This window comes from Sedimentibacter sp., assembly GCF_032080165.1.
GTDB lineage: Bacteria > Bacillota > Clostridia > Tissierellales > Sedimentibacteraceae > Sedimentibacter.
In genome coordinates this window covers 1-57671 of the sequence record NZ_DAMASY010000005.1, presented here as the reverse complement: position 1 = coordinate 57671, position 57671 = coordinate 1, and the positions used below count along the sequence as shown (strand labels likewise).

General features: G+C 34.8%; 50 protein-coding genes and 1 pseudogene (1 of these 51 running past the window's edge). 8 read left to right on the top strand and 43 right to left on the bottom strand.

The features are described 5' to 3' along the window. A protein-coding gene (locus RT412_RS08525; protein WP_313340043.1) for an MATE family efflux transporter crosses the window boundary here: on the top strand, window positions 1–956 show its 3' portion. Its footprint begins 430 nt before the window's first position; only the last 956 of its 1386 coding nucleotides appear in the window; the start codon falls outside the window, past its left edge; it ends in the stop codon at window positions 954–956. Window positions 957–1233: 277 nt separating this feature from the next. On the opposite strand, the gene RT412_RS08520 is transcribed toward RT412_RS08525, so the two are convergent. Together RT412_RS08520 and ilvD are read right to left on the bottom strand one after the other, a co-directional pair. Next, a complete protein-coding gene (locus RT412_RS08520) occupies window positions 1234–2193 on the bottom strand; it encodes a bile acid:sodium symporter family protein (protein ID WP_313340041.1) in 960 nt (319 codons plus the stop codon). 53 nt (window positions 2194–2246) lie between these two features. Then, window positions 2247–3914 (bottom strand): dihydroxy-acid dehydratase, encoded by a 1668-nt coding sequence (gene ilvD / locus RT412_RS08515; protein WP_313340039.1) that lies wholly within the window; start codon window positions 3912–3914, stop codon window positions 2247–2249. A 282-nt stretch (window positions 3915–4196) separates the two neighbouring features. On the opposite strand from ilvD, the gene RT412_RS08510 reads away from it, so the two are divergent. Continuing rightward, the gene (locus RT412_RS08510) at window positions 4197–4886 is read left to right on the top strand and encodes a FadR/GntR family transcriptional regulator (RefSeq protein WP_313340037.1); all 690 of its coding nucleotides are present in this window, start codon (window positions 4197–4199) and stop codon (window positions 4884–4886) included. A 138-nt stretch (window positions 4887–5024) separates the two neighbouring features. Here the strand turns inward: RT412_RS08510 and RT412_RS08505 are convergent, their stop codons facing one another. The 3 genes from RT412_RS08505 to RT412_RS08495 are packed head-to-tail and all read right to left on the bottom strand — an operon-like array spanning window position 5025 to window position 7836. Continuing rightward, window positions 5025–6524 carry an ABC transporter ATP-binding protein gene (locus RT412_RS08505; RefSeq protein ID WP_313340414.1) on the bottom strand — a complete coding sequence of 500 codons (1500 nt, stop codon included), beginning with the start codon at window positions 6522–6524 and terminating at the stop codon, window positions 5025–5027. 11 nt (window positions 6525–6535) lie between these two features. Then, window positions 6536–7255, bottom strand: a complete 720-nt coding sequence (locus RT412_RS08500) for an energy-coupling factor transporter transmembrane component T (protein ID WP_313340035.1) — start codon at window positions 7253–7255, stop codon at window positions 6536–6538. Continuing rightward, complete coding sequence (locus RT412_RS08495; RefSeq protein WP_313340033.1) at window positions 7255–7836, bottom strand: MptD family putative ECF transporter S component; 582 nt, start codon at window positions 7834–7836, stop codon at window positions 7255–7257. The genes RT412_RS08500 and RT412_RS08495 overlap by 1 nt, the downstream gene beginning before the upstream one ends. A gap of 439 nt (window positions 7837–8275) precedes the next feature. Between RT412_RS08495 and RT412_RS08490 the strand changes: the two genes are divergently transcribed. Next, entirely contained in the window at window positions 8276–8824 is a 549-nt protein-coding gene (locus RT412_RS08490; protein ID WP_313340031.1) for a DUF4489 domain-containing protein, read from the top strand. 178 nt (window positions 8825–9002) lie between these two features. On the opposite strand, the pseudogene RT412_RS08485 reads toward RT412_RS08490, so the two are convergent. From RT412_RS08485 to RT412_RS08400, 18 genes and pseudogenes are all read right to left on the bottom strand, one after another. Continuing rightward, window positions 9003–9472 (bottom strand): annotated as a pseudogene (locus tag RT412_RS08485) (M55 family metallopeptidase). 408 nt (window positions 9473–9880) lie between these two features. Next, complete coding sequence (locus RT412_RS08480; RefSeq protein WP_313370199.1) at window positions 9881–10966, bottom strand: hypothetical protein; 1086 nt, start codon at window positions 10964–10966, stop codon at window positions 9881–9883. A 17-nt stretch (window positions 10967–10983) separates the two neighbouring features. Then, complete coding sequence (locus RT412_RS08475; protein WP_313340027.1) at window positions 10984–11172, bottom strand: MerR family transcriptional regulator; 189 nt, start codon at window positions 11170–11172, stop codon at window positions 10984–10986. Window positions 11173–11263: 91 nt separating this feature from the next. After that, window positions 11264–12763: an NAD(P)-binding protein gene (locus tag RT412_RS08470; RefSeq protein WP_313340025.1), complete on the bottom strand. Its 1500-nt coding sequence runs from the start codon at window positions 12761–12763 to the stop codon at window positions 11264–11266. Next, on the bottom strand, window positions 12760–13338 hold the full coding sequence (locus RT412_RS08465; RefSeq protein WP_313340023.1) for a helix-turn-helix domain-containing protein: 579 nt from the start codon (window positions 13336–13338) through the stop codon (window positions 12760–12762). Before RT412_RS08465 ends, RT412_RS08470 begins: the two co-directional genes overlap by 4 nt. Before the next feature lie 955 nt (window positions 13339–14293). After that, window positions 14294–15202: an AraC family transcriptional regulator gene (locus RT412_RS08460; RefSeq protein ID WP_313340021.1), complete on the bottom strand. Its 909-nt coding sequence runs from the start codon at window positions 15200–15202 to the stop codon at window positions 14294–14296. Between the two features lie 78 nt (window positions 15203–15280). Then, the gene (locus tag RT412_RS08455; RefSeq protein WP_313340019.1) at window positions 15281–15481 is read right to left on the bottom strand and encodes a hypothetical protein; all 201 of its coding nucleotides are present in this window, start codon (window positions 15479–15481) and stop codon (window positions 15281–15283) included. A gap of 66 nt (window positions 15482–15547) precedes the next feature. Continuing rightward, a complete protein-coding gene (locus tag RT412_RS08450; protein WP_313340017.1) occupies window positions 15548–15880 on the bottom strand; it encodes a DUF1801 domain-containing protein in 333 nt (110 codons plus the stop codon). A 100-nt stretch (window positions 15881–15980) separates the two neighbouring features. Further along, window positions 15981–16121, bottom strand: a complete 141-nt coding sequence (locus RT412_RS08445; protein WP_313413255.1) for a hypothetical protein — start codon at window positions 16119–16121, stop codon at window positions 15981–15983. 116 nt (window positions 16122–16237) lie between these two features. Then, window positions 16238–17125: a Fic family protein gene (locus tag RT412_RS08440; RefSeq protein ID WP_313340015.1), complete on the bottom strand. Its 888-nt coding sequence runs from the start codon at window positions 17123–17125 to the stop codon at window positions 16238–16240. A gap of 366 nt (window positions 17126–17491) precedes the next feature. Further along, complete coding sequence (locus tag RT412_RS08435; RefSeq protein ID WP_313340014.1) at window positions 17492–17977, bottom strand: GtrA family protein; 486 nt, start codon at window positions 17975–17977, stop codon at window positions 17492–17494. Between the two features lie 42 nt (window positions 17978–18019). Next, window positions 18020–19384 carry an aldehyde dehydrogenase gene (locus tag RT412_RS08430; RefSeq protein WP_313340012.1) on the bottom strand — a complete coding sequence of 455 codons (1365 nt, stop codon included), beginning with the start codon at window positions 19382–19384 and terminating at the stop codon, window positions 18020–18022. After that, a complete protein-coding gene (locus RT412_RS08425) occupies window positions 19362–20999 on the bottom strand; it encodes an FGGY-family carbohydrate kinase (RefSeq protein WP_313340010.1) in 1638 nt (545 codons plus the stop codon). Before RT412_RS08425 ends, RT412_RS08430 begins: the two co-directional genes overlap by 23 nt. A gap of 16 nt (window positions 21000–21015) precedes the next feature. Continuing rightward, window positions 21016–21675, bottom strand: coding sequence for a TetR/AcrR family transcriptional regulator (locus tag RT412_RS08420; RefSeq protein WP_313340008.1), 660 nt, complete (start codon window positions 21673–21675; stop codon window positions 21016–21018). 2 nt (window positions 21676–21677) lie between these two features. Next, on the bottom strand, window positions 21678–22814 hold the full coding sequence (locus tag RT412_RS08415) for a class II aldolase/adducin family protein (RefSeq protein WP_313340006.1): 1137 nt from the start codon (window positions 22812–22814) through the stop codon (window positions 21678–21680). 24 nt (window positions 22815–22838) lie between these two features. Then, entirely contained in the window at window positions 22839–24326 is a 1488-nt protein-coding gene (locus RT412_RS08410) for an aminotransferase class III-fold pyridoxal phosphate-dependent enzyme (protein WP_313340005.1), read from the bottom strand. 85 nt (window positions 24327–24411) lie between these two features. Next, window positions 24412–25650, bottom strand: coding sequence for an AraC family transcriptional regulator (locus RT412_RS08405; protein WP_313340004.1), 1239 nt, complete (start codon window positions 25648–25650; stop codon window positions 24412–24414). Window positions 25651–25717: 67 nt separating this feature from the next. Beyond that, window positions 25718–27646 carry a flavocytochrome c gene (locus RT412_RS08400; RefSeq protein ID WP_313340002.1) on the bottom strand — a complete coding sequence of 643 codons (1929 nt, stop codon included), beginning with the start codon at window positions 27644–27646 and terminating at the stop codon, window positions 25718–25720. A gap of 397 nt (window positions 27647–28043) precedes the next feature. Between RT412_RS08400 and RT412_RS08395 the strand changes: the two genes are divergently transcribed. Continuing rightward, window positions 28044–28253, top strand: a complete 210-nt coding sequence (locus tag RT412_RS08395; protein WP_313340000.1) for a DUF2922 domain-containing protein — start codon at window positions 28044–28046, stop codon at window positions 28251–28253. A 48-nt stretch (window positions 28254–28301) separates the two neighbouring features. Here the strand turns inward: RT412_RS08395 and RT412_RS08390 are convergent, their stop codons facing one another. The 13 genes from RT412_RS08390 to RT412_RS08330 all read right to left on the bottom strand — a co-directional run bounded on the left by RT412_RS08390 (window position 28302) and on the right by RT412_RS08330 (window position 45509). Beyond that, entirely contained in the window at window positions 28302–29159 is an 858-nt protein-coding gene (locus tag RT412_RS08390) for an AraC family transcriptional regulator (protein WP_313339998.1), read from the bottom strand. Between the two features lie 432 nt (window positions 29160–29591). Then, the gene (locus RT412_RS08385; RefSeq protein ID WP_313413252.1) at window positions 29592–30677 is read right to left on the bottom strand and encodes a virulence RhuM family protein; all 1086 of its coding nucleotides are present in this window, start codon (window positions 30675–30677) and stop codon (window positions 29592–29594) included. An 858-nt stretch (window positions 30678–31535) separates the two neighbouring features. After that, complete coding sequence (locus tag RT412_RS08380; RefSeq protein ID WP_313370952.1) at window positions 31536–32930, bottom strand: PIN-like domain-containing protein; 1395 nt, start codon at window positions 32928–32930, stop codon at window positions 31536–31538. Between the two features lie 385 nt (window positions 32931–33315). Further along, window positions 33316–33951 (bottom strand): HNH endonuclease, encoded by a 636-nt coding sequence (locus RT412_RS08375; RefSeq protein ID WP_313370954.1) that lies wholly within the window; start codon window positions 33949–33951, stop codon window positions 33316–33318. Beyond that, window positions 33941–34540 carry a hypothetical protein gene (locus RT412_RS08370; protein WP_313370956.1) on the bottom strand — a complete coding sequence of 200 codons (600 nt, stop codon included), beginning with the start codon at window positions 34538–34540 and terminating at the stop codon, window positions 33941–33943. The genes RT412_RS08375 and RT412_RS08370 overlap by 11 nt, the downstream gene beginning before the upstream one ends. Further along, window positions 34533–36689, bottom strand: a complete 2157-nt coding sequence (locus RT412_RS08365) for an ATP-binding protein (RefSeq protein ID WP_313370958.1) — start codon at window positions 36687–36689, stop codon at window positions 34533–34535. Before RT412_RS08365 ends, RT412_RS08370 begins: the two co-directional genes overlap by 8 nt. A 125-nt stretch (window positions 36690–36814) precedes the next feature. After that, complete coding sequence (locus tag RT412_RS08360) at window positions 36815–38218, bottom strand: Eco57I restriction-modification methylase domain-containing protein (protein WP_313413250.1); 1404 nt, start codon at window positions 38216–38218, stop codon at window positions 36815–36817. Between the two features lie 809 nt (window positions 38219–39027). Next, window positions 39028–40683 carry a recombinase family protein gene (locus tag RT412_RS08355; RefSeq protein ID WP_313413247.1) on the bottom strand — a complete coding sequence of 552 codons (1656 nt, stop codon included), beginning with the start codon at window positions 40681–40683 and terminating at the stop codon, window positions 39028–39030. Further along, window positions 40637–41602, bottom strand: a complete 966-nt coding sequence (locus RT412_RS08350; RefSeq protein WP_313370915.1) for a recombinase family protein — start codon at window positions 41600–41602, stop codon at window positions 40637–40639. The genes RT412_RS08355 and RT412_RS08350 overlap by 47 nt, the downstream gene beginning before the upstream one ends. Continuing rightward, window positions 41574–43205 carry a recombinase family protein gene (locus tag RT412_RS08345; protein WP_313370913.1) on the bottom strand — a complete coding sequence of 544 codons (1632 nt, stop codon included), beginning with the start codon at window positions 43203–43205 and terminating at the stop codon, window positions 41574–41576. The genes RT412_RS08350 and RT412_RS08345 overlap by 29 nt, the downstream gene beginning before the upstream one ends. 80 nt (window positions 43206–43285) lie before the next feature. Then, window positions 43286–43498 (bottom strand): SHOCT domain-containing protein, encoded by a 213-nt coding sequence (locus tag RT412_RS08340; RefSeq protein WP_313413245.1) that lies wholly within the window; start codon window positions 43496–43498, stop codon window positions 43286–43288. Between the two features lie 644 nt (window positions 43499–44142). Further along, window positions 44143–44592, bottom strand: coding sequence for a sigma-70 family RNA polymerase sigma factor (locus RT412_RS08335; RefSeq protein ID WP_313370909.1), 450 nt, complete (start codon window positions 44590–44592; stop codon window positions 44143–44145). 347 nt (window positions 44593–44939) lie between these two features. Next, complete coding sequence (locus tag RT412_RS08330) at window positions 44940–45509, bottom strand: hypothetical protein (RefSeq protein ID WP_313370907.1); 570 nt, start codon at window positions 45507–45509, stop codon at window positions 44940–44942. Between the two features lie 206 nt (window positions 45510–45715). Between RT412_RS08330 and RT412_RS08325 the strand changes: the two genes are divergently transcribed. The 4 genes from RT412_RS08325 (at window position 45716) to RT412_RS08310 (ending at window position 49038) form a co-directional block, all read left to right on the top strand. Continuing rightward, complete coding sequence (locus tag RT412_RS08325) at window positions 45716–46117, top strand: helix-turn-helix domain-containing protein (RefSeq protein WP_313370905.1); 402 nt, start codon at window positions 45716–45718, stop codon at window positions 46115–46117. A 78-nt stretch (window positions 46118–46195) separates the two neighbouring features. Beyond that, a complete protein-coding gene (locus RT412_RS08320; RefSeq protein ID WP_313370903.1) occupies window positions 46196–46717 on the top strand; it encodes an ImmA/IrrE family metallo-endopeptidase in 522 nt (173 codons plus the stop codon). A 411-nt stretch (window positions 46718–47128) separates the two neighbouring features. Continuing rightward, a complete protein-coding gene (locus RT412_RS08315) occupies window positions 47129–47674 on the top strand; it encodes a DUF2318 domain-containing protein (RefSeq protein ID WP_313370901.1) in 546 nt (181 codons plus the stop codon). Then, entirely contained in the window at window positions 47665–49038 is a 1374-nt protein-coding gene (locus RT412_RS08310) for a sulfite exporter TauE/SafE family protein (RefSeq protein ID WP_313413243.1), read from the top strand. Before RT412_RS08315 ends, RT412_RS08310 begins: the two co-directional genes overlap by 10 nt. Before the next feature lie 57 nt (window positions 49039–49095). Here RT412_RS08310 and RT412_RS08305 read toward each other — a convergent pair whose 3' ends face one another. From RT412_RS08305 to RT412_RS08275, 7 genes are all read right to left on the bottom strand, one after another. Further along, window positions 49096–52347, bottom strand: a complete 3252-nt coding sequence (locus tag RT412_RS08305; RefSeq protein WP_313413241.1) for a penicillin-binding transpeptidase domain-containing protein — start codon at window positions 52345–52347, stop codon at window positions 49096–49098. An 89-nt stretch (window positions 52348–52436) separates the two neighbouring features. Next, window positions 52437–52670 carry an SHOCT domain-containing protein gene (locus tag RT412_RS08300; RefSeq protein ID WP_313413239.1) on the bottom strand — a complete coding sequence of 78 codons (234 nt, stop codon included), beginning with the start codon at window positions 52668–52670 and terminating at the stop codon, window positions 52437–52439. 33 nt (window positions 52671–52703) lie between these two features. Further along, window positions 52704–53330 carry a methyltransferase domain-containing protein gene (locus tag RT412_RS08295; protein WP_313371087.1) on the bottom strand — a complete coding sequence of 209 codons (627 nt, stop codon included), beginning with the start codon at window positions 53328–53330 and terminating at the stop codon, window positions 52704–52706. 85 nt (window positions 53331–53415) lie between these two features. Then, window positions 53416–53739, bottom strand: coding sequence for a hypothetical protein (locus RT412_RS08290; protein WP_313371093.1), 324 nt, complete (start codon window positions 53737–53739; stop codon window positions 53416–53418). Between the two features lie 309 nt (window positions 53740–54048). Next, entirely contained in the window at window positions 54049–54954 is a 906-nt protein-coding gene (locus RT412_RS08285) for an HD-GYP domain-containing protein (protein ID WP_313371085.1), read from the bottom strand. 10 nt (window positions 54955–54964) lie between these two features. Next, window positions 54965–56659 (bottom strand): HAMP domain-containing methyl-accepting chemotaxis protein, encoded by a 1695-nt coding sequence (locus RT412_RS08280; RefSeq protein WP_313371083.1) that lies wholly within the window; start codon window positions 56657–56659, stop codon window positions 54965–54967. A 76-nt stretch (window positions 56660–56735) separates the two neighbouring features. Next, the gene (locus tag RT412_RS08275; RefSeq protein WP_313371081.1) at window positions 56736–57443 is read right to left on the bottom strand and encodes a GGDEF domain-containing protein; all 708 of its coding nucleotides are present in this window, start codon (window positions 57441–57443) and stop codon (window positions 56736–56738) included. Between the last annotated feature and the right edge of the window lie 228 nt (window positions 57444–57671).

Below are 57671 nucleotides of genomic sequence, written 5' to 3'. Positions count from 1 at the left end.
ATTTCCGTATGTGCACAGCGGGCGCTTTTTTCTGGATTTACGGGCTTGCGGGCAATATGATTATCCGTGCGGAGGGAAGGATGAAAACAGCAGCATGGATGATGGGTTCGGGCTTAATCGTCAATGCCGTATTCAACTATATTTTTATGGGAATTCTTGATATGGGCGTGGAGGGCGCAGCCTGGGGCACCAACGTGGGTATGTTTGTTTACACATTGACAGGATGGCTTTATTTCGGGCGTGGAAAGGCTACCTTCCAGGCAAAATTACTTTCATTTAAAGGCGACAAAAAGATAACAACTTCTATTTTGCGGCTGGGCATGTCCTCACTGATTATGTCTTTCATGAGTCTGATTCAGGGACTGGTGGTGTTCAATGCACTTGCACGGTATGGCACAACGGCGGATATCGCCTTTTACGGAGTGGTTTACAGGATATTTCAATTCCTGCTGACTCCTATTTTCGGTCTGATGCGTGCACTGCAGCCGGTTATTGGAATCAATTACGGTGCAAAGCAGTACGACAGAGTTATCAGCTCATACAAAGTATTTGCCGCAGCGGCTCTCTTGCTCACTCTTCCATTTTGGGTAATTTCCCTTTCAGCTCCGGGCTCCATACTTGGCATGATGCTTAAGGAACAGGTGTTCACAGGCACACAATTTGCATACTTCAGAGTATATATGGCAATTCTGCCGGCACTTTCCTTCATTTTCATGGCCATGACACTGTTTCCGTCCGTTGACAAGGCCAAGCCCGCAATGATTATCGGAATGGCACGGCAATTTGTATTTTATATTCCTGTGATGCTGCTTCTGCCCAAATTCATTGGTGTGGGCGGTGTATATTACGGCTCATTTGCAATTGACGCAATCATCGTCCTGTGGACAATGCTGATGGTAAAGAAGGAGTTTAACGGCTTAAGGGAAAGAAAGGATGTTGCAGCTTCTCAATACTAATGGTAGGTTTGTCAAATAAGCCTTCATAAATAATCATAGAATTATTTTTATTTGCATTTCAATAGCTCAATTGAAAATTAAATTGATTTATTTGCATTTTTATGCCCTAAATGAAAATATAGAATTTTTATTTGCATTTATAAAACAAAAATCGGTTGAGCTATAATTTTTCCAGCTCAACCGATATAAATTTACATAACAATTAAAAAGTATCACATTTCATTTCTGAACCACTTGCTTGGTCACAGCATAATTGCTCGAAATACAGATAAATCAATCATGCGTTCTTAGTTTCTTCCTTCTCGTCTTTCATTGCAGCAAAGAAATTAGCAATTATTGCTCCTGAAATATTATGCCATACACTGAAAATTGCACCCGGAATTGTTGCCAGAGGGTATTGAGCAAATGCTGTTGCAGCCAAGGATGTTGCTAAGCCTGAATTTTGCATACCGACTTCGATAGCTATTGTCTTTTGCTTTGATAAATTTAATCCTAATACTCTTGCTGCAAAGAAGCCTACTAAATATCCCAAGCTGTTGTGTAATACTACAATTGCAATAATTAAAAGTCCGCTGGTCATTAATTTTGCTGAATTTAATGAAACTACAGTAGCAACTATGGCCACAATTGCCGTTACGGAAACAAGCGGTAAAATCTTGACTAATTTTTCTGTTATTTTTCCAAAGAACCTGTTGATTACAAAGCCTAAGCCAATTGGTACAATTACAACCTTAACTATTGAAAAGAACATGTTCATAACATCTACTTCTACAGTTGCTCCTATAAGAAGCTTAGTTATAAACGGAGTTAAAAGTGGTGCAAATAAGGTTGAAAAGCTTGTTATTGTTACTGATAATGCCACATCACCTTTTGCTAAAAAAGTCATAACATTTGAAGATGTTCCACCGGGACATGTACCTACCAACACAACACCTACAGCTAATTCCGGCGGCAGATTAAATACTTTAACTAATGATAAAGCAATTAACGGCATAATAGCAAACTGTGCCGCAAATCCTATTAATACTTCCAAAGGTCTGCTTAATACTAATTTAAAATCATCTAATTTTAAAGTCAGCCCCATGCCAAACATTACAATCATTAATAACGGATTAATATAGGATGCCTTTAAAAAAGAAAATGTTGTCGGCACAAATAATGCTATTGCTGCTATTACTATAACTATATATGCCATGTACTTCCCTACAAAATTACTTAATCTTTCTAATGCCTTCATTTTAATATCCTCTCCTATTAATATAATTTTAATTTCAATTTCTCAGACATTAACTATTTTTGAACCTCTAATACTGCTCCTCTGTTTCCTGAAGTAACCAAAGCTGCATATCTTGACAAATAACCTGTTGTAATTCTTGGCTTTCTTGGTCTCCACTCTGCTCTTCTTCTTTCTAATTCTTCATCTGTAACTACAAATTCTATTTTATTATTTTTTATATCAATTTTTATAATATCTCCTTCTTCAACCAAAGCTATATTTCCTCCTACTGCGGCTTCCGGAGAAACATGACCTATGGCTGCACCTCTTGTTGCTCCCGAGAAACGTCCGTCAGTTATAAGTGCAACACTGCTTCCTAAGCCTCTTCCCACAATTGCTGATGTAGGATTCAACATTTCTCTCATACCCGGTCCGCCCTTAGGGCCTTCATAACGAATGACAACAACATCTCCTGCCGCAATCATTCCTGAGTTGATTGCTTCAATTGCATCCTCTTCACAATCAAACACTTTTGCAGGTCCTTCATGAACCATCATTTCAGGTGCAACAGCTGATCTTTTTACAACACAGGAATCAGGAGCCAAGTTACCTTTCAATACGGCAATTCCGCCTGTTTCGCTATAAGGATTTTCAATTGGTCTGATAACATCATGGTTTTTATTAACACAGCCTTCAATATTTTCTCCTGCTGTTTTTCCTGTGCAAGTTAATAAATCAGTCTTTAATAAGCCTTTTTTATTTAATTCATTCATAACTGCATAAACACCGCCTGCCTCATTTAAATCTTCAATATAAGTATGTCCGGCAGGTGCCAAATGACAAAGATTTGGTATTTTTACACTGATTTCATTAGCTATATCAAGATTTAATTCTACTTTAGCTTCATGAGCTATAGCCGGTAAATGAAGCATGCTGTTTGTGCTGCAGCCTAATGCCATGTCCACTGCAAGTGCGTTAAGAAATGCATCCTTAGTCATTATATCTCTGGGCTTTATATTATTTTTTACTAATTCCATGATCTGCATACCTGCGTGTTTTGCAAGTCTTATTCTTTCTGAATAAACAGCGGGGATTGTACCATTTCCTTTTAACCCCATTCCTAAAGCTTCAGTCAGACAATTCATACTGTTTGCCGTATACATACCTGAACATGAACCACATGTAGGACATGCTTTATTTTCATATTCTTCTACCTCTTCCAATGTCATTTTTCCTGCATTATAAGCTCCGACTGCTTCAAACATACTTGAAAGACTTGTTTTCTGACCTTTTACTCTTCCGGCAAGCATTGGTCCTCCGCTTACGAATATAGCCGGAATATTAATCCTTGCAGCTGCCATTAATAAACCCGGTACATTTTTATCACAGTTCGGAACCATCACAAGACCGTCAAAAGCATGTGCCATTGCCATTGCTTCTGTAGAATCTGTTATTAACTCTCTCGTAGCAAGCGAATATTTCATTCCTACATGTCCCATTGCGATACCATCGCATACTGCTATGGCAGGAAATACTACCGGGGTTCCTCCCGCCATGGCAACTCCCATTTTTACCGCCTCAACAATTTTATCAAGATTCATATGACCAGGAACTATTTCATTGTATGAGCTTACAATACCTATTAAGGGTCTGTCCAACTCCTCTTTAGTAAGTCCTAATGCATTAAATAATGAGCGATGTGGTGCTTGTTGAACACCTTTTGTTACTGAATTACTTCTCATTTTTTGTTTTCCTCCTATTTTAAGGTAGTTTCAATAAGATACCCCTTCTTTTAATTACTATATTCGCCACAACCTGTATGATGTCTTTTTTCAAAAAAACTCTTAATTTCTATGTTTTGATTATAATCTATATATAATTCGCTGTCAATACGCTAAAAAATAAACTTTTTAACAAGAAGAGGTAATACCTCTTTGTCAAAAAGACGTATTACCTCTTCTTTACTTTATAACGGAAATATAATACAATAAAAATATAAAATTTTTTAAATATCGGAGATGATTATGATAAATAATTTCGTTCCTGTCTCAAGAATAATTGCAAATAGAATAGGTGATATGATTTTTATTGAGAAAAAATACATGCCGGGTGATAAATTGCCCAGCGAAAAAATACTGTCCGACGAACTTGGTGTCAGCCGGACAACATTAAGAGAAGCAATTAAAATGCTTGTTGCAAATGGAGTATTAACAATTGAGAGAGGGCGCGGTACTTTTGTTACAACTAATCCAAATTCTCAAAATGATCCCTTTGGAATATCTTACTTAGAGGATAAAAAAAAGTTAGTACTGAACTGGTTTGAAATGCGTCTGATGTTTGAACCCAATGTAGTAAAATTAGCAGTTGAAAGAGCAACTGAAAGCGATATTGAAGAAATCATAAAATTTGAGCAGGAAGCACTTGCAGAAGCAACCAATAACAGGCCTTTTCAAACAGCTGACCAAAGATTTCATGCAGCTATAGCAAAAGCAACACACAATAATGTTATTGAATCAATGTTACCAACACTTGGAGCAGCTATAAAAGATGCTATAGATACGGCCTATTATACCGGCAATAATAAGTTAGCTGCTGAAAATGTAATAATATATCACCATATGATAGCTGATTTTATTAAAAACAGAGATGCTGATGGTGCTGCTTTAGCAATGTACTATCATATTAAAAGAGGGATAACCGATTTAAATTTATGAGCTGTTAGCTTAATAATTGCACAACAATTGGTGAACAATTGCGATGTGGGATGCTTATAAGCAATTGTAATTCCACCCATGGCAGGACGGCTTAGGATACAATATTTCAAGCCGTCCTGAGGTGTTTTTAAACATTTTTTAAACTACTTGTTTGGACATAGTATGGTTGCTTGAAATACCGGTGAAGTAATCAAGCATTTTTTTAGTGCCCGAAGCGTCAAGGGGTTCGTTAGCAATTACCTTTCCATTTTCCAGCTGAAGCAGGTGAGTGCAGCAATAAAGAATAAATTCAGGATCATGAGTGATGACAAAGAGCGTTTTTCCCATAGCCGCCAGCTTGCGCAGATTACCCGCAACCTCCTTCATATGCCGCAGATCGAGCCCGCTGGTAGGCTCATCAAATATAATAATTTCCCGTTCACTTGCAACAGCCCCGGCAATCGCAACACGCTGCTTTTGCCCACCTGAAAGAGACATGGGATGGAGATCTTTCAAATGCAGAAGGTCAAGGCTATCCAATATTGCACTTGCTTTGTCTTCATCCTCTTCTGCCATGCTCAAAAGCACCTCATCCAGAACGCTCTCCGCAAAAAGCTGATGATTAACATCCTGCATAACCATATAGCATTTTTTGAGGCGTTGTTTGGTTGTCAGCTTTGCTTCCTGAAATCCAATTTCACCCTTGGATTTCTTTTCTAATCCGCACAGGCATCTTGCGAAGGTGGATTTACCGGCCCCATTATGCCCTATCACTGCAATGATTTCTCCCTGCGAGACACTCAGGCGCTCCATGTCTATAGCCGGAGAGTATGAACCCTTGTAGCAAAAACTAAACCCGGATAAATTTAGGCTGGCAGCCCTCTTTACAGCTTCGTCTTTTTCCTTAGTCAATCTGTCCAGCGATAATGGACGCAACCCCATTTGTTCAAGGCTTAGAGTACTTAGCTTCCTAAACTCCTGGGCACCGTAGATTTCTCTGACACAGCCGTTTTGCATATAAATGACACGATCTATAAGTTCACGTAAAAAGTACAATCTGTGCTCCGCCACTACGATTGTTTTCCCCTTGTTCTTCCATATTTGTATCAGACGGCGCAATTCTTCGATTGCCTTATCATCCAGATTTGAGGTGGGCTCATCCAACACCAGAACCTGAGGATCGCTTACCGATACGGAAGCGCAGGCTATTTTTTGCTTTTCTCCTCCCGAAAGCTGAAAAATATTTCTCCCCATCAATCTTTCTATTTGAAACTCTCCGGATACTCTATGTAAACGCTGCCGGATTTCCGTTTCCGGTAATCCCATATTCTCAGCACCAAAAGCTAATTCACTGGTTGTATCTACATTGAAAAATTGTGAGCGTGGGTTCTGAAATACAGAACCCACCATCCTTGCAGTTTCATATAATGGCAGCTCTGAAACATTTTTGCCGTCTATAAGTATTTCGCCGCGAAGCTCTCCCTCGTAGTAATGAGGAATAAGTCCGTTTATCAATCTTGTCACTGTGGTTTTTCCGCAGCCGGATTCACCGCAAAGCAACACCAGCTCTCCTTCACCGATCGTAAGGTTAATATCACGCAAGCTGTTTTTTTGCTCGCCTGCTGCATAGGAGAAGGAAACCTCTCTGAACTCAACCATACCACACCTCCTTATAATATCATCATACAAGCAGCAGCAGACAATGCCGCAATGGAAAGCATGATATCCCACCCGCCGAATCCTATCCTGCAAATATTGGTACGCTTCACAGGTCCCCCAAGGCCACGGGTCAGAGCAGCGGCCGAAAGCTCTTCTCCAATTTTAACAACACAGGCTATCAAAGGAACAACACGATACTCTAAGGATTTAATCGGATTCTTAATAACGGAGCTTCCACCGATACCCCGCATTTTCATTGAATCGGAAATGGCATGTGCCTCTTCCATCACAGTGGGGAAAAACCGAAACATCACCGATAAAGGAATTATAATTTTGGGTGTAACATGCATGCGTTCCATAGAAGCTGTAAACTCGCTGACAGTAGTCGTAGTCACCACATAGTATCCCATCACAAGGCAGGGCATGAAACGCGCCACTAAACCGGAGACGATAATTACAAGCAAGTTTGCAAGCCCGGTCGTACGAGGCACCATATAGGCTTCCCCAAAAGCCGAAAAGGCAAACAAAATAAAATATATACCTGCAGCCTTAATTTTTCCTTCCGACAACAGAAGTATAAATGGGATAAATGCCAAAACCGGCCTTACAACAACTGCTATTCCATCAATTGCGCCGCCCATCATGACCACATTGATTATAAACAGCAACAGCAGCTTAGTTCTGGGATCTATCCATAAACGCCTTACTGCCGCTCCAGTCAGCTCTCTCATTAAGCTATACCCGCCCGTTTAAAATGCTTTTTGAGGACGGATCTGCCCAGAAAGGCTCCTGCTACGGCACCAATGACAACCATCACAATCATAGCCGCAAAAACCCAATTTGGTGTAAGTGCCATCAAGGAATCGGCATATGTATCTCCATACCCTGATCGTATTTGTGCAAAGTAGATGTCACGCATAAAAAACAACGGTATCATAGCTCCGGCAATCCATTCGCTAAAAACGACATATCCGGCAACAGATGTCTTCCAACCCTTGTAGCCCCCTGACTTTAAGATCAGGTCTCCAACTATCCCACAAAGTGCCCCGGAAGCAAGAATGGTCCAGGTATGTCCTGTGATAAACATCAATATGCCCAAAATAGTTCCCATAATTGTTATCATCCCAAATGTTTTCACCTTAGTTAAAAAAAGCATAAAAGGTATTCCTGTGATAAGCGGACAAAGCAGCGGCAAAAATACCAGCATAACGGGAATGTATCCAATCATTCCTGTTGCAAAAAATAGAACAAAATAAATAGCTGTAAAGATACCTATATTAATAAGGTCCTTTGCTTTCAGCTTGTTTTCCATATGTAACCTCCTGATTTCCGGTAACGACCGGTTAATTAAATATTTCTAAGTAAAGATTTTGGTTAGTTTAAACTAACCAATTTGCCAAAAATATATGCCTCAAACACATATAAAGGTGCCTTTTGGTTAGTTGATGCTAACTTCAATAATTAACAACATTATAGTTTAAAGAATCTATCATGTCAAGCGTCTTTTAGGCGGCGAATCACCTCCCACAAATTCCTGTTCTCTTTTTATCATATCCGAACATCGGTTGTTTAACAAATATTTATGATTCTACAAATTACAACAAACTACTGTCTTCAGCATATAATGTATTAACCGAATCTTTCACATAATATCGGTATCAGGTATTTCCGTCTATTGTGCTTTATAATTAAGTTTTTTACTTTTTTAAATTATAATATGCGAGAATTATATTATAAGAGGAGATGTATTTATGAATTTAGATTCTAAATATCCCATGCATGCAAAAACTGTTAATTTTAGACAAGATAAAGATTGTGACTGCAAACATCCGTCAGGAAATAAGGTGATTTTTGAAATCAGCTATGGGAACCTTGGACCTTTGGACCTTACTTTCGACGAGGTTACATCGTTCCAAACCATTAATCAGCCTGTTGCAAGTGTTGCAATTAATACATCCTGTGAAGCCGTAAGAAATGTTATAATTGAATTTACAGGTATATTAAATGTAACAACCACTGTTTCGGCAACTTCTACCTTAGCTTTTACCCTGTTTAGAATCTGCAAAGATACAGGAGCAAGTCAGCCGCTATCTACCGTTAGTTACCTTGTAGCAGATATTTTCGGAGGCATTACGACCAGCCATACTTTAGTATTCAGATTTCCAATTTGCGATGATGACTGCCAGGATTGTTGTACCTATGTATTGGAGCTGTCCAATATTTATAACCTCGATTTTGGAACGATAACATACGCTGTTAACGGTACTTTAAGTGCATTGGCCATAGTTTCAGCTGATTAACTCTTAAGTGCTTGGAAAATCCGAACACAGTCCGGCATTTCAAAGTGCCGGACTGTACTTTATTATGACTAAATATTTCTTTAAAACTGCAACATATCAGTTACTATTTGCGATCTTTATCATAGCTGTTAATGCTCTATAACTATCAATAATTGTTTTTCCACTATACGATACAAGGTTAGGTCCAATAAGTTCTGCTCCCGGCATTATTATTAAAGTGACCTGCAACACATGCATTCATATAAAACTCTCCGACATCTTTACCATTTATATTTATGTTAGAAATCACACCTCCATGAAAAGAGTGACTCAAAACCCCGCTTGCATTCATTCTGGAATGATAGCCTATAAATATTACTGCATCAAAAGATGAATCTAATCCTTCCATCATAGCACCATTACGCAACGAACCAGTAATTAATTGAGCTTTATTGTTTAAATATTCTATAAGTATATTAGTTCCGGTACCATGAAGATCATTACAACGATTTCTGTTGCACCAATCTCAACAGCTCCTTCGATGGCTGCATTAACCTCTTTGGTCATAAGCTCTCTTGATCTCTGATAATCCCGCTCTCCAGGTAATATCTGATTAACAGCAACAATTCCGCTTATTTCTTCAATATCTGATGAAATATAAATTTTCACAGTATCACACCTTTCGTATTAGTCTATAATAAAATTAAAAAGCAACATTCTTGATTTCTCTGATAAACACCACCATACAAGTGCAATTTAATATTACCATAAACAGTGTCATATGAGAAAAAGAGTTGTTAAACAAAATTCAACTATCGCTCAATGTACATCTCATTTATTATAGGTATAATACAGTTGATATACTGTCAACTTAATGACAAATCTTTTTTAACTATATATAGCGGTCAAACCGTCTCATTTGCCCTTCGAACTACTATTCGTTATTATTATCGTTTTAATTTACTTCCCCCCCAGGGATAATTGTCAAATTACTTATATACATACTATAAATATTTGAATAGGCTCAAAATGGCAATTTAAGCAAGCGTCCAGTAATCAAGAGAACCGTCCCAGTAATTATACAAATGACAATTCCGTATCAAGCCAAGTTTCGATAGCATTTCTTATATCAATGATTGAGTCATCCAGAGAAAAACGAAACCCTTGGCAACCTCCATTACAATGGTCGCTTACTCCTCTTTTTATTCCACAGCCATAACCTTTTTCAATCATTTCTTGTATAAACGAAGGGAATTTTTTAATGGTATCAGCGTATTTATGCGTGTTTTTCGCTTTGATGTTTATTTGATAACCATTATTAAGTGATATATTAATTCCCCATATCTCTTTACTTTTATAAGAGTATTTAACCTTTATCCATAAATCTTTTATTTCCACATTGCATTTAAGCCCTTTATCCAAATAGCATTGATGTAGCTGCAATATAAAATCTTGCACATTGACGGACAAAGGTTTTATAGTATCTTTTAATATAGAAATCATATCTGTTTCATTATTTTTCAATACTCTGTAATCACATCGCAATAAAATATCGGAGAAGCGGCAATAACTGATTGCATTGAATTTATTGACCTTAAATTTGTTAACATTCGTGCCAAATTCTATCTCGGCTATTGCCATTACCTTCAATCCCGTCAACATGGCAGGATTATCAGGATACGAAATTTTTATTCTTTCGGCTTTTGATAAATCCGGTTTTTTTTCGTTCAAGTCTATACCGTCAATCAATATGCCGCAGTCAGCCAAGAATCTCAAGCATTCAATGCTTTTTGAAACGGGGATTTTCGTGTTAAATATATTGTTTCCGACGGTAAGGGACCCGGCGCTTTCTGTTAGTACACCATGAAAACCTATATTCAATAATAAGCATTTTACATTGTGCAGGAATGGAAAATATACCGAAATAGTAACGCGATCATCAAATGCGTGAGCATTCTTTTTATGATTGTCATACGAATCACCTTCAGCAATCAAAACATCGCAAAGCTGATACAAAAAGTTTCTGAATGCAAGAACTCCTTCTCGAATATCTTCCTCATTTGAAATATTTTCAAACATTGGATTAATTGCATATGTTTTGGGTATTTCTGGCGTAATAACATTTTTTAAGTGCTTTGCCATATCTTTGAGTGTCTTTCGCATTTATTTCACTTCTTTCTTCACAAAGTCAATTTTATACTGATATTCAACTTGCGTAAAATGAGTATTTGCTCAAGCCGCCTGACAGCGTTTTTATCGTACATTCTGTATGCGTAGTCATCACTTCGGGTGCTGTACAGCAATCCCATATCCTCATAATAACGCAGTGTACGAGCTGTAATGTCATATTTGCTTGACACATTAGCCATAACTCATGCACATGCCTAATCGAAACAAACATCCAATCGGCTTACTCGCCAAATAATATATCCAACCTGTACACTCATGCGGCACCTACATCTAAGAAGTTACAAATTGCTGCTTTTCTTTCTTGCAAATCCGCATAACTGTGTCTTTTCCAGTAATTACTGCTACAGGTAATCCCCCAGGTGGTTGTAGCCACTGACCGCTTAATAGCATGTTATTAAGACCTTTGATACGTCCTGTATGATTCAAAGACTTTCCACTAATAGTCGGCCAAAAACCCATAAAAGCACCACGATAAGCATTGCAGTACCGTACGTAAGTTTGTGGGGTAGCCACATCCAATAGCTTCAGCTTTCCTTTTTTGTTTGGAAAACGAGTTTCCATTGCATCGATTACTGCTTCGCCAATCCGCATTTTTTCCTTAGCATAAGCTTCCTTATCTTTTATTAAGGCTTCCCACGCATCTAATTCCGGCTTAAATTGATTAATGGCAAAAGTAATTACGGTATGCCCCTGTGGAGCAAAGTTAGGCTCATAGCCATAATGAGTCATTTGTAAATGCTCTATTGGTTTCTGATTTTGGTTAATATCTACCGTTTCCACAGGAAACTTAAGTGTCCGTGGAACGTCGTTCATTTCACCTTCATAGCCTATTCCGATATAAATGTTTGATGCCAAAGGATATATATCTGGATTATTGTACCTTTTCTTAAACTCTAGGTCAGGGTAACGTCCCTTTAGTAGCTTTTCATATAAAACCTTAGCGTCACAAGCGGCAATAAAGTAATCTGCTTCGAACCGTTTGCCGTTTGTACATTTAATACCCTTTACTGTGCCTCCTTTTATATCTGCTTCCACTACCTCACAGGAGGCTTCCACTGTTCCGCCTAACGATAGGTATCGCTCTACCATGCGCTTAGTTAGTGCTTTGGAGCCCCCTTTAGGAATAGACGACTGCCCACTAGTAAAAGTACCAAGAGGAAAAAGAACAGATATTGCACCATAATCTCCTTCTGGCATAAAGGAAACTATAGCTTCCCTCAAGGCTGGGCGTTTAAACTTCTTGGCCAATTCCGTCACACTAATCTTTCCGTATTTCTGCATTATAGGACCCACATCTTTCATCGAGAAAATGTACTTTATTTTTTCAATCGGATTCATCAGGTCTAAAGGCTTTCCTGCCGGTACTGAAAATGAATGCAGCCGCTTTATATCACTGCAAAACTCTTCTATTTCTTCTTTATCCTCTGGTGATATCCCTATCCAGCTTGACTTAAGCCGATCAAGATCGCGATAGAAATTTACTGTTACGCCGTCATGTTCAACAGCCATAAAGCTCTCAGGATGGTATATCTCAACCCCGTCCAGAGCGCCTACGGTGGTCCAAAGATCATGAATCGGGGTTCCCTCTTTCGTTCCCACAAGCCAATGAATACAACCATCTATATGATAGCCTTGACGGTCCCAGCCCGTACATTCCCCACCTAAGGTATGATGCTTTTCCACTATAATACTCTCAAAGCCATTTTTCTGGGCAAAGATACCAGCACTCAACCCAGCAATTCCTCCACCAATTATAACTATTTTTTTCATTGTTTGTTCTCCCCCCGTTTTATTTTTTGGACAATCAAAAGATCCTCACCAGTTTCCATAAGCAGCTCTTCAACGTCCCTTTCATTGAGCCAGGGTGGTATATGACCATTGGCAACCATGGCTGAAAGCCCTGTTTGAAAGACTCTCATCTTAAATAACAATCTTTTTCGTTCTTCCATTGTCCACTCAAGCATTGCTTCGTCGTCATCCATGGCTTCAAGCATTGATTTTTCCACTGTTTCATAAGATGCCATGTATTGATTTGGTTGCATTGTTAGTTCGCGAAAAAGAACTGGATACTGCCTGGCAAACTCTAAACTCGCCTTTCCGATATTTTCAAAAATATTGGGTCCTGTTTGCTTTGCCATTAGCTCATTCGAGATAGCAAAAACACGTTGAACTACAGCCTCAATTAAATTTTCAATTGTTTCAAAGTTAACGTAAATTGGAGCAACGGAACTGCCTAAGCGTTTCGCTACACTGCGTGCCGTAATAGCAGAAAAACCGTTTTCTTTGACAATTTCAAATGCAGCTTCTATAATATTTTCTTTATTAAACTTAGTTTTAGGTGGCATATCTTTACCCTTTAAATAACATTTGTTATGTAACTTTAGTTATATATTATGCTAATACTTTTCTGTTGTCAAATATTATTTGAAAAATTATCTTATTTTCTCACTGCGATGTAAAAAATAAACAACAAAAAGTTTTCTCTATCGACGCATCAGATAGGGGATTAATTGACAATACGCAATCAACCTTCACACATAAATAAACAATTACACAAATTCCCCTTCGTTTTACGTAATAGTACGCCTCCCCTAACGCAAAAAATCCCGTAGCAAATCGTATGCTAAGGCTCCTGTAAAGTATGACCCTTATCCATAGTTGCTACTTCTAACCCATTATAGGAAGATTTTTGAATATCATAACGAATAATGCCATCCTGCTCCTCAAGCAAAGGAAACACATTGTCGTTCCTGCTAAATTGTAGCCTGTACTTATCCGCTTGTCTTCTGGCATTTCATCCCCACCCTTATCAATTTTTAAAATAATCAATATTTACTCTTTGTCTACTGCTATATCAAAGTTTTAAGTGACATAAAACTACACTTTAATCATAAATATCACTTCAATAAGCAAGTAAAGTATATTTCATAATATATAATTGCCAATATATCACTGATATAGCCTTTTTAATACCGGCAGTGAATCGCCATATCAAAAAAGCATTGATACCTGCAATTAGAGATGCGATATACACCACTTGTCGTGTTTTTAAATTGCTCTACTCTATGGCGCTTTTCCTATGAAATTATAAATACTATTACGCAAAACTTCATTTTTTTACGTGCACTAATATATTTCTGCGTAAAAGTAAAATCCTCAGTGTACTGAGGATTTTAGTCTTAACAGTTTTTTAACAGAAACCGATATCTCCCGTTCCTACTTATCTTTTCTTTTTGCAAATTGGAATTTGATGACTTCACATTCCTGTAATATGATACTCCAAATATTAATTACGCGTTATCAGCACTTTTCTGATGCTGGCATCCACAATTCCATGTAGCTACCTTCAGATGAACTGTCGTAGTACATTTCAGGAGAATAAACATCCATAGTTAATCCGTGTTTTTCAAGCCAAAGTCCACTATATTTTACAGCTTTATTGATGGCTACGGTTACAAGCTGTTCAAAATTTTCTGCTTCAAATCCGCAAACAATATATTCTCTCGCAGGAAGCTCCCATTTGACAAAGCGTGTATCTTCTGTTTCCTGTGCTACCTCCGTACCGGCAAAATAAGTGAAATAACCTTCAGGAGCATTGCCAAGATAAGCAACTCCCAGCTCGCGCCCTCCCTTTATTCGAGGAATAAGCTGTTTTTCTTGGTGGAATTTTCCCCAGACTTCACCAGGCATATCTACGCCCGTAGCTTCTCCCAGTGGCATTTGACCCACAATAGGAATGATCCCTGTCACTCCCATAAAAAGAATTGGTTGCTGGATTGTTTTACGGTTAAACTCCAACACAAGTCCATCACTTATAAGCGGGACACCTTCGTCAATCATTGTGTAGTTTAGCAATAAATCAGGCTTATCAAATTGATTGAGCATTACCGGTTGTTCGCGATATTCTTCCGGCGTCATTTTATAGGCTTCTTTGAATGCTCTTGTAAATGTTTCGTGGCTTCCAAAGCCGCAATCCAGCGCAATATCTAAAATGCGGTGTTGTTTATCAGCAAGCGACTTACAGGCACAAGCTAATCGGCGCAGTTTAATGTATTCTCGGACTGGTTTTTTAACAAGACGAGAGAATAACCTTTGATAATAAAAAAGAGATAATGCTGACTCTTTTGCAAGCTGTTTAATATCAATTTCTTCACTGATATTTGTTTCAATAAAATCCAATGTTTTTTGTATGGCTTCCCATGCGTGCATGATATGCACCTCCTTCAATAGATAGCATATCACTACTACGATTTGGTCGCTTGACCTGCTCTGCTCTTATTTTAAAAATTACTGCAGTATTCTCATTATTATCGTATCGCTTTCAAGGATTGTTTTTCCGAATATGCGCGGTGGCAAAAATCGTTTTTTCTTCAAGTTAATCATCGGCGGATATACCCCAAACCGTTCATAGTCAGGCGCAAAGGCACGCAATGCCACCTCCCAAAGAATGGGAATATCGCTTTTTGACATCTTTCTTACTGTTATCATAACTACTCCTTCCTATCGGCAAAGACAAATTCTTGTTTATTTGCTTGTTATTAAAATAATTGAAATTTATCCTATAAGTGTTTTATTAAAAATTGTTATTAAAACATTGTCTGGTATATCCTGATTAAGATAAATCTGCAACATACCTTTTGGTGTAATCTTAAATTGTTCCAATTGATGTTTATGTTCCATAATAGCTTTTGCTTCAATATTTATGTGGTCCTTAAATGGGATAATCCGAATGAACTTTTCTCCGACATAAAAACTAGGTAATCTTGCCCATAATCTCTCTTCAATCTCACAATGAACACTTTGAATAATCAGCTTCCTTAAGTCAACAAAAAGATTTTGTATATCTCCGCAATATTTTCTAATATAATCCTGAATATCATCATTCATCGTCTTTTCCTCCATAAAATCCTATTTATCACTCATCACACGAAGGGAACTCTGCAGTTTTTAATATATGTCCCTCTAAAATTAGTAATATTTTCAACTATTAATATGTTTCCAAAAAACCAAAAGCATAGTTTTGTTCTCTTACATCCATAAATATATATTTATCGTCACTTCTGATTAAAGTATATTCCTTACCATTAAAAGAGAATTCAATTTCCAACCCCCGTTTTATATCTTTCATAAAACTTTCTAATTTATAAATTTCATTCAATGTTATATTTTCTTTCATTAATACAAAGTACAATCATTTAATAAGGCACCTTTAAGGGACCTTCTCCTTCTTGTTCCAAACCGATCCTACAGCATTTTTAAATACATATCCAAACACTCATTGACATATCTTGCAAATAATTTTCCCATAGCAGAGAGATTGTTTTTTACATGATACTCATCAAATGCATTATAATAGAAAATACGGTCAGTAAACTTAATATCGATAGGTGGGAATCCGGCTTTCATCAGTTCCAAATTCACCAGCAGACGTCCTGTTCTTCCGTTTCCATCAATAAACGGATGGATACCTTCAAATTCAATATGGAAACGGGCCAGTTTTGTTACAATATGCTCTGTGCTTTCAGCATAATCACTCAATAGCTGTTCCATCTTAGGCTGAATCAGATACGGCTGCACAGGTTCATGCTTCGCACCCATAATGCGAACGGGAACGCGGCGGTATACACCACGATCATCCTTCTTGTCTGCAAGCACGAGGTAATGAATCTGCTTAATGATACTTTCACTTACCGGAACATTATCGTTTACCAATTCACTGACAAACTCAAAGGCCTCTTTGTGACCAATTGCCTCCATATGATCCTTTAATGGCTTCTTATCAATTGTAAGACCCCTGAGAACCAAATCGGTTTCACGAAGCGTCAGAGTATTACCTTCCATAGCGTTCGAGTTATATGTGTATTCTACAATAAACTGCTCCCTAAGTCGTTCCACCTCACCCTCTGTCAAAGGACGCATGGTGTCCAATTCCTTTTTTTTGCGGTCAATCATATCCAGCAGACTTTCGGTAGATTTATATCTTCCATCGACCGGTTTGACTGCATCTATCGGTATTTTCCAGCCTCGTCCTTCTTGATAGGCACCTGGAATTTTACCCTCATAACAAAGCACTCTTATTCTTCTATCTGAAATACCCCACTTTTCTGCGGCTTGCTTTACACTCATAAACATAGATATACCTCCAATCCATGGTATTATACCAAATTATCGGAATAATATCAATCAATTCGGAATAATATCATTAGGATTATCGGAACAATAAAAAACTATCCGAATCATATAGTTATTCTATTATTATTCTTTTATCTTATTAGCATGTTTTTCCTTTCTGAAAACAAAAAAAAGCCAGAGAATCAGGGTACAAAAAAGCATCTCAACTTTCTGGCTCTATTTGTTTCTCTGTTATATTTTTATTTCATAATCTTTGATACCTAAAAGTGAATTCGGTATAATTTTGAGGAATACATCTAAAAAATATGCTTCTGCATCAGTATTTTTCGCTTAAAAAGAGGACTAAAATATAGTCGTTGCCATGATTTATTTTTTCTTCCTTGCTAAATTATTTGTATCAATTGTATTTCGGAATACGTAAAAGCGGTCGTACAGAAATTCGAGGACGAAATTTGACAGCATGATAATTATTGTAACCAGGTACTCATTCCAGAGTAAGGTGTCTGCCAGATGGTTTCCGAGGAGGGTTGATGCCGGGGTGAACACGCAGTAGAAGCCGAAGGTTTTCAGCATGGCAGAGGATACATTGTCTGCAGAGCGAAATGTATATCTGCGGTTTAAGGTAAAATTCCACAATACGGACATAATTAGTGCTATTAAATAGCATAACCAATAACGCAAATTTGTCAGTTCATTGAGAAGGGAAAAAACAGTTATCTCTATTACTCCTGCGGAAGCAGAGAAAAGTGCAAATTTAATACCGCGAACTACTTCTTTTTTTACAGTTTGATTTTTTGCAATTTCATTATATTCGTCATTGTATTCATCTTCTTTTTCAGGTACTGCGTTCATAATATCCTCCATTGACTGTTATTTCATATCCGGCAATATATTTTATTTTAAGAAAAATCTCATAAGCTTATCTCTCTTATGGGAGTATGGTCTGTAACGGATGGGGATGTCAAGCCAGTTTGCTTTTTTTAAAATACTCCTGTAATGAGTAAATGTATCAAAGCTCTTTTTCCCGTGATAGCTCCCCATGCCGGAGCTTCCCACACCTCCGAAGCCCATATGGGGAGTTGCAATGTGAACAATGGTGTCATTAATACATCCTCCTCCGAAGGAACACTTATCGAGTACCTGTTTTTCAATGTGGGAATCCTTAGTAAACAGGTACAAAGCCAACGGCTTCGGTTGTTTTACGATATAGTCAATACATTCGTTGATATCCTCATAGGTGATAACGGGCAGAATCGGAGCAAATATTTCCTCCTGCATAATCGGAGAGTCCAGCTTTACATCATCTAACAGCGTTGGCTGTATAAATCTGCGTACTATGTCTGTATTTCCGCCCTCAACAATTTTACCGCTGTCAAGCAGTCTTGTTATGCGTTCGAAATGCTTTTCATTTATAATTGTGTTCATATCGTCCATTTCATGTCCGGGAAAAAAAGTTTCCAAAGCATGCTTATAAAGAATTATAAATTCATCTTTTATATCTCTGTGAATGAAAAGATAATCCGGAGCCACACAAGTCTGACCTGCATTCAGTACCTTGCCGAAGGCAATACGCTTTGCGGCAAGCTTCAAATCTGCCGTTTTATCTACGATAACCGGGCTTTTTCCTCCAAGCTCCAGGGTCACAGGCGTAAGATTCCTTGCGGCATTCTCCATTACCTGACGACCTGCCGCCGTGCTTCCCGTAAAAAATATATAATCAAATTTTTCCTCCAGCAGCATGGTATTTTCCTGTCTGCCTCCTTCTACAACGGCTATATATTCTTCGGTATAGACAGACCCGAGCATTTGTGCAATGGCATGGCTGGTAGCAGGAGCATATGCCGACGGCTTTACAACAGCCGTGCATCCTGCGGAAATGGCTCCCATAAGCGGCTCAAGACATAACTGTATCGGGTAGTTCCATGGAGCCATAATCAAAGCGACCCCATAGGGCTGAGGTGATATAAACGATTTGGCAGGAAAATGAGACAGGGGTGTGGGAACCTTTTTATCCCTCATCCATCCGGACAAATGCTTAATATGGAAGCGCAGCTCTTCCAGGACTATTCCAACCTCTGTCATATACACTTCCGAAGGGCATTTGTTCATATCCTTTTTCATTGCTTCATTAAATATGTTTTCATTGTTTTTTACGGCATCTTGTAATTTGCGAAGCATTGATATTCTGAATTCAAGACTTCTTGTACCGCCCTCACGAAAATATTCTCTTTGCCTTTCAACTAAGCTGTGAAAATTCATTTCCTACCACCTCAACATTCGTATGTAAATCTTTAAAGTTTTTCTTATTGCACTTGTACAACCTTTTGAACACCTGATAGTTTCTTTCATATACTGCTCTTGTTCTTTCGTTTGGTATAAAGGACTGCTCAACGGAAACGTATTCCTTTGCCGTCTCAAGTTTTTGGATAATTCCGAGACCTGTACCTATAACCGCCGCCGCACCTACGGAACCTACATTCTGAGGATTTGTGGTAACATCAACCTTATGTCCCGTTATATCAGCCAACATCTGTGCCATAACGGGAGAAAGGGCTCCTCCGCCAACAAACCGTATTGTATCGGAAACCTTTATTTTTTCCTTCTGACACTCAAGCATCCATCTCAGATGATAGCATACACCTTCCACCACAGCGCGTATAAGCTCGGTCTTACCCGTATCAAGGGTAATGTTGAAGAAAATCCCGGAAGCATCAGGATCCTCAAAGGGGCATCTGTTTCCGTGAAGCCACGGAGTAAAAATTACGCCACCTGCTCCCGTTTTTATTTTACTTATTGTTTCCATCAAATAGTCGTACAAGCTTGCATACAGAGTTTCCTTGCTTTCAGCCACGTGTCTTTTTTCTAAATATATGTCTATTTCGTCCAGGGCAAGGTGATCCTTCACCCATTCGAGACACTTCCCCGCGGTTTCCATTTCCGCAAAATAGTTGTAATGCTCACTTTGTGCTCCAACAATTGCAGCAATCATTTTTGATACATCAACTTTTTGTCTGTCCACAATTGTCGACACCCATCCGGAGGTTCCTAAGTATATGTGAGTATCTCCCGTCTCAACACAGCCTGCTCCTATTCCTATGAGAGAGGCATCGCCTCCGCCTCCGAAAACAGGTATATCGTGTACAAGACCCAATGCTTCTGATGCTCCCCGGGTAAGATATCCTGCTACGTCTGTTGATTTAATCACATCGGGAAGATGCTCCGGCCTGACTCCGTACATTTTGCAAAGCTCCATGCTCCAGCCTCTTTTTCCGTCTCTGGTATCATACAATAGTGTTGCAAATGCAGAATCCTCCGTCATTACAAATTTCCCGGTACATCTGCAAATGAGATATTCCTTTACATCCAGCCATTTATGCGTTCTTTCGAAGTTTTGCGGCTCATTGCGCTCCACCCATTTATATTTCCAGACCGGATCCTTGACGCTGGTGGAGGCAGCCCCCGTTATAATCAGACTTTTTACAAGCTTGAATACATTGGCTCCCGCAACCTGAATTCCATGTGCGATACCTTCCTTTATTTCCCCGACGGCACGCTGATCCATATAGCTCATGGGTCTTCTGACAGCGGAGCCGCTTTCGTCAACCAGTACAAGTCCCTGCATTTGCGAACAAAAAGATATACCATTTATATCAGACGGTTTTACATCTGCAGAATCAAACAGCTTCTTTGTGGTGGAGCACATGGCATTCCACCATTCATTTTCATCCTGCTCCGCCCCGCCGTTTTCAACCATGTAAAGACCATAGCCCTCATGCACACCTGCTATGAGCTCTATTTTTTCACCTATGCCGAAAAGGCAGGTTTTAACACCGGTAGTTCCTATATCATAAGCAATTACATATATCATATCCATATCCTTTTCTTTGTGCTCAGCACATCTGATCCCTATGAACAATCTCAGACCGGCTGAAGGTAAATGCAGATTCAATAAATTTCAACAGCTCTGAAACCACCATTTCATCATCATCAAAATCTTCTTTGCAATATACCCTTGCTCTTTCGGTATAATAATCACAACAGTAAGAAAACTGCAGCATGGTCAGCAGATTATCAAAGAAAAATGCAAAGAGCCTCGGGTTAATATCATTCCTTATGTCTCCATCCTTTATGGCTCTTTCAATAAATTCTGTGTACACCTTTGCGGTCATACTCTCTATCTCGGCAGCATACATGGATACATATTTCCTGCCGTTTTCCGAAGCAATCCTATTGTACATCTTGATATATACACCGTATTTCTTTGAGTAGTCCTGCACTGCACGTATCATCCTTTCAGCCCGCACTAAAAGCTTATCGTCGCTTTGCGTTACCTCATTCAAAACGGATTTCAGTATATCGAGGCTTTTTCTCAGGCAGGCATGGAAAAATTCTTCCTTATTTTCATAGTATTTATAAAGAACTCCGACGCTTATCCCTGCCTTTTTTGCAATTGTGTTGACATTTGCGCCCTCCGGTCCCTTTTCGGCAAATTCCTCTATTCCGGTTTCAAGCAGTTCTGAAAGTTTTTCCTCTGTCAGCTTTTTTAACATATTTAACCTCGTTGTTCTTTCATCTTAGAATATTTATTTTTATAGACAAATCGTTGTATATGGGCATCCATAGTACTTAAATAATCTGTTTTATTTATCGCCGCGGCATACAAATCGGCAGCACATCCCTTCCTCAGAATCATGACGGCCGCTTTTGCGTCGCTTTCGGTTTTTCCTGTGCAAAGAGCACCTTCATTCTCTAACAAAACAGCATTTTTGTTCCTTAATTCCTTTGCTGCAACCCTTGGATTCAGCAGGACGTTTTTTACTGTCCTGATATTCACACCCACAATCTGCACAAGGTCATCCATAAAGGGTCTTAGCTCCCGTCCGCTGCTGCTGACTTCCACTATCTCATCGTCAGTTGAATGTATAATATAAAGAGCATTGCAGGATTTATAAATTTCAGCATGAAGGACTGCTGCCTCAGGTGCCACTTCCGGCATTTTTTCTATCAGATATTCTGAAGATTTGCCGTTGCATTCAAGAATAAACCTGTTTCCTTCACGGCAGCTGCTTCCGTAATTGCGGATTCGCCCCGCACTTTTTTTATTTTTGCCGCATGACTGCTCATATATATCCTTTGACATTTTTTCAAGAGTCTTTGCAATTTCAAAAGAATTTTCAAGATCCTTCCCCATGCAGATTGTTCCGTGATACTTCATCAAAACAGCCTTGCAGACCGGATTGCCACTCAATGCCTTGACAACATTTTTACGCAGCTTACCCGTAGATGACATTCCATAGGACGCACATGGAACAATATCCCCTAATATCTGTTTATATTCATCATTGACCGGCACAATGTCTTTCCCCTCAATACTGAGGACAGAGGCCATCTGCTGATGTGTATGAATTATATAATTAACATCCGGGCGCAGCCTGTATGTATCCGCATGTATTCCCTTTTCACTGGAGGGTTTTATATCTCCCTCATAGGAACAATCGGCAATATTAACCTCCACTATCTGCTCAGGTGTAAGTGTTTCATACGCAAGACCGCTGGGGGTTATAACAAATTTGTCGTCGGAAATACGGGCGCTGATATTGCCCCATGTCCTTGCAATAAGGCCGCTTTCCGCCAATATTTTCCCTCCGCGGATAACAAGCTCTTTTGCTTCTTCAATTGAATACTTCATAATTGACTCCAATCTTTCACAGCATCAGGATAAATCCAAAGGTCCGCATTTGGATAAAACACGGTCAAATCTTACCAACACATCGTCTATCATTTCCTCTGTGTATGCGGCACTTGTATACAATCTTGAACCGGCTAATGTTACAATTCCTTCTGCCATATATGCGGCTCCCATATGCTCCATTTCCTTTTGACGTATGCCTGTTTCCTTTAAAATATTGGGAATTTTCCACGGTCTTTTCCAATCCACGGCAAAATGCATTGTTCCCGCATTATCCAGGTGACAAATCGAGCCCTGATTAAATGCCACAAACGGCAATTCATACTTCCTGATTATTTCCTGCAATCCCTCAGTCAGACGGTCTCCCATGCGTCCTGCGGTCTCGCAGGCATTTGTTCTTTCAATTTCGCACAGGGTATAATAGCCTGCCACGCAGGATATGGGTGTTGCCGCCATTGTACCTCCGCACATGGCCTTGGGTATTTTCTTGCCGGACGAATCAAGACCTGCGCCTAAATGAGCCATACAGTCCTTGTGTCCTCCGACTCCTCCTGCACCTGGATAGCCTCCCGCAATTATCTTTCCGAAAATCGTCAGATCAGGATCTACACCGAAATAGCCCTGAGCACCCCTTGCTCCGATACGAAATCCTGTAACAACCTCGTCAAAAATCAAAAGTGCCCCATACTGATGACAAAGTCTCTCCGCTCCCTGTATAAACTCCTTAGAAACAGGACGTGTACCGCTCTCCGGTCCCATGGGTTCAATATACACCGCTGCGGTGCCTCCGTACATTTTGTTTTTTCTCAACTTTCTTTCAAGGTCATTCAAATCATTTGGGAAAAATTCATCCGTGTGCCTGAATACGAAATTCGGCACACCCTTTGACATCATACCCTTAGTGCCCGGTACACGCATACCATAGGCAAGCTGATCAGACCATCCGTGATAAGCTCCTCCCATTTTCAGAATATTCTTCTTTCCCGTTTTCAACCGGGCAATACGCGCCGCACACATGCATGCTTCCGTTCCTGAGCCCAGCATACGGAACATATCCACAGAGGGCACCATCTCAGATATTTTTTTGGCAAGCTTGTATTCATATTCGTGAAAAAGACCGGTCGAAGGTCCGCATGTATTTAAAAGTTCGATTACCTGTTCTCTGACGGCATCCGGATTGCTCCCTAAAATTGTAGGTCCTCCTGCCTGCAGCAGATCATAATACCAGTTTCCGTCGACATCGTACAGCTTAGCTCCTTCCGCCTTAGTTATAACGATGGGAAAGGGATAATTAAATGCAAGATTGTGCTGCACACCTCCTGGTATTATCTGCTTGGCTTCATCAATCATTGCCTTGGATTCAGTGCATTTTTTATTGAAATAGTTTTCGACGTAATCATCCAAAAATGTTTTCCGAATCGAATACACAGGCTTTTGAATCAACTCATCAAGCTGCTTGGTAACCTTTTCCGCATCAAGGTAATTATCAATTGCAAATCCATTATAGGCCAATTTTTACACCTCCATTCTCGTGAATTATAATTCACGTCTTGCGTATATTATATGCTGACATATATTTCTTGTCAAGGAATATATGTCAGCATATTATTGTACTCCTGTAATCCTTAGGAGTGCATCCTACCTTTTTCTTGAACACATCAGTAAAATATCTTTTGTTGCAATAACCGACGGATAATGAAATATCGGATATCAACATATTGGTTTCCTCAAGCAATTGTTTTGCCTTGCTGATCCTTAATTCCGTCAGATATTGTGAAACACTCATCTCTACCTCACGATTAAATATACTGCTTAAATAGGATGGACTGACATTGACATAGCTTGCAAGATAAGCCACCGATATATCGCTTTTATGAAAGCTTGTGTTAATTATTCGTATTGTTTTTTGTATTAACTGACTGTATCTTTTATCTTTTTGATTTATTGTATAAATAATTTTTTCAAATAATAACACAAGCTTTTCTGTGAATGTTTCTATTTTTTCATAATTGGAGTAATCAAAAAGATAATCAACGTTATCCTGCAAATTAATCCCATATGCTATACAACATTCAAGGTAGAAATTTTTTAAAAACAAGGCTGTGTCTTGCAATGAATAAAAATCAAAACTGAATTTTATCCTGTTGAGCATTAATTCTTTAATGAGGTTTTTGCATGCATCATAATTACCGCTGTTGATAGCTGAAATAACACTTTGCTTTAATTCGCGCATATCACTTTCCGTATTAAATCTTTGAAGTTTAACTTTTTTCTTATGAGTTATAACCACCGGTTCCATATAGAAAAAATTTAATTTTGATAAATCAATAAGCTTTTTAAGTTCTGCTGCTATCTGATGAAGATTTGTTGGTTCTTCGCAAAAATATATCTGATTGCAATAAACTCCATCATACAAAAAATGCTCGCAATATATCAATTGAAGACAATCCTGGGCATATTGAACTATCTGAGAAGGTAATATATCAGTGCTGTTTTTTTTGCTGAATATAATTACAATTTGCTTATCCTCATACAGATGCAAGAAAATTTCGCCCACATATCCGCGTTTTTTAATGTGCTCTGAAAATTTCTTTTCAAATTCAACATATATATGCATGTATTGATTTGTACTTACACCGTATTTGCCTGAATAAACTGACTTTTTCAGTCCGGTCAGACATACATAGCAATCATCACGACTGAATTCATAGGAATGTTCTCTTTCTCTTGTCATTAAGTTGTCTACATAATCAATATTCTGACCTGAAACTAATTCATTTAAGAAAACCAATCTGGTATATGAATTTTTCGAATCTCCTGTCACTTCATAATACATTGCTATCAACTCCTTACAAATAGGATCTTGTCAATTATGGCAAGATCCTATTCAGACTTAATGCTTATTATTTCATTATTTCTGTGCCTGCTATACGCCCGAATGTAACTATGTCAGAAATAGCATTTCCGCCCAGACGATTGGCTCCATGAATACCGCCTGCAACTTCACCGGCTGCATATAAGCCTTCAATAACCTGTCCAGAAGAATTAATTACTTGTGCCTTTTCATTAATTTCTATACCACCCATTGTATGGTGCACCTTCGGTGTAACATAATTTGCATAATATGGTCCCTTTTCTATCTTATTACCAAAAACCTTTCTGCCAAATTCTTCATCGACACCTTTATCAACAGCAGCATTGTATTTATCCAATGTTTCCTGTAATGTTGCCGGATCAATGTTTAATTGCTCAGCCAATTCTTCTATCGTATCAGCTTTATACATCAATTTACCATCAATTAAATCATTAATTACAAAGCCGGCATAAGTGACACCGCCCAAACGCTCGTCAGCTTCCTGAGTGTCCGTAATCCAGTAGCAATAGCTCCCCGTCTGATCCAGAGTTGCTGAAGCTATTTCATCTCTTCTTCCGTCTTCCTTAACATATCTTTTACCCTCGGCATTTACATATACAATGTTGTTTATAGCTGCAGAAAAGTCTTGTTTATCTGCATTAGTCAGCATTTGTATCCATTCCATACCTACTAAATTTGCATCTGCTTCCAACGCCATTGTTATTCCGTCCCCTGTAGCAGAAGACACATTTGTTGTTTTAACACTTTCATCTAAATTAGGCCAGAATTCATTATATTTCTGTCTCATTTCAACATTGGCTCCAAAGCCTCCTGTAGCTATGATTACACCTTTTTTCGCTCTTGCTTCAAAAGTATCTCCGTCACTTGTTACGCCTTTTACTCCAACAACCTTGCCTTCTTCAGAAATAATATGCTCAACCTTATGGTTAAGCTTAACTTCTCCGCCCATTTCTTCAACCTTTGCTGCCTGTGGCAATACAAATGAAGCGCCCTTAGGTCCCCAAACATCACCTGTAGGCATATGGCTTCGATTCCATGTAGCACCGATAGCCGCAGTGAGGTCATCCTTCCATACAGTACCTATCTCTTCTAATAATTTAACACTTTCTACTGCTCCTTCGGCATATTTATCAATCAGCACCGGATTACCAACATAGTCTCCTCCCACATAAGTCTGAAGCTTATGCAAATCAGGTGAGTCATATAAGTATGTGCTTCCGCTGGCTATATATGCGTCTAAATCTGACTTGACAGATTTCTGCCAAGCAGACATATAATCATCAACCGGCTCTAATTCTAACAATTCCTGAATTTTTCTCATTTCCGAATCATTCATTGTCATATTCTTTTGCCTTTCAGGATCAGCTGCATTCATTGCACTGCCTGCCGCAATTGTATTTCCTCCTATAGAACCTGTTTTCTCCAAAATAACAACCGTGCCGCCTGCTTGTAATGCTTCGTATGCTGCTGACATGCCGGCTCCTCCTGCTCCTATAATTACAACATCGGCTTCATAGTTTAAAGCTTGCTGAACTCTTTCTTCGTCCGGTGACGGAGCCTTGGTTATATCTGCCTCTGCTGCTCCCGCAGCTAACAGTGCCATTTTTGCGGCTTCTAAAATTCCCTTGCTTGATGCGGTACATCCGGAAATTGTATCTACAGCTACCGTTTGTTTTTCAATAATTCTGTCCGGCAATGTATTAAATGCGGGATCTGAGACCCCTATACTTTCTTTATGATCTTTAATTTCAATACTTTCAATTTTATTTTCACTTACGGTTACAGCAACAGTTATATTGCCGTTGAAGCCTTCAGCTGTTCCTTCGTAAGTACCCGGATTAAACAGTGTACCGTTTGAAGGTGCATCATTCGACGGAGCATTTGTGCCTTTATTGCATGCTCCAAGCGAAAATAACATCAATACACATAACAATAACGCAATACCTTTTCTAAACATTTTTTCCTCCCTTGATTGATAAAATATTAACTAATTAAATCTTATCATAATTAATGTTTTGCACAAGTGCTAAAAACTTTAGAAAGGTCAGAAATAATTAATAGTTAACCATATCTAATAATAACTGAAATATAAAATATTGCAAACATAAAAAAACAAGCTGTAACAACTGATATGTTGAAGAATATAATAATAGCAATGTCCATAAAATACACCGTTCTGAAAAAAACAGACACCTTGTTTCAGACTCGAAACAGCTGAATATGAAGTATTGCTTGACATTGCGAAAAAAGCTGCTTCTCTCCAAAAGCATTCTCTTACGAATATTATCAAGCATGAAGAATATACGCTTTTAGAGGAATAATCAATATGAATCTGAAGGCAAGGGGATGATGCAATGTCCACAAAGCTGACTATGTCCTTCAAATGTGCGGAAGGAAGTACCCTCTCCTGTAATATAGATGATCCATTGGATGAATTGACGGCAGTACAAGTAAGTACTGTTATGGATGATATAATTGCCGCAGACGCACTTGATATAAAAGGCGGCCTGAGAGAAAAGGCATCCGCGGAAATCATAACAATTATGACAAACAAATTATTCTAAATAAAATATAGGGGGCGGACAAGCCCCCTGTAAACTCTTCCAAATCGCTTACTTTTTCTTTACAGGAATCCACATTTCACTGTAATAGTTCTCGTCCTGCACTCCACATTCGTACTTAGCAGGATCTTCATACATCTCGATACAGTATCCCGCTGCTATTTCGTAATCCTTGCAATTTGGTAACCACTCTGAGTAAATCTTTTTGTTCACGTCCTGCATTACTTGCGGCATTGCACCTTTGCAGGAAAATACTGCCCATGTAAATTTTGGAATAACCTTGGTTACAAATCCATCCGGAATATCCATAGCGGGATTATAATTATCAGCTATGAGATACTCAAACTCATTACCCTGCATGGATTCATCAGCATTAATGCCGTACATTGGGCATATTGCCTTGCCCGCTGACATCTGATGAAACTCACCCCAAAGTTTTGGTACGTCCTGCATTGCGTTCTCGTATTTGAACGTTCTTTTTAGTCCAACTACGGTGAACTCGTCTTTTTCTGCAATCTTGTAATCCATAGAATAGCCTCCTTTTAAAGTAAATTTGATCGAAAGCGGAGCAAAGGATTTAATACTCGCTCCGTCTTTTCGCACAGCGGACGGTGTGCATCCATGAAAACGAACAAATGCTTTTGTGAAACTATCAGGAGAATCATAACCGTATTTTAGTGCAATATCTATGATTTTATTATCGTTTGCAGCAATTTCACTGCCCGCAAGAGCCAACCTGCGATATCTGATATAATCACCCACCGTAAAATCACATAGCATAGCAAAACCCTTTTGAAAATAAAAAGGTGAAATATACACTTTTTTTGCTATATCATCTATTGTGATTTCTTCAGTAATATTTTCTTCAATAAAGCTTATCGCATCACTGATGCATTCTGTCCATCTCATATCAATCACCTCCTGCCTGTGTATTCAATTATAGAATATTAGGAGTTTGCCTTCCCGACTTTTTGTGCAAAAATTTGTCTGTTCTTTTTCTCTTGGATACTCTTCTGTTTTAATATATAATTCAACTGCTTTATCAAGTATTCTTGCTGTCATTTCATCTTTCTTGTCAAAATTGATAACATTTCTATACAAACTTCTAAGACAGAGTATTTAGGCGTCTCTTTTACTACGCTTTCCATATATGACTAACCAAAGACTTTCTCTCACCTTATAGATTTACCCTATACATCAAAATTACGGTCTCCACGTGCCTTGTTGCTGTGATTCTGATGACCATAAGACCTGATACCACCTTGGTGGCAGAGTATATTTCCAACCTTATACCAAATGTAATTGACTTAAATCTCCATAAAGCGTGTACTTTGTAGATAATTACTCATCGTAACTTTCTAAAAACAGATCAAAATCACTCTTGAATAATTGGTCTTGCACAATGCCGTATTTTTCAAATTGTGTTTCGGCATAAAGTTTTGCCTGTTCTGCTGATATTTTCCCTGCATCCATCAACAAGTCTCTTCCGTTGAACTCTATAAAACCATCCAAGCGATTTGACCAATCTTCCATTGTCATCGGAATGTTATTCTCCGCTTGTACTTCTGCATAATCCAGATACATTGAAACTAAGCGATTCAAAAAGTCAATTTCTTTTTCCGTTAAATAGTTTTTGGCAATGGAAACATCGAATTTTTGAATTTTTCCTTCTGGTTCCGATTTCCAAGTTGTCAATCCCATATTCTTTCGATCCGCATCTGCTCTCTCCGTAATTATTTCTGCTGCCGTATGTCGATGAACGGCATAATGTAGTTTGTTTTGCACCTTTTTAAAAAATTCTTTTGTTGTCTTGGATGATTTGTCATAATCGATAGCTGTTGAATAAATATCTGTAACTTTTTGATAGAACATACGCTCAGATTCACGAATTTCACGAATTCTGACAAGCTGTTCTTCAAAATATTGATTCGTCAATTTGTGCCCAAGTTTAAACCGTTCATCATCCATGACAAAGCCTTTTATTGTGTAATCTTTTGCGATTGTGATGATCCATTTACGGAATTGCACAGCTCTTTGATTATCAATCTTAAATCCAACAGCAATAACAGCCTGTAATGCATAGAATTTCACTTTATATGTTTTTTCGTCACTATCAGTATGTGCAAAAATTGCACATACTGAATCTTCCTCTAATTCATCATCCAAAAATACCTTTTTTAAATGTTTTGTAATCACAGACCGATCAACCCCATACAGTTCTGCCATCATTTTTTGTGTCAGCCATATATTTTCATCTTGGTAACGAACTTCAACGGAGCTTTCACCACTTCCGGCAACAAATGTCAGATATTCTGCCGCTGCGGAAACAGGCAGATTACTTTCCTTATAGTCTGTCAAACTTTTAATCGCTTTATTTCTTTGCTCTTCTAGTTTTTTGATTTTTGTTTCTCTATCATCAAATTTCATAATCAATTGTCTCCAACCCTTGGCATTTACGCTTTCATTATAAATTCAGCAGGCGTAAATGTCAATTTCTTATATTGTATTAGCATGGCTCTGCTTTCCGAAAAATCTAATAATCCTGTTTCTCGTCAGTTATATCCTTGAACCAGCCGTGCGATTCTACATAAGATTTGTTCGCCACGGAATTTGTGCAACAACCTGTTGCACAAATTCATTCCCCTTAAATATTTTTACTTTGTAATTTTATTTAAATCAGACTTCCGTATCAGTCGAATGTATGTTCTCACATTATTGTACTATAATTTATAAACTTTTGCAAGAAAAATAAGGATATAAAAGTCTTTCACTCTCATATCCTCAATCTCAGCATATTTCTATTATTTATTTCTCTAATGAATTAATTGTTTTCTTATGCATCAGAATCACGGTCTCCACATGCCTTGAATAGACAATAATGATGTCATAAAAATCCACCGGTTCCTTGGTGGAAGAGTGCTATTCTCGAAAATAGTTCACTAAAATCCAAACCTTCTAACTTTCACCTTCACACTTATATTTTAGAAGTGTCATACTTTCTATTCAGCACCTTATAATGTTACTACAACTTTACCAGCAAGTAAAAATTGTATGCAATAAAACTCTAAACCTCCCGTAGTTTCAAAGCTTTGTCTAAAAAGTCATTTTAGGTGGCTCAAAAACATAAGCTAAAATAATATACTAATCCAACTATTCGCTGAGCCCTTCCTCACACTTCAAAATCTGGTCTTTATAACCACAATCCCATCAATAAATTAACCACATAAATTTCTTAAACAATATTTAGATAATCTATTCATTAAAAACATTTTATTCATTCTACTCTTAGTTATAATAAGATTCATAGTTAAATTCTCCATCTTGATCGTAATCTAGTTCATTGTCTTCATCATAGTTTGGTCCATACTCTTCATCGTAATCATCTTCATAGTATGGTTCTATATCATCATGACCCAGTGGATCTGATGAACTTATGACTTCCAGTTGACCAAATTCAATTTCTGTTGAATCAGTATCAAGCATCTTATTGTTCTCATCATGCTGCCCTGATAATATTTCAATAGTAACTCTTGCATCTACTATTGCCACCATCGATCCGCTAAGTTCAATATTTTCTTCTCTGCTATCATAATGATAATTATGATCAACAGAAGCTTCAAACTTTACTTGGCATTCAATTTCAACATAATCATCAAAAACTTCAAAAATCGAGTTATTAATATCAACAGATTCAATACAATCAATCATGACAAAATCTGAGTTATATTCTGAATTTGCTACATTGGATAATTCATCTTGAATTTCTCCATACATATTACTGTGAATGTAGTCTTCAATTTGTATAACTAATTCGTCATTACGTTCCAGAATATTAATTAAGTTACTTATATCCTTACTTACCATCCCCGCACTCAATGAAACAAAATCGTTAAAGTAAAGAATATGTATTACTGCTCCAAATTTTTTAGCTTCTTGTAACAATTCACCTCTTACATCTATAATACTATTTCCTTCTAATGAAAACCAATCTTCTTTTTTATCTCTAGTAATAAATAGTATTGGTCTTTTAGTTAGTTTCGACTTCTGTAACAATTCTTTCCAAACAATCAAATCACCAAACTCATTATCGTCTTTTTTATGGTCGCAATATCCAGGTGGAATTTTATTCTCATATCTTTGTATCCCTTCTTCTTTTATTTGAGCTATTTCTTCATCGTTAAATACATTTGATGTTTTCTTACACAGTTCATGTTGAAAAATCTTAACTAATCCTGATTGAATAAATTTTCTATTCTCATCTGATGTTTCCTTAGCTCTAGTATTAAACTCTGAAAGCATTGAATAAAATAGTTCATTTGTATTAGCAGAAGTGATCACATCAGCCAATAATTCGTGTCCTTCCTCTCGAAGTTCATTAGAGAGGGTTATAAACACATTATCGATTTTTGTAACACTATTAGTAAGAGTCTTTTGAAATTTATTAAGTCTTCCTATAGAACCATAATCATTATTGTCTGAATAACTAAAATTTTTAACCATTTCACATTGGGCAACTTGAGGCGTTATCCAAATGCGATCTTCAGCAAACAATAACGTATCCATTACATACTTAGCTAACTCCGCATTACATTCTTGCAGAAAAATCAATGCTGACGTATCAACCGATATTATCCCTTCGTTCCAAATTCTCTTAAATTCTTTTGTGCTATTTTTATCCATGGTTGTCCCCTTAAGTTTTATTCCCGTTTTATATCATCTGCAAGATACTTCTGTAAGTTTAAATTTTCCAACATACTATCATAATCATGATATATACTTCCATCTCATTTTGTCTGATTTTTATGCATACTTTAGAACCAAATAAATATATTTGTTTTATTTCACTATGTTTCTTTACTATTTGCATATAATTTCTTTCAAATCCCAATTAATTTGTTTATATTGTCCAACATGCATCTACCCTTTCATAACATAGTCATAATGTATCATTATTTGTTATAATTCTATTCAAGCTGCACCGCATATTAAACGTTCGGTTTATAGACAATAATAAATGTCATTTGAAGCTGGTAGTCACTAAGCAAAAGGTAGACTTGTCCAGTTTTTAGTCTTTATAAATAATCAAATTTCTTTTTTTCTGTAGCTTTCTAAGTGCAACATTAAGTTTCTCCACTTTAGGATGTCCATCTAACTTTTCGCACAATCCCCTCATATTCATAAGCAGATAATCTAATCGTCGGGTTTGATATCCTAATTTCAATTTTTTATGAAAATCTATAATAAATTGGTCATCTTTATATTCATCAGAAATAATAATATAATATAGTTCATCTCTGTAAAAAACATCTTTTATTTTCTCAAGGTCAGGGTTTAATGTTTCAACGTATTCATCTTTAATTAAATAATTACTTTTTGACCTATTACAATCATAACATGCTAAAACCAAATTCTCTATTTTACCAGCTTCTTCTTTTGAAGTAAATGATGACTCACATATATAGTGGTCTACCTCAAATAGAACTGTGCCAATATTTTCGATAGAATTCCCACAATAGCTACATTTATAATTGTAAATTTGCATAAACTGGGACTTATAGCAGCCATCCGTATCTTTTACTTGATTATAAATAATTCTGACTCGTGGATGTTCTTCACATATCTTTGTCTTCAAAACATTTTTCTTAGAAGATATTTCAGTTAATGTAGGACAATATTCTGTATTTCTATAATCATTCACCATCTAAATCCCTCTGCAATTCCTTAAATGCCGAAATTATTTCGTCGATATCTTTAGTTGTTAGTTCATCATACGTTGAAACACCATCTAACGAGCTAATAATTTTCTCAATTAACACTTTGTCAATACCTTCATTTGATTTGAGTTTGGTAGCAATGTTTCTATATATTGTTATATTCTTAATTGCTTTATCCAACTCGTTTTTCAACTTTTTTGCATAGTATTTAAGTGGAGTTTCTGATGCATCTCCACGATACTTCGATATTGTACCATAATCTACTTCTAAATCATTTTGAGTAATTACTATTACCTCTATAAAAGGAAAAACTTTTTTTAAAATCATTTTAAATTCTTCACCAGAAAATTTTCCTGTATCAGCGCGATCATTCTCAAACAATTTTGAGTCAATCAAAATTATATTAGCCTCAATAACATGGGGATTAGAAATAAGCGAATCATAACCTTCTGCACTTTTAAAATGGACTTCATTATATTGAATTTTAAAATCTACATTCGTATATTCTTTTGCGAGATATCTAGATATATTAGAATCTAATTCATCATCTATATATACTAATTTCATTTCATCCATCGTATTTCCCTCCTAATGTAAATTGAATATTGAATCCATCTACACCCTCGATTTTCTTTACTTCGCCGCCCGACATTACAACAGTATTATTTACAATCCACATACCAAGACCATGACCGCGTTTTCTAGATGTTTCGTGCACTTCAAGTATCTTCATTGGGTTGTCTTGGTATTTTTTGTTTAGCCCTTTTCCGTTATCTTTATACTCGAACACTAAATTACCACTATTACAAAAAGCTTTAATAAAAATATTTAAGTGATTTTTATCGTCATTTTGTTGAATGCTATTTAGTATTAAATTATCAAATATTACTTTTAGAACATCTTCTGGTAAAACATAAAACGTAGAATCAGACAAAAATAAATCTATTTTAATCCATGCATAATCTCTTTCCCATACTTTTTTTATATCATTCAGTAGTGTATAGACATTATGTTCTTCAGCAAAGAACTGACTCTTTTCAACTTCAGCAAGCATAGTATCCATAAAAGAAATGATCTTTTTATTAACACGTCGATTTTTTTCTATAAGTTCTGGAATGTTTGAATAGGCATATTTTGTTCTTTCACTTTCATTGACAAACTCCCATATTCCAAATTCTCTCATTGCTTCAATAATTGCATCACAATTATCTGCTACACTGTTTCTATCATTATGCATTTCATGTGCAATAGAAGTTGCTTTTAATCCAGAAGTAGCTAAAACATTTAGAATGCGTATATCATATTTATATCGTTCCTCAGTATTATGAATTTCCTTTTTAAAGTCTAAATTTTCTTTCTTGTATTCTATAACCTCTGAAATAAATTTACTAACTTCGTCAGAAGACAAATCCTTAATAAGGTTAGGATTCTTAATTACTTTATCAACAACTTTCTTCTCATCAGGAACATCAACGATATTCTTAGTGTTTATCTTACGTATAATTGACTGACGATATCTCTCAAAAGTAGCAATACCAATATCTAATATTTTAACAAAAATCTCAAAATATATATTTTCATTTAATCCTTGTCTGTTAGATAAGTCCTCTAATAAATAATTCTCTTTCTTATCAATTTCGACCTTTCCAGCGAGTTGATTTTCTCTAACGCGCCATGAACCTGTCGGATGAGATGCAGCAGCTGGTGAAAGCCTTGACCTTTTTCCGAGACCAATCCAGTCCTTAGTACCATCATAAGACGAAATGCTAAAGGAATTTCTATACAAAATTATTCCAGATTCATATCTTCCTATCAATATATTATATTTATACAGAAATTTTTCAACATCTTTAGATGATGGTTCTTTTAAGCTAAAATAGAGCTCCGCATCAAACTTTCCTAAATCTTTAAGAGCCTTTTCCAATTCTTTATCCGATAAGTTTATATCTTTGTCATTTACCAATTCATTATAAATATCGACTGTAGTATTAAAAAGAGTCAGATTAATATCTTTACAGTACTTTATCGCTTCTGGTAAAAATTCATCAGTGCTAATAGTACATATTAAACTGCTCGTATTAGACAAATATTTCAAATTTATTTTACTTGTACAGTTATATCCTATTTTAGGTTCAACAAAGTACTTTTGGACTTCTAAAAATTCATTTTCAAATTTGATATTAATTTTCATTAAACTATCATTATAAGTCCTCGAAAGATACCTAGATAATTTATATATACTTGTTTTATTCCATTTGTCTCTTAATTTACTAATTATAATTTCAGTACCGCAACTATTAAGAATTTCTTGTTCTTGCAATAGGCTTTTATTCCAATCAGTAGTCCAAAAGACCGATTTATCTTCTGAATTGCTTTTCTGAGAATATAACCTTATTGATGAACCAAGACGAGACAACGCAAACCTACCAATACCTTTTGAACCAGCAAGTACCCTTTTTTTATTATTTTTATCTATAATTTCGTAATCTTTATCACTTTTGCCTACATGCATCCAATGTTGTTTAATATCCTCTGAATTCATACCTGTTCCATTATCTCTTATAATTAATTCATCATCACAAAAAATAATTTCAAGCTTTGTAGCTTGAGCATCAAATGCATTTTTTACCAACTCTAATATAGCAGATTCTTGATTCGTGAAATTTTGTACTCCTAATAATTCTGCAATTGTACTGTCCTCAATTATATATTTAAGCTGTTCCATGTAGTTCCTCCTTTAATGAGAAAAATCTATTAATGAATTCTTAATTGGTAGTATTATTGCCAATACCTAAAGTATATATTAATTAACCATAAGCATAATTTAAAACAAATACAATTACAAATTTATTATAACGTATAATTATTAATATCGACAGCAGTAATTCGTAAAGAACTTCCACTTGCATTAATACCGATTCCTTTAACATATAGTAAAAAATCGTCACTTTCTAGAATCTCTTTCGCTTTCTTAAGTGAACAATTTCCCTTAGGTACTATGTATATTCCAGAATAGGGAATACATTCTTTTGTAAGTTCATATACTTTCACTTCTTTTGTTACAATAGTGGATAAAAGAAGCTTAGGTTGGTTTAAATGCGCTAATGCTTGGCTACGGCCATATTCAAACCATTCACAACCTTTATCAGATTTTCTTGCATTTAATTCCTTGGCATAAGACCTTAAATAACGCGTTGCTTCTGGAAAATTTTCTTCAAATTCTTTTTGCGTATATCTAATTAATTTATTGTTATCGTATTTATAAGGAAATAAAATACACTCTGTTTTATTATAATTTAACGTTCTAGGACTTACTCCATCTCTAATAAGTTCTCTTTCTATCTTATATTCATCAATAATTATATACTCATTTTCTTCAGTAAAATTCTTAAGTATATATGCTTCATTTAATAAAGTTGCAATACTAATAGCAGCTGTAAAGTAATCGCCAAACTTTTTATTCTTACTATTTTGTGCAATGCTAGAAAAAACCCATTTACCTACCAAACTGTTTTTTGAAATCTGATACTCTCTATTTCTTGCTACATCCTTATACACAATATTTGAGACGGCCTCTCCACAGTGGCATATTAAAATTGCAGAAGATGTGAGCTTTTTTTCAAATAACTTTTGAGTAGTATAGTCAATAACTTTTACAGTACTTGGCAAAATCATTTCTCTAAGCTCTTGAGCAAACACATTCTTAAAAATGCTGCTTGGTATTAAATACGCTAATTTTCCAGTTTGCTTTAAACAAATAATACTAGCCTCTATAAATGCATAGCAATAATCAAATTTACCATGCCTACAAGAAATATAATTTTCCCTCAAGAAATTTCTAGTTTCATCATCTAAATCTCGGTAAGTGATATATGGAGGGTTGCCGATGACAAAATCAAACATATTTACATAATTTTGTTTCAAAAAATCCCCATTAAATACATTCCACTTTACATTAAAAATATTAAAAGACTCAGCAACATATGTTAGGTTATTAATGCAATTTTTATAATGTACCTCATCAATTTCAATTCCATAAACATCAGATTGTAATCCTTGACGAATCTCCTCAATCTTTTTATTCTGAGTAAGAGCATCTATTATATACCTTCTCACAATTTCCGTTAATATATTTCCATCACCACATGCATTTTCAATCACTTTTTTCCCTGATAAATTTGAAATATATCCCACATAGTCTAAAAGCTCACTAACATTTTGTGCAGGAGTAAAGACCTGACATTTCTTAATCACTATTTATCTCCTGCCTTTCTACAATAATTTATTCTCAAATAAACACCTCTAATAATGGCTAACATATTTCGATAATTGTTAGCTTAAAACAATAAAGATTTGTAGCTCAATTATGTATTTGTTAATTAATAAAAAAGTCCAAAACATATCCTTCTTCACACACTTCAATAGAATAACATAAAGATATGTAGGTAAAACCAATTTAATCCAAATTCCTATTTTTGCAAATTATAATCTACTTGTGAATTTTTATGATGACATATTTTACTTCTTATTGCCATTAATATAATGCTTAGAACTTTTTCCAATACGTTAAATTCATTGGTACTAGACTTAAATTTACAAATATACAGAATTTATTTTGGTCATATTCTCTAATAACATTAATTTATCTATTTTACAGGTTATTTCTACATTTAAGATAATAGTCTTAAATAAGAATTCCTTTTATAAAAATATTTTCTTTCGTCAGTCTTGTCAAACCACAAAAAAATAGTTAATGAATTCTATTATAAACTATTTGATACACAAATTATACTCTTTTTTTTGTAAGAAATCAATCGTCGTATGTTAATTAAATTCTATTAACAATATGAAATTTTTAGTATTGGTTGTTTTTATGAACATACGATAGAAAATATCGTTAATCCTTTTCTACATTTAGCTATGAAATATTTAAATTACCATTTTGTAACAAAACCAGCTTAATATAAGATTCAACCCTCTTAATATAGAAAAGCCGCAACTGCTGATGTAACAGTTACGGCTAGTTTAAATTATATAAAAAAGTTCACTAGTTCGCCTTCCTTTTAATCTTCGTAATAATCAACGTCCTGCATCATAACAATTCCAGAATGAAATTGTATTTCTACCTTCATTCCTTTATGCACTCGGATGCTCTGTATCAGCCTTTTAACAAGTTCTTGATCAAATTCCCGTACCTTTGGGTTTACCGTGGTCATAGCTTTGTCTAATGCTTCTACTCGCTGCTTGTAGTTCTCTGCTTGTTTTTGTGCCTGTACAAGCTTTATTTTTGCCTTTTTAAGCTCATTAATCTGTTCTGATATGTGTCTGTAGGCTTCATCAAAATCTTCGCTTACAGCTCCTTGTTTTGCATTGTCTTCGATAAGCTTTAGCATTTGTTTTTGAAGCACATCAATTTGGTCATCATACTCGGTTGTAATTCCTTCAGTACTATAATTTCCTATGACTCTAATGACATTTTCTCTAAATGTTTCTATAAAATCACCACTATTTTCTACTACATCGTTGATGGCATTCATTATGGCATCATGAAGTTGTTCTTCTTTTAAAGTAGGGGAATTATTGCATTTTGAACTTGTACCATTTTTTAGCCTGTCTTCACATCGCCATACTGCTGATTTCTTTCCGTATTTTGACCAGGTCTGTCTGCGATAAGCATGACCGCATTCTGCACATACCATTAGATCAGTAAGTACATATTTGGAACTGTATTTACTTTTTTCCTTTTTAGCTTTATTTGTCTTCCTTGTAACGGCAGCTTTATTAAGACTCGCCCGTCTTGCTTTTTCTACTTGTACTTGATGAAATAATTCTTTGGCGATAATAGCTTCATGATTATCTTCTATATAGTATTGAGGTGCATACCCTTCATTCTTTACTTTTTTCTTAGTAAGGAAATCTATGGTATAAGTCTTTTGCATACATACATCTCCGCAGAACTTTTCATTTGAGAGCATATTATTTATTGTTCCTGGATGCCAATGTTCTAATCCTGTTACGGTCTTAATTCCATCAGCTTCTAACCCTTTGGCAATTTGTAAAATGCTACTACCTTTCAGGTATTCTCGAAAAATTCTTTTTACGATTACTGCTTCTTCAGGTACTACAATAAGGTTTCCATCTTCATCTTTGGTATAGCCTAAAAATTTTTTATGATTTACGGATATTATTCCATTTTCAAATCTTCTTGTTAATCCCCATCTTGTATTTTCACTGATGTTTCTACTTTCTTCTTGGGCTTGACTGCTGAGGATGGTTATAAGCAGTTCTCCTCCACTCTCCATTGTATTAACACCCTCTTTTTCAAAAATAACGGGTATATTCTTTTCTTTCAGTTTACGGATAAATTGGAGAGCATCTACGGTATTTCTTGCAAATCTGCTGACGGATTTTGTTAGCACTAAGTCTACTTTCCCTGCCATACAAGCATCTATCATGGCATTAAAATCATCACGTTTTTTGGTTTGAGTTGCACTCTTTCCATCGTCTGCAAATATTCCGGCACATTTCCAGTTTGGGTTACTGTTTATCTTCTCAGTATAATAATCTACTTGTGCCTCATAACTGCCTTCTTGCTGTTCAAGTAATGTACTAACTCTACAATAAGCTGCTACCTTTAATTTTTTTTGTTCTACTCTTACATGCTTATCATATTTAACTTGTGGTGGTATGATTGCTACCGTCTTTTTTGCTACTGCCATCTTTTTCATCCTTTCGCTTGTATTCTAAGTCCATTTTTATTATAATTCCGTTTATAAATTCAACCTCTACTTTTGCATCTTGATACACGGTGATATGTTTTATTATGGTTTCAAAGAGTTCTTCATCAAATTCAGTTATGATTTGCTTATCTTGTAAAGCCTCTTTTATTTTTTCGGTATTATTTTTATAATCATCTACCTTTAAGCAGTTATACATAATCTCTGCTCTTTTAAAAATAAGTAATGCAAGTTCAGGAGATGAATATTCTTCTTCCTGTTCAAGTTCCTTTATTCGGTTTTCTGTCTGCCTTAATTCATAGCTCATTTTTAGTGGTTCTTTTTTCTCCTTTTTTTCAAGCATCCACTTTTTTTGTATAAGTTCATTTAACGCATCTATAAAAATATCTTTCAATTCTTCATTGGTGTAAAATAGGTTTCTACAGCTAACCTTGTTATTTATAAGATACTTTTTGCACTTCCATTTTTTCTTTTCTGATTTCTTTCCAGCATGTTCTGCATAAACCTTATAATAAGCTCCGCATTCACCACATAATATTTTTCTGTTAAAAACCGATTGTTTTTTCATAGTATTTTGAAGCGTTGTTCTTCCAAGCTTAATTTCTCGTTCTTTTCTTTGTATCTGTACCTTTTCAAAAGCTGATTCATCTATAAGCTTTGGATAGTATGTATCTCCCATGTATTTGACATTTTGCAGTATCTTACCCACTGATCCATGATTCCAGTTTGTTTTTTTACTTGCATTAAGAGTTCCTTTTTCAGTAAGTTCCTTTGCTATTGCCAGCATTGATTTTCCTTCTGTATACTCTTCAAAAATCGTCTTTACGGTTTTTGCTTGTTCCTCATCAATTTCAATGTTCCCGTTTACCATCTTATATCCAATAGGCATATGACTTTGCATTATCTATTTCACCGCCTTTATCTGTATACTCTGTAAGTTCAAGGTTATTAATAAGTCTAAATGTAATTGCTCGGTCACTTCCGATTAATACTTTATCTACCGTATTTGTAAATAAGTTTTCATCATAATCATCCATTAAATCAGGATTGTACCTTATAATTTCTAGTATCCGTTCTGTTCCTCCAACTTCTTTTTCAAAACCATTACTGTCAAGCAAGCTGTTTCGCTTTTTCTTGGTTTCTTCAATTTCAATATTAATTGCATTTTGTTTTTCTATAAAAATAGCAGAGTCCATATATCCTTTTTGCACTACTCTGCTGAGGATATGGCTCTGCTCTGTTAATTCCATGATTTTGTTATTTAATTTTTCTATTTCTACTTCCTGTTCCTTATTGGTTCTTAAATTTTTAAGAGATTCGAGTAAAGGAGTCAGGATTAAAGTGTAATTGCTTACAAGTTTATTCCACATCGCAAGATATGCACTTTTGATGATATCTTCCCTTATTGGCTTTGTCTTACATATTTTACTATTTTCAATATGTGTTTTGCAGCTCCACTGTACTTTCTCAAAGGGTTCTCCTATATATATTTTTTGTCTTCGAAAAATTCCATCACAATCTTTACATATAATTTTACCACTGAATTCATACCTATTTTGGTATTTACCTTTGTAATCCATCCCCATTTGGTTTCTTCTGTATTCGTAGATTTCTCGCACCATTTCACCTTGTTCTCTGGTGATAATTGGTTCATGGTTATCTCTTATTAAAAATTGAGGCCTCTCCCCACGATTAGTTTTTCTCGTGAAAGGAAGGCCATCAGTTGTATAAGTTTTTTGTAAAATCAAGTCACCCTCATATATCGGATTTTTTATGATTTGATTTATTACATTATCATTCCATTTTTCAGCACTTCTAATAGTTGGTACATTATTTTCTGTTAAATCTCTTGCAATTGCATAAACTCCTTTGCCACTTAAATATTCTTGAAAAATCCTTTGAACAATTTCTGCCTCATTTTCATTAATATTTAATTCGCCTTCATCGTCTCTGTTATATCCAAAGGCTACACTGGGAAGTCTAAATGTTCCGTCTATAAATCTTTTTTGAATTCCCCAGCGGCTGTTTGTCGATATGTTTTCTGATTCACCTTGTGCTAAAGAGCTTAAAATAGTTAACATTTGCTCACTTTGTTCTGACATTGTATTGATGTTTTCTTTCTCAAAATATACGGTGATGCCAAGAGATTTTAATTTTCTTATGGCTTCAATACTGTCAATAGTATTTCTTGCAAATCTGGTAACAGATTTAGTGATGATGATATCAATATTTCCATTTTCGCATTCTTTCATCATTCGTATAAATTCATCACGTTTTTTAACCTGTGTACCACTTCTAGCTTCATCAGCAAAAATGCCTATAAATTCCCAATCTTCTCGTTTCTCTATATAGGACTTATAATATTCAACCTGAGCAACATAGGAAGTATGTTGTTTATTAGAATCAGTACTAACTCTGCAGTAGGCGCATACCCTTTTCTTAGGCCTTAATTCATGTAATACTTTCTGTCTTACAGGCTCTATTTTCATTACATTTTTAGCCATATGATTTCTTCTCCTTTCCGGGAATTAATTCCCTTGTTAGCAACACACAATACTCCAAACTTCATTAGAAAGCAAGTGTTTTACACATATACTTTTGCAAGCTGTGGTGAAAAAGTTTGTATATTCAAATCGTCTATTTTTTCATATTCAACTTCTGTGACAATACCTTTGTAAAGTAGTATTTTCAACATCTTCTGAGCCATCTTATATTGAACTTCCTGCTTAGTTTGCTCCTTTGTCATCTCAAACTCTTTCGAAGCTTCTGCTCCAATTTTATATATATCAAATCCCATTTTTCAGACTCCTTCTATGTCATCTATATTCATACTTAATCTCACAAAAATAGGGATTACTTTGCTGAATTATCCGCTAATGCGAAAACCAAAAAAATAAAGTAATCCCCATTGCTTCTGACATTAAGTCAGTTTTCTTCATTTTTGTTTGTACTTTATTTGACACTACTTCCCAAGTACAAAAGTCTTGTATAAACAAAACATAGGGCAATTTCATAAACTGAAGTAAAGTTAAACTTCATCATAGGACTCTCACCTCCTCCGGGATCTCCGCAGGCTGCCCCCATTGCGATGTCTGTGGCTGGGCAGAAGTATCATTGTAGGCTGATGAGGTCATTGCGAAACAATCGAACTTTTTGTAACAGAAGTTACAACAATATTGTTTTAAGGTCAGATGGGTCCGCTCTCACCTTAACTTGGCCGCTTTTATAAAATCAGAAGCGAAAAAATCCACTTACATGGATTAAGGTTCTGATTTTACAGGTGGTCTTGGCGCATCTACCTTTGTCGCTTGCCCTTTTTCAGGCTCATCAGCTAACGTATTTATGAAATCGGATATACAATTTTCAAAGTACTTTTAAGTGGATAAAAATACCCCCTCACTTACTTCCACGTTAAGCAAGAGGGTTGCACACCTTAGAATTTTATTTTTTCAAAAAATTTTCTAACTTTTTTAATATTCTTATTTTCCTTTTATGAATTGCATTATGATATACACCTTTAATTTCTGCATATTCTCTTTCTGTCATTCCTTCGTAAAAGAGAGCCGTAATCAGTTCATGTTCTTCCTTAGTCAGATGTCTTAAGCCCTCAAGAAGTTTACTAATCATAACAGTCTTAATTGCTATTTCTTCAACATTGGTATCTTCATCGTAAAATTGAACATCTGCTTCAATGAGACGTTCTAGGGAATCCTCTCTGCTTTGAATAAAAAAGGCTTTCTGTTTTTCTTCATCAACTATAAATTTCTCTACTTTAAGATCATATTCGTGATATAGAAGCTTTCTTTCTCCCTGTCTTAATATAGTAATTACTTCTTCACTTGCTTCTGGGTACATTTTTCTGTAATTTGGTACTCTTTTTTCTTTAGCCATATGGTATTTCCTCCGTTTTCTGATGTTTGAATTTCATTTGTTTCAACATCAGAAAAGGAGGAGATCTACACTTGATTTGCGGACCTTGCCCCAACTTTCTCATCTTTCCTCCAGAAATAGGCAAAGAAAAAGCCAGAAGCAACATTTCTGTTACTTCTGGCCTAATTGCCTTATTTTTAAAAAAGGGCATAAAAATAGCCCCGACATTAAATAACGCCGAAGCTAATTTCTTGAAATATTTAATTTTATAGTTACCCCATATTAAACATTATAGAGTATTAAGAGTTGAAAGTCCGTACACGCTTTATCCGTACTTGGTTCACATTTTGTTCGCATTATGTTCACACCTAGACTGGATTTGCTTCGCAAAATGTATTATCGAAAACATTTTCACCGCTTTCAATAAAAATAGCCTTATATTTAGGAAGTGCATACCCCCATAATGCTATACCAAATAACTTAATAGCTTCTTTTTTCCTCATATAATAACTTGTCCTCTCTAAAGAAAGACATTCTAATATCTCCTGCTCATTCATTGAAATTGCATTGACATAACATTTGGATAATATTTCATGATAAAGTTTCCCATTTGTATGATATTCAAAAATCTTTAGCATCGCTGTATCTATTAATTCTATAATCCAAGAGGTTTCAAAAATATAGGATACTCTATTTTTAAAATCTTCTTTCTGCTCAGTAGGGGCAAAATCATTTAAATAAGTAAGTGCTACATTTAAATCTTGGCTATAGTATGATTCACATACTTCTCTTACAAGATCAACTTCTTGAATTGTTTTCCATACGACATCTCTGTAAATTTCAAGAAGTAGTTTTGATTTGTGAAAAACTTGTTCTTCATCAAAATGCATTCCATCATACATAAGAGAAATGCTTTTCATTGCTTTTGTCTTTCTCATAATAGTCCTCCGTTAGTTTTATTGGGCATATTAAGGTATTTAAATTTTTTACACACCGTACTTTTCTGTTGACAAAATGTGAAGATTGAACTAATATCTATATGTAGTTATTCTTCATATTTAATATTATATGAAGATACGTTGCATTTGTCAATAGAATTAAAATATAATTTGTGCATTTAATCTGCACATAAGTGGAGGCTACTATGAAATTCGGTGATAAACTCAGAGACTTGAGAAAAGAAAAAGGACTAACTCAAACAGAACTTGGCAAAGAAATCGGTGTATCACTACGTACTATTATAAGCTATGAAACTGGGAAAAGTTATCCTAAAAAAAGAGAAATTTACTCAAAGTTAGCAAAATATTTCAATATTGATATAAACTTTTTACTTACTGAAGACGAAATATTTATTACTGAGGCAAAAGAAAAATATGGAAGTCGGGGTGCAAAACAGGCTGCTGAATTAGTCGCTGAAATAGGTGGATTATTTGCCGGTGGTGAATTATCAGAATCTGATAAAGATGCCATTATGCGCTCCCTTCAGCAGGCTTATTGGGATGCTAAGGAAGACAATAAAAAATACACTCCTAATAAGTACAAATAACTGTTAATATTAATATGAATTTTAAGTAATATGATTTAAGGGAATATAGAATACGTTTAATTTATGGGGGGTTATGATTTGATTGATTCTTTTGGAATATTTAATAAGGCGGAACAACTTATACAAAAAGCTGGTACAAACAACGTTCTGCAAATTGCAAGTTACCTTGGTGTTAAACTTTATTATGGAAACTATGATAATTTACTTGGTATGTATACATGCAAGTGGAAACACCGCTTTATATTTCTAAATAACAAATTAGAAGATTATATGCTGCGGATGGTTCTGGCACATGAAATTGGTCATGATATTTTTCATCGAGATTTGGCAAGTGAAGGCTTAAAAGAATTTACCCTATTTAATTTAAAAAACATTACAGAATATGAAGCTAATGCATTCGCTGCGCATATTCTTCTGAATAATGAAGACGTTCTTACTTTAGCAAGAGATGGTTATGATGTAGCTCAGATTGCAAGCAATCTTAACTCCCACATTAGTTTGCTTTTAATAAAAATACAAGAAATGAATAAAATGGGATTTGACTTTAATGTACCATACCATCCCTGTAGCAATTTCTTTAAAGATGTATCTGCAAAATAAGAGTGTCTGCAGCGCAGATTTTATCTGTGAAACAGGCATTTTTTTATTTTATTGATTTAACAATTCCTTAGTTTTTAATTACGTAAGTTGTAGTAAACCAATCTACTCAATATCAACAAACTAGCTGATAAAATGCTCACTAAACCATTTAAAATCAGTACAATAATTTTTTGACATCTGTAAACTTTCAATATGCCAAGTTATTGATTCTGCCCTTACCCTTGATACTTCTCATTGATTATTACGTTAAGAAAACAATCCTCAAGCACTAAATACAACTATCAGGTATTTATAAAATTCGTGTATTTTGTCGAAATTTGACATAATTCAATTAACCTATCTCCATAAAATCTTCACAAAGTTTTATTATGATATTTTTTGAGTTTAATAATATCGAAAGGAAATTATAATATGAAGGGTAATCAAAAAAATAAGAAAGGTACTAAGGCTTCTAAGAAAAACAATAATGTAATTCTTGGAGTTGTGGCTGTTATAGTGATTGGTATAGCAGCATTTACTTTTTTTAATTCAGGAAATGATGAAAAAAGCTTGACAGAGCAACCAAAATCAACTTCCATATCAGCAACAGATGAAAATGGTAATATGGTTATTAATGTAGCAGATGTAACGGAAACAGCAAATTTCTACGCATATGATAAACTAGACACTTATATGGAAGTATTGGCTGTAAAGGCATCAGACGGAACAGTAAGAACTGCTTTTAATACATGTCAGGTTTGTTATTCTTCCGGCAGAGGATATTATATTCAGAAAGGCAACGTCTTGGTTTGCCAAAACTGCGGTAACAGATTTAAAATGGATGAAGTTGAAGTAGCACGAGGTGGATGTAACCCAGTTCCAATATTTAAAGAAATGAAAGAAGTGACAGATACTACAATTACAATTCCTAAGGAATTATTTGCTGAAGCAGAAGGTATCTTTGCAAATTGGAAATAAAAGATGGTTTAGAAACTATGCAGAAATTATCAGAGAAAAAATCAATTAAACTGGGCGGTGTTACCTGTACAGCTTGTGAACATAAAATAGAAAAAGCATTAAAAAAGCTCGAAGGAGTTAATGACGTTAAAGTAAGCTATGCTTCATCAACAGCAGATATCATATACAATACAGAAAAAATAGATATAGAAATAATCTATGACACAATAGAAAAAACAGGATATGATGTTATTTATGTAGATGATGATTCATCAGATGAAGATTCATCTAGTATTACCACATTACTAATTTTCTTGATAATTGCAGGTTTGTATATAATAATTAATAATACTGTTGGGTTTAACATCTTTCCACAAATAACTCAAAGTATGGGTTATGGAATGTTGTTCGTGGCAGGACTTTTTACATCAGTTCACTGCATAGCAATGTGTGGAGGTATAAATTTATCTCAATGCGCAGGTTGCGGCGGATGTGAAAGCAACAATATATCCAGCAAACTTAAGCCAAGTTTTTTATATAACCTTGGAAGAGTGACATCCTACACAATTCTAGGAGGATTAGTTGGTGCTCTTGGTTCTGTTTTTAATGTATCACTTAAAGGTAAATCAATAATTTCACTTTTAGCAGGAGTTTTCATGATTATCATGGGCATTAATCTGTTAGGCATCACGCCTGTTTTAAGAAAAATTATGCCTCATTTGCCTAAAGTTTTAACTGATAAAATTGACAGCAAGAAAACCGACAAAGGACCTTTTATTGTAGGATTGCTTAATGGATTTATGCCTTGCGGACCGTTGCAGGCTATGCAGCTGTATGCGCTTGGAACAGGAAGCTTTATAACCGGAGCATTATCCATGCTTTTATTCAGTTTAGGAACTGTGCCTGTAATGTTTGCATTTGGTGCATTCAGCTCTATACTAAGCGCCAGATTCACTAAACAGATGATGAAAATAAGTGCTATATTAGTTATCATATTAGGTGTCGTAATGGGAAACAGAGGTCTTTCTCTGGCAGGAATTAATATTACCGATGAAGTGTTGTCAACTCTAGGAATAAATTTATCCCAAGATGGCAAGACATCAAATGCAGTAATAAAAGATGGCTACCAAACTGTTATAACAAAGCTTGAATCAGGTAAGTACCAGCCAATTAGCGTATATGCCGGAGTTCCATTAAAATGGACTATTGTGGCAGAAAAAGGAACATTGAATGGTTGTAATAATGAAATTATTGTACCAGAATATGGATTGCAACAAAAACTTGAGTTAGGCGAAAACATAATTGAATTTACACCAACAAAATCAGGCACTATAACCTATACTTGCTGGATGGGTATGATAAGCAGCACGATAACTGTTAAATAAGAAAAGCTCATGTATAAAAATGCATGAGCTTTTTGATTTGTCATAAACTGTTTAGTTTTAATTAATTCCTTTAATTTTCAAATATTCACCAATTACCTCTCTGGCAATTGGTGTAGGGTATCTTCCGGAGCCTCCTTGAAACAAAACAACAGCAATTGCTATTTGTGGATCATCATAAGGTGCAAATGCTACATACCAAGCAAATTCATCATAAGGTTCGCCAGTTTCAGGGTTTATACCTCCTTTTTGAGCAGTACCTGTCTTACTTCCTACTTCGACCGGAAAATTTGCGTATGGCTTAGCACTGTCATCTAATGAAACAAGCCTCATTCCTTCCTTTAATATTTCCAAATGGTTATAATCTTTAAGCTCAATTCTCTCTGATTCGCGCATGAGTTCATAATCTGTTTTCTGTCCATCGTATGTTTTAACATCTTTTATGACACTAACATTTCTTCTGTACCCACCATTGGCTATAGTTGCAGCATAATTAGCCATTTGAAGTACTGTATATGAATTTGAACCTTGTCCAATTGCTATATTTAAATTATCTCCAGCAGTCCAATGAGCTTGATTAATGAAAGAATATTTTATATTATCAACTAAAGACACATTATTATCATTAGTTTTATCAGGATTTAATCCTAGTGAATTTAAACTTTCGTATACCTCTGTTCTTGTCATTGTTTCTTCTCTGTCAATCCAACTTACTATTTCTTCAATTATTTCATTTTTCATACCTTCTTCTAATTGAATGCCATCTTTCAAATAATGTTCCAAATTAGTCTCTAGAAATATCCTTAAATATACCCTGATACTAGATTTTTTTCCATCAATGCTTGGCACTCCTCCAGAAGATTCTCGTGGAATATCTATTTCAATACCTGTTTTACTGTCTAACCCTAACTTTTTTGATGTTTCAATTATATCATTAACGTCTACCTTTACAGTATGTTTTTGTTCTGTAGCAGGATTTACTCCTAACATTGTTACAAAGAAATATATATTACATGAATTTTGTATTGCTTCATACATGTTCTGCCATCCATGGCCATAGCCATAAAGTGTATATGTCCAACAGCTAAAATTTCTTTCTCCAACCTTTATGGTTCCAGGACAGAATATTTCAGTTAGAGGGTCAACACCTTTTTCGAGTGCTGCCAATGCAGTTATCATTTTAAAAGTAGAGCCTGGCTGAATGGAAGTAAGCATTGCTATGTTGTACAGCGGTTTAGGAGCCAGCGGATTCCTAGATTCATTTTGCAGACGGTTCCAGTCTTCAGCTGATATGCCTGTTGAAAACATGTTTAAATCATATGATGGGTAATTTGCCATTGCTAAAACTTCTCCTGTTTTTACATCTAATGCAACCAAGGAACCGGATGTAGCATTTTTATAGCTGTTCCCAAATTTAAAATTTCCCCATTCACTTTCAAAGACACCGCCTTTTTGTATTTGTTCAAGGCCTCTTTTCAGTGATTCTTCTGCTTTTTTCTGCAAATTTATATCTATTGTTAGATATAAGTCATCACCTGGAATAGGAGTTTGACTTGAGACAGACTTTATTGTTTCTCCAACATTATTTACTTCAACTGTTTTCTTTCCTTTTTCTCCTCTTAAATAGTGTTCAAACTTTTCTTCAACACCAGTTTTGCCGATTATATCATCCGGGCTGTAACCATTTTCTTCAATATATTCTTTAATTTCATTTTCCTGTGAAATCTTACCCAAATAACCTAATATATGAGCAGCTGATTCTTTTTCAGGATAATTTCTTAATGGTTCTACTTCAACATTTATTCCCTTTAATTCATGAGCTCTTTCTGCAATCATAGCAACTGATTTTTCTGAAATTCCATAAGCTATATCTACAGGATGATATGAAAGATAACTTGTTTTATTATATCTTTCCCTTATTACCATCATATTCCTAAAGTCATAGTTGCTAATGTCAGAATCAACGCCTAACGACTTTCGCATCATGTTAAACACTTCTTCAGCTGTATAATTACTTGAATTTTCTTCTGTATCAACATTATTGCTTATCCAAATTCTTTTGTTCCTAATTGGAGTGTATTCCCAATTATCTATTGATATATGTGGATTTAAATAATTAAGCAATTCCGTTTGAGCATAATATTTTATTTCACCATTTGCTATAAATTCATATAAAACATTATAATTTTTGGCAGCCATTTCTTTGATAAAATCAATAGGTTTTATTTCATGATTTAAATTATATTGATTTATATACTTTTGTTTTGTTTTCTCATCTGTAAATTCAAAAATGCCTGTTTGTCCATTTTCATAATATTCAACAGGCAAATCAGAATAGATTTCTTTTAATTTATCTATGATTATTTTTCCTGGCATGACAATTCCACTGTCAGATTCATAATTTGTAAGCAACAAATTATCAAGGGAATTTTTTAAAGTAAGAAGTACAAAATCATCCTTTGCTGTTGTACTTTCAGTAATTTCTTCATTTCCCAGAGATAAGCTTCTCTTTAAGTTGTTAAACTCATTATCGAATGAAAATGAGAATGCTATTAATTCAATGTTATTTGCCAAATCCTTTGATTTTAAAAATTCATAAGAAAGCTTTCTAATTTTAGAATTAGTAAAAAGCTCCTGCATATATTTATTTTCATTTAGTAATTTTTCGACTATTACTTCAGATGGAATTTGATTTTTAAGCTCTGTACTTTCTGCTGTTTCTTTCTGTTCTTTATCATTATTAACAAAAACAAACTGTCCATCAAGCAGCTCAATATTAAATTCCTTTATATCCCTTTTTAAAGTTTTTAATATTAACTCTTTAGGATTATACTTTTCTCCATAAATTACTTTTTCGTAATTAAGCCATTCATATAAATTGCCTTTTACTAAATCTATTACTTCTTCATTTGCTGTTTTTTCATACTTTGAATCTTTTGTTATTCCACTTTCTTTATATTCAAACGTATCCAAAAGTATGGGAAATTCATCTATAGAATTTTCCGCATTTTTATCTAATATTTTAGATAAAAGATAGGATGTTTGATTAAAATCATCTTTATTTATTTGATCTGTATACATTTGAACCGTAAAGCTGGATATGTTGTCTGCTAAAACAATTCCGTTTCTGTCATATATTTTTCCTCTTGGAGCCTTGATAGGTATGTCCTTAATTTTTTTAACATCTGCTATTTCTCTGTAACCAGCTCCTTCAACAATTGTCAATATAGCCATCCTGTAGCCTAAAACCCCTATTAATAAAATAAATATTAAAAGCAAAGTATTATATCTATTAGTTAAAAACTTTTTCATAAATAAAGCACCTCTTACATTTTGATTCAACAAAAAAGAAATGCCTTTATGTTGGCATTAATTTTTGAATCTTATATATATATATTATATTATTTTTTTAGCTGAGACTTCTTTTGATTATATTCTTCTTCTGTTATTTCTCCTCTGGCATATCTTTCATTTAGAATATTTAAAGCATTGTTATTTGAATGGCCATTAGTCTTAGATGATAACTGAAGATAATTAATCAGAGCTACAATTCCTAATACCGTTAATACAACTACACCTATCATCATGAACCAGCCCCATCCATAGCCCATCATTCCATATCCATATCTCATCATAATACCACCTCCATTTGATTACTTTTTTTATATTTAACATCTATTTTTAAAATTATGAATAATTATTTTCTTTAAGATATCACCTTTTAAATTTGTAACCTCAATTTTTGTAAATCCAGCATTTTTAATATTATCTACAGTCCTTCTGTTAATATTAGCACCATATAAATTTAGTGTTAGCGGATTAAACATATCCATCAGAAGTCCAACTACCTTATTTTCACTTCTCTCATGCTCAATCATGATAATCTTACCGTCATCTTTACAAACTCGTTTTATCTCCTTTAACCCTTTAACCGGATCCGGGACTGAACAAAAAACGCATGTTGTAAATACACAATCAAAATTATTATCAGGAAACTTCATATTTTGAGCATCCATATGAATCAGTTTCACTTTTTTATTATATTTTTCTGACTTTTCTCTTGCCTTTTCTAACATCTTTTCACTAAAATCTATTGCTGTCACATTTATATTATCTGGATAGTACTGTATATTTTTCCCTGTTCCTACGCCAACTTCAAGAACATCCCCATGTAATTCCCTCATTACCTCGGTTCTCCATTTTTTCAATGTCATTATTTCCATAGGCTGTTCAAAAAAGTCATAGAAACTTGATGCTCTATCATATCTTTTTCGAATTTTTTCATTATTATCCATCTGTTACTCCCAAAACCTATACAAAAGTAGCTCTTGATAAATAATAATATTATTTCAAGAGCTACCTTTATAATTAAATTATTATTTATTCTGTTGGTTTATTTAATTCAAGTTGTGTACTAGAATTACTTTCTTTGCCTTCAAAGCAACTTGATTTTTTATTATTTTTGTCTCCACCTAGCATCATAGGTATCATTCCTAACATCATTATTGGACAAATAAATGGTGCAATTACTGCCAGTATTCTACTGGCACCAGGGCTAACCCTTGATATAAATGGCAATGCTGCAAAAATTAATATTGGCAAACCGCAGCAAAGTATCATATGAAGCATATGTTTTATTGGACTATGATTGTGTGTTCCTTTATTTTCTTTATTACTTTCTTTATTATTTCCATGACAACTCATTTCAAATTCCTCCATTATAACTTTAGTTAATTAAAAGCTTATTTATATAGATTTTACACTATAACTATGAAGAACTTGTGAAGCACAGTTATCATTTGTTTAAGAGCTTCTTTGCTACTATTTATTTTCATTAATTTTTTATTCCTGATTTTATATCTTTATATATAATCTCAATAAACAGTTAAGAATATTCAAAATAAAATTTAAAAATATTGTCAAATACAAATACCCCTTAGCAACTACAGCTAAGAGGAATATTTTTGACTACATAGTCTTAATGTATTAAAAACTAATATTTGAATTTAATTATTAACCATATGATATCATCTTATAATCATTTTCTGTAATACATTTTATAAATGCATCCACAACAACACAATCATATTGCGTTCCTTTAAATTTTATTATTTGATTTATAGCTGTATCTCTTGAAAGGGCTTCCCTATATGGACGATTTGATGTCATAGCATCATAGGAGTCTGCGACAGCTATTATCAAAGCTTCTAAAGGTATATTATTTCTATTTAAACCAAAGGGATACCCTGTACCATCAACCCTTTCATGATGATATAAAATAATTGGAACAATATTATGAAGTGGAGTTACATCTTTTAACATATCTGCACCAATAGCTGAATGCTCCTTTATTTTAGTGTATTCATAATCATTCAGTTTATCTTTCTTTTTAAGAATTTCATCAGGTATACCTATTTTTCCTATATCATGAAGTAAAGCTGCTGTATATAATGTATTAAGTTCTTCTTCATTTAATTCTAATTGCTTACCTATCTTTAAAGAAATGTTTGCAACTCTGCTTGAATGGCCCGCTGTATAAGTATCTTTTGCATCAATGGAATTAGATAATGCAATTATTGTGTTTTTATAAGAATTGTTAAGTTTTGCATATGCAGATTCTATTTCATTTCTTTTCTTAATTAATTCTTTGTTTTGAAATGATAGGGTTTTAGAGCTACTATATACAATTCTCATCAAAGAAACATATAATAAAATCAGCCCCAAAATTACTATTATAGTTATTTCAACTGTTATCTGTTTTATATGAGGGTTTATATTACCAGACTGTATCCATATTTCATTTGTTATGAAAATATTAATATGAGAATTTACTGCAACAATTAAAATCAACGTCATAATAATAAATATAACTAAACTTTTAACTATAAAATTATTAAACAAATTTTCATTATTATCCATAAAAACACCTTTATTCTTCTTGTAACTTAAATTTGCAAATTAATCCCTTTAACTGTTCTGACGATGTATTTAAGTCTGAAGCAATTACGCTTAAATTTGAAATTGTAACGTTTTGTTCAGATATACTAGCAGCTGCTTCCTGCATACTTGCTGTGATGGTCATATTACTTTCTTTAATAGCTTCCATTGTCGCTGATAATTCTTCTGTGGAAGCACTTTGTTCCTCAGCAGTTGCTACTATATTTTGTACCTTATCATTAATATTGCTTACCTTATTGATTATATTTTGAAGCTGTGTATGAACATTTTCAACCATTACACTGCCCTTTTCAATATTTTCACCAACTTCAGAAGTTGCTTCGGTTGTTTGTTTAATCATATCCTGAATATTTAATATAATATTTTCAATATTTTCAGCTGATTTATTATTACTTTCTGCAAGATTTCGAATTTCATCAGCTACAACTCCAAATGCTTTGCCTGACTGTCCGGCTCTTGCAGCCTCAATTGATGCATTTAAAGCAAGCAAATGTGTTTGTACAGTTATTGATTTTATTGTGTCAATAATCTTTCCTATTTCATCAGCCTGACTTCCAAGTTTTTCTGTTATATCAATTGTATTTAAAGATATTTCTTTAGTTTTTTCCATTTCAAGTTTTGCACTTAATGCTTTCTGTTCACCTTCTTGTGTTAGATTGTTTATACTGTCAATTTCAATATTTATATTCTGTGCATCTGATGCGAAAGTCTGAGATGATTGTGCAATCATAAATATGCTATCGGTTATCTGATTAATTGCTATGTTTATTTTTTGAGTATCTTCTGCTGTTCTGTTAGTATTATTTTTTATCAGATTTATACTTTGGGCAGCTTGTATACCGCCTTCATTCAATAGTATAGAGCCTTTTGAAATTATATCAGAATTTATTTTTATGTTTAGTACCATTTTCTCAAGACTTTCCATAAAATTATTGAAAGACATCGCTAATTTTAACATTTCGTCTTTTGTTTTTACATATATTCTTCTTGTTAAATCGCCCTCTCCATTCTCAAGGTCCTTAAATATATTTAAGAAATTTAAAATTGGTTTAGTAATTACTCTTGAAAGCAATACAACTATAATTATTGATAAAACCACATTAATTGCTGCCAGATAAATGGACATTTTTTGGTTCATTTCCAAATGCATCTGCAACGTCATCAGATCATCATTTAGTGATGATTCTATTTTCTTTTGTATGTCACTGACTTTCGAGTTAATGTTATCTGCCATTTTATCAAATTCATCCATCATTATATTTCCATTTTCATGACCGTTTGTTATATACATATCAGTCATTTCCTTACCATAAAAATATAAATTATCTAACTCTATATTTATTTCATCTAACTGTTTTTTATATTCCGGATTTATACTTGAAAGTTCCTTTGAATTACTTTTATAAAGGTTATATTGTTCTTCAGCTTCTTTTAAATGTGCTGTATTTTTTGTAGCACTTACATCTGTAAAAAATTGACCAACTTGAATTACATTATTTTTTATTTCAGTAGCATAAATAAAACTTACAATAGCTTTTTCTTTAATTTCCATGATGTGCATTTTATCATCATTGTAAATTTTTTGATTATAAGCTGTGCTTGAAATTAAAATTAATAAAATTAGAGAAAATCCTGCTATAAGTTTCTTTTGAATTGTATTAAACATTTTGTCCTCCAAAAATCAAAGTATATAATGATCTAAAACATATATTTCACCATTACTTGTAAATATTAACATTAAATTATGGAGACAATGTGTAGAAATTATAAACTTGATTCTTACCTAACCCTTTAGCAATTAAAAGGGCATTATCACTAGATTTTATTATCTCTTCAACTTCCGTACCATCTTCTGGGTAACTTGCTACCCCTAACGATATCGTTATTGTAGGATAAGGATTATTATCTAATTTATTAATGTTAAGCCTTACTTTTTCGGCAACTTCTAATGCCCTATTTTTATTACAATCTTTTAGCAAGATAACAACTTCTTCTCCACCATATCTATACACATTATCACTTGCTCTTACAGAATCCTTTATTTCATAACAAACTTTTTGCAAGACACAATCGCCTGTTTGATGTCCGAACCTATTATTAAATTCTCTAAAATTATCTATATCTATAAAAATTATTGAATAATTTTCATGCAAGTGTAACTTACGTATATCTTCATCAAATGCTCTTCTATTTAAAAGTCCCGTTAATTTGTCAATCTTAAGGTCTTCTTTTAATATTCTATTAGAATTTTGCAATTTATGATATTTTTCATAAATGCCTATTGACATAAAATAATTAATTAAGCCAAATATAACGCCTTGCATTAAACAACCTACTAGTCCATTATTATTTCTGATTAAAGGCATTAAAATAAAATGATATAATAATCCGTAGCCAGAGCCAAGTAAGATCATGCTTATTAATAAACTGGATTTAAATGATAGTTTCATATGTAATATTCCTCCCTTATAACATTTTACTTGATTGTATTAGCTGTTTATTGTACACATAAAACTAATCCTAACAGTTAATTCAATTGTATTATGTCTTGATAAATCTAAAGCTCCTTTTATAAATTTAATATTATTTAGCATATTAGAACTTTGTGGAGTTATTATGGAGAATGTATTTGTCAACTGAAAATTAGGTCAAAAGGTCATTTAATTTTAGGTCACTTT

What these genes read in the sequence shown, in the direction of transcription:
- RT412_RS08390 (WP_313339998.1), bottom strand. Translation starts at nt 29,159, where the DNA reads ATGAGATGGACAGAATGCATCAGTGATGCGATAAGCTTTATTGAAGAA.
- RT412_RS08415 (WP_313340006.1), bottom strand. Translation starts at nt 22,814, where the DNA reads ATGAAGTATTCAATTGAAGAAGCAAAAGAGCTTGTTATCCGCGGAGGG.
- RT412_RS08450 (WP_313340017.1), bottom strand. Translation starts at nt 15,880, where the DNA reads ATGAATGATGATATTCAGGATTATATTAGAAAATATTGCGGAGATATA.
- RT412_RS08440 (WP_313340015.1), bottom strand. Translation starts at nt 17,125, where the DNA reads ATGTTTATGAGTGTAAAGCAAGCCGCAGAAAAGTGGGGTATTTCAGAT.
- RT412_RS08475 (WP_313340027.1), bottom strand. Translation starts at nt 11,172, where the DNA reads ATGGCTAATGTGTCAAGCAAATATGACATTACAGCTCGTACACTGCGT.
- RT412_RS08350 (WP_313370915.1), bottom strand. Translation starts at nt 41,602, where the DNA reads ATGCAAAGTCATATGCCTATTGGATATAAGATGGTAAACGGGAACATT.
- RT412_RS08500 (WP_313340035.1), bottom strand. Translation starts at nt 7,255, where the DNA reads ATGAGAGAGCTGACTGGAGCGGCAGTAAGGCGTTTATGGATAGATCCC.
- RT412_RS08405 (WP_313340004.1), bottom strand. Translation starts at nt 25,650, where the DNA reads ATGTATTATGAAGTGACAGGAGATTCGAAAAATTCATATACCAGATTG.
- RT412_RS08345 (WP_313370913.1), bottom strand. Translation starts at nt 43,205, where the DNA reads ATGGCTAAAAATGTAATGAAAATAGAGCCTGTAAGACAGAAAGTATTA.
- RT412_RS08375 (WP_313370954.1), bottom strand. Translation starts at nt 33,951, where the DNA reads ATGGTGAATGATTATAGAAATACAGAATATTGTCCTACATTAACTGAA.
- RT412_RS08480 (WP_313370199.1), bottom strand. Translation starts at nt 10,966, where the DNA reads ATGCGAAAGACACTCAAAGATATGGCAAAGCACTTAAAAAATGTTATT.
- RT412_RS08290 (WP_313371093.1), bottom strand. Translation starts at nt 53,739, where the DNA reads ATGAGTTGTCATGGAAATAATAAAGAAAGTAATAAAGAAAATAAAGGA.
- RT412_RS08520 (WP_313340041.1), bottom strand. Translation starts at nt 2,193, where the DNA reads ATGAAGGCATTAGAAAGATTAAGTAATTTTGTAGGGAAGTACATGGCA.
- RT412_RS08285 (WP_313371085.1), bottom strand. Translation starts at nt 54,954, where the DNA reads ATGGATAATAATGAAAATTTGTTTAATAATTTTATAGTTAAAAGTTTA.
- RT412_RS08295 (WP_313371087.1), bottom strand. Translation starts at nt 53,330, where the DNA reads ATGGATAATAATGAAAAAATTCGAAAAAGATATGATAGAGCATCAAGT.
- RT412_RS08445 (WP_313413255.1), bottom strand. Translation starts at nt 16,121, where the DNA reads ATGAAAGATATAAAACGGGGGTTGGAAATTGAATTCTCTTTTAATGGT.
- RT412_RS08430 (WP_313340012.1), bottom strand. Translation starts at nt 19,384, where the DNA reads ATGAATTTTCACAGCTTAGTTGAAAGGCAAAGAGAATATTTTCGTGAG.
- RT412_RS08325 (WP_313370905.1), top strand. Translation starts at nt 45,716, where the DNA reads ATGAAATTCGGTGATAAACTCAGAGACTTGAGAAAAGAAAAAGGACTA.
- RT412_RS08495 (WP_313340033.1), bottom strand. Translation starts at nt 7,836, where the DNA reads ATGGAAAACAAGCTGAAAGCAAAGGACCTTATTAATATAGGTATCTTT.
- RT412_RS08380 (WP_313370952.1), bottom strand. Translation starts at nt 32,930, where the DNA reads ATGGATAAAAATAGCACAAAAGAATTTAAGAGAATTTGGAACGAAGGG.
- RT412_RS08435 (WP_313340014.1), bottom strand. Translation starts at nt 17,977, where the DNA reads ATGAACGCAGTACCTGAAAAAGAAGATGAATACAATGACGAATATAAT.
- RT412_RS08300 (WP_313413239.1), bottom strand. Translation starts at nt 52,670, where the DNA reads ATGATGAGATATGGATATGGAATGATGGGCTATGGATGGGGCTGGTTC.
- RT412_RS08420 (WP_313340008.1), bottom strand. Translation starts at nt 21,675, where the DNA reads ATGTTAAAAAAGCTGACAGAGGAAAAACTTTCAGAACTGCTTGAAACC.
- RT412_RS08365 (WP_313370958.1), bottom strand. Translation starts at nt 36,689, where the DNA reads ATGGAACAGCTTAAATATATAATTGAGGACAGTACAATTGCAGAATTA.
- RT412_RS08355 (WP_313413247.1), bottom strand. Translation starts at nt 40,683, where the DNA reads ATGGCAGTAGCAAAAAAGACGGTAGCAATCATACCACCACAAGTTAAA.
- RT412_RS08490 (WP_313340031.1), top strand. Translation starts at nt 8,276, where the DNA reads ATGAATTTAGATTCTAAATATCCCATGCATGCAAAAACTGTTAATTTT.
- RT412_RS08505 (WP_313340414.1), bottom strand. Translation starts at nt 6,524, where the DNA reads ATGGTTGAGTTCAGAGAGGTTTCCTTCTCCTATGCAGCAGGCGAGCAA.
- RT412_RS08370 (WP_313370956.1), bottom strand. Translation starts at nt 34,540, where the DNA reads ATGGATGAAATGAAATTAGTATATATAGATGATGAATTAGATTCTAAT.
- RT412_RS08280 (WP_313371083.1), bottom strand. Translation starts at nt 56,659, where the DNA reads ATGTTTAATACAATTCAAAAGAAACTTATAGCAGGATTTTCTCTAATT.
- RT412_RS08510 (WP_313340037.1), top strand. Translation starts at nt 4,197, where the DNA reads ATGATAAATAATTTCGTTCCTGTCTCAAGAATAATTGCAAATAGAATA.
- RT412_RS08425 (WP_313340010.1), bottom strand. Translation starts at nt 20,999, where the DNA reads ATGGATATGATATATGTAATTGCTTATGATATAGGAACTACCGGTGTT.
- RT412_RS08330 (WP_313370907.1), bottom strand. Translation starts at nt 45,509, where the DNA reads ATGAGAAAGACAAAAGCAATGAAAAGCATTTCTCTTATGTATGATGGA.
- RT412_RS08400 (WP_313340002.1), bottom strand. Translation starts at nt 27,646, where the DNA reads ATGTTTAGAAAAGGTATTGCGTTATTGTTATGTGTATTGATGTTATTT.
- RT412_RS08315 (WP_313370901.1), top strand. Translation starts at nt 47,129, where the DNA reads ATGAAGGGTAATCAAAAAAATAAGAAAGGTACTAAGGCTTCTAAGAAA.
- RT412_RS08305 (WP_313413241.1), bottom strand. Translation starts at nt 52,347, where the DNA reads ATGAAAAAGTTTTTAACTAATAGATATAATACTTTGCTTTTAATATTT.
- RT412_RS08470 (WP_313340025.1), bottom strand. Translation starts at nt 12,763, where the DNA reads ATGAAAAAAATAGTTATAATTGGTGGAGGAATTGCTGGGTTGAGTGCT.
- RT412_RS08275 (WP_313371081.1), bottom strand. Translation starts at nt 57,443, where the DNA reads ATGAAACTATCATTTAAATCCAGTTTATTAATAAGCATGATCTTACTT.
- RT412_RS08460 (WP_313340021.1), bottom strand. Translation starts at nt 15,202, where the DNA reads ATGCACGCATGGGAAGCCATACAAAAAACATTGGATTTTATTGAAACA.
- RT412_RS08385 (WP_313413252.1), bottom strand. Translation starts at nt 30,677, where the DNA reads ATGAAATTTGATGATAGAGAAACAAAAATCAAAAAACTAGAAGAGCAA.
- ilvD (WP_313340039.1), bottom strand. Translation starts at nt 3,914, where the DNA reads ATGAGAAGTAATTCAGTAACAAAAGGTGTTCAACAAGCACCACATCGC.
- RT412_RS08395 (WP_313340000.1), top strand. Translation starts at nt 28,044, where the DNA reads ATGTCCACAAAGCTGACTATGTCCTTCAAATGTGCGGAAGGAAGTACC.
- RT412_RS08455 (WP_313340019.1), bottom strand. Translation starts at nt 15,481, where the DNA reads ATGATAACAGTAAGAAAGATGTCAAAAAGCGATATTCCCATTCTTTGG.
- RT412_RS08465 (WP_313340023.1), bottom strand. Translation starts at nt 13,338, where the DNA reads ATGCCACCTAAAACTAAGTTTAATAAAGAAAATATTATAGAAGCTGCA.
- RT412_RS08335 (WP_313370909.1), bottom strand. Translation starts at nt 44,592, where the DNA reads ATGGCTAAAGAAAAAAGAGTACCAAATTACAGAAAAATGTACCCAGAA.
- RT412_RS08340 (WP_313413245.1), bottom strand. Translation starts at nt 43,498, where the DNA reads ATGGGATTTGATATATATAAAATTGGAGCAGAAGCTTCGAAAGAGTTT.